Origin of the sequence: Aeromonas sp. FDAARGOS 1406 (assembly GCF_019048565.1) — a bacterium.
In the GTDB taxonomy this organism is placed as follows: Bacteria; Pseudomonadota; Gammaproteobacteria; order Enterobacterales; family Aeromonadaceae; genus Aeromonas; species Aeromonas caviae.
Genome location: NZ_CP077378.1, coordinates 2,320,001 through 2,376,072, shown reverse-complemented (window position 1 = coordinate 2,376,072; position 56,072 = coordinate 2,320,001). Strand labels below are relative to the sequence as shown.

At 63.0% G+C, this 56,072-nt stretch carries 50 protein-coding genes (2 of these 50 running past the window's edge); 25 read left to right on the top strand and 25 right to left on the bottom strand.

Annotation, left to right across the window (positions count from 1 at the left end; translation table 11 throughout):
• Window positions 1-349 carry the 3' portion of a hypothetical protein gene (locus I6L36_RS11145; protein WP_010675931.1) on the top strand. Its footprint begins 29 nt before the window's first position, so the window shows 349 of its 378 coding nt (coding positions 30-378); the start codon falls outside the window, past its left edge; the stop codon is at window positions 347-349.
• 80 nt (window positions 350-429) lie between these two features.
• On the opposite strand, the gene I6L36_RS11140 is transcribed toward I6L36_RS11145, so the two are convergent.
• The gene (locus tag I6L36_RS11140; RefSeq protein WP_216986689.1) at window positions 430-1,812 is read right to left on the bottom strand and encodes a hypothetical protein; all 1,383 of its coding nucleotides are present in this window, start codon (window positions 1,810-1,812) and stop codon (window positions 430-432) included.
• Window positions 1,813-2,031: 219 nt separating this feature from the next.
• Between I6L36_RS11140 and I6L36_RS11135 the strand changes: the two genes are divergently transcribed.
• Window positions 2,032-2,349: a YnjH family protein gene (locus I6L36_RS11135; protein ID WP_010675928.1), complete on the top strand. Its 318-nt coding sequence runs from the start codon at window positions 2,032-2,034 to the stop codon at window positions 2,347-2,349.
• A 904-nt stretch (window positions 2,350-3,253) separates the two neighbouring features.
• On the opposite strand, the gene I6L36_RS11130 is transcribed toward I6L36_RS11135, so the two are convergent.
• Window positions 3,254-4,702 (bottom strand): catalase, encoded by a 1,449-nt coding sequence (locus I6L36_RS11130; protein WP_109112078.1) that lies wholly within the window; start codon window positions 4,700-4,702, stop codon window positions 3,254-3,256.
• Between the two features lie 152 nt (window positions 4,703-4,854).
• Here I6L36_RS11130 and I6L36_RS11125 point away from each other — a divergent pair, with 152 nt between their 5' ends.
• Both I6L36_RS11125 and I6L36_RS11120 read left to right on the top strand, forming a co-directional pair.
• The gene (locus tag I6L36_RS11125; protein WP_109112077.1) at window positions 4,855-5,343 is read left to right on the top strand and encodes a GNAT family N-acetyltransferase; all 489 of its coding nucleotides are present in this window, start codon (window positions 4,855-4,857) and stop codon (window positions 5,341-5,343) included.
• Window positions 5,340-6,197, top strand: coding sequence for a GyrI-like domain-containing protein (locus I6L36_RS11120; RefSeq protein WP_109112076.1), 858 nt, complete (start codon window positions 5,340-5,342; stop codon window positions 6,195-6,197). Before I6L36_RS11125 ends, I6L36_RS11120 begins: the two co-directional genes overlap by 4 nt.
• A gap of 69 nt (window positions 6,198-6,266) precedes the next feature.
• On the opposite strand, the gene I6L36_RS11115 is transcribed toward I6L36_RS11120, so the two are convergent.
• Together I6L36_RS11115 and I6L36_RS11110 are read right to left on the bottom strand one after the other, a co-directional pair.
• Complete coding sequence (locus tag I6L36_RS11115; protein ID WP_042864813.1) at window positions 6,267-7,166, bottom strand: DMT family transporter; 900 nt, start codon at window positions 7,164-7,166, stop codon at window positions 6,267-6,269.
• Window positions 7,167-7,275: 109 nt separating this feature from the next.
• Entirely contained in the window at window positions 7,276-7,716 is a 441-nt protein-coding gene (locus tag I6L36_RS11110) for a DUF2214 family protein (protein WP_029314852.1), read from the bottom strand.
• A 110-nt stretch (window positions 7,717-7,826) separates the two neighbouring features.
• Between I6L36_RS11110 and I6L36_RS11105 the strand changes: the two genes are divergently transcribed.
• On the top strand, window positions 7,827-9,431 hold the full coding sequence (locus tag I6L36_RS11105; RefSeq protein WP_109112075.1) for a sensor domain-containing diguanylate cyclase: 1,605 nt from the start codon (window positions 7,827-7,829) through the stop codon (window positions 9,429-9,431).
• A gap of 23 nt (window positions 9,432-9,454) precedes the next feature.
• On the opposite strand, the gene I6L36_RS11100 is transcribed toward I6L36_RS11105, so the two are convergent.
• The 6 genes from I6L36_RS11100 to I6L36_RS11075 all read right to left on the bottom strand — a co-directional run bounded on the left by I6L36_RS11100 (window position 9,455) and on the right by I6L36_RS11075 (window position 14,751).
• Window positions 9,455-10,114 carry an HAD family phosphatase gene (locus tag I6L36_RS11100; RefSeq protein ID WP_109112074.1) on the bottom strand — a complete coding sequence of 220 codons (660 nt, stop codon included), beginning with the start codon at window positions 10,112-10,114 and terminating at the stop codon, window positions 9,455-9,457.
• 65 nt (window positions 10,115-10,179) lie between these two features.
• Window positions 10,180-11,187: an ABC transporter ATP-binding protein gene (locus I6L36_RS11095; protein WP_109112073.1), complete on the bottom strand. Its 1,008-nt coding sequence runs from the start codon at window positions 11,185-11,187 to the stop codon at window positions 10,180-10,182.
• A gap of 6 nt (window positions 11,188-11,193) precedes the next feature.
• Window positions 11,194-11,970, bottom strand: coding sequence for an ABC transporter permease (locus I6L36_RS11090; protein ID WP_039040132.1), 777 nt, complete (start codon window positions 11,968-11,970; stop codon window positions 11,194-11,196).
• The gene (locus I6L36_RS11085) at window positions 11,963-12,862 is read right to left on the bottom strand and encodes an ABC transporter permease subunit (RefSeq protein WP_109112072.1); all 900 of its coding nucleotides are present in this window, start codon (window positions 12,860-12,862) and stop codon (window positions 11,963-11,965) included. The genes I6L36_RS11090 and I6L36_RS11085 overlap by 8 nt, the downstream gene beginning before the upstream one ends.
• Window positions 12,862-13,695, bottom strand: coding sequence for an alkaline phosphatase family protein (locus tag I6L36_RS11080; protein WP_109112071.1), 834 nt, complete (start codon window positions 13,693-13,695; stop codon window positions 12,862-12,864). The genes I6L36_RS11085 and I6L36_RS11080 overlap by 1 nt, the downstream gene beginning before the upstream one ends.
• Window positions 13,696-13,704: 9 nt before the next feature.
• Window positions 13,705-14,751: an ABC transporter substrate-binding protein gene (locus I6L36_RS11075; protein ID WP_109112070.1), complete on the bottom strand. Its 1,047-nt coding sequence runs from the start codon at window positions 14,749-14,751 to the stop codon at window positions 13,705-13,707.
• A gap of 183 nt (window positions 14,752-14,934) precedes the next feature.
• On the opposite strand from I6L36_RS11075, the gene I6L36_RS11070 reads away from it, so the two are divergent.
• On the top strand, window positions 14,935-15,747 hold the full coding sequence (locus I6L36_RS11070) for a UTRA domain-containing protein (protein ID WP_162540529.1): 813 nt from the start codon (window positions 14,935-14,937) through the stop codon (window positions 15,745-15,747).
• A 46-nt stretch (window positions 15,748-15,793) separates the two neighbouring features.
• Here I6L36_RS11070 and I6L36_RS11065 read toward each other — a convergent pair whose 3' ends face one another.
• Together I6L36_RS11065 and I6L36_RS11060 are read right to left on the bottom strand one after the other, a co-directional pair.
• Complete coding sequence (locus I6L36_RS11065; RefSeq protein WP_010675913.1) at window positions 15,794-16,558, bottom strand: helix-turn-helix transcriptional regulator; 765 nt, start codon at window positions 16,556-16,558, stop codon at window positions 15,794-15,796.
• Window positions 16,559-17,001: 443 nt separating this feature from the next.
• On the bottom strand, window positions 17,002-17,916 hold the full coding sequence (locus I6L36_RS11060) for a LysR family transcriptional regulator (RefSeq protein ID WP_010675912.1): 915 nt from the start codon (window positions 17,914-17,916) through the stop codon (window positions 17,002-17,004).
• 257 nt (window positions 17,917-18,173) lie between these two features.
• On the opposite strand from I6L36_RS11060, the gene I6L36_RS11055 reads away from it, so the two are divergent.
• The 7 genes from I6L36_RS11055 (at window position 18,174) to I6L36_RS11025 (ending at window position 30,023) form a co-directional block, all read left to right on the top strand.
• Window positions 18,174-18,506: a hypothetical protein gene (locus tag I6L36_RS11055; protein ID WP_041211883.1), complete on the top strand. Its 333-nt coding sequence runs from the start codon at window positions 18,174-18,176 to the stop codon at window positions 18,504-18,506.
• Between the two features lie 30 nt (window positions 18,507-18,536).
• Entirely contained in the window at window positions 18,537-19,223 is a 687-nt protein-coding gene (locus I6L36_RS11050) for a pirin family protein (RefSeq protein ID WP_109112080.1), read from the top strand.
• 83 nt (window positions 19,224-19,306) lie between these two features.
• Window positions 19,307-19,699, top strand: a complete 393-nt coding sequence (locus tag I6L36_RS11045; RefSeq protein WP_010675909.1) for a DoxX family protein — start codon at window positions 19,307-19,309, stop codon at window positions 19,697-19,699.
• Window positions 19,700-19,932: 233 nt separating this feature from the next.
• The gene (gene recC, locus I6L36_RS11040; protein ID WP_109112069.1) at window positions 19,933-23,289 is read left to right on the top strand and encodes an exodeoxyribonuclease V subunit gamma; all 3,357 of its coding nucleotides are present in this window, start codon (window positions 19,933-19,935) and stop codon (window positions 23,287-23,289) included.
• On the top strand, window positions 23,289-26,903 hold the full coding sequence (recB, locus tag I6L36_RS11035; protein WP_109112068.1) for an exodeoxyribonuclease V subunit beta: 3,615 nt from the start codon (window positions 23,289-23,291) through the stop codon (window positions 26,901-26,903). The genes recC and recB overlap by 1 nt, the downstream gene beginning before the upstream one ends.
• An 8-nt stretch (window positions 26,904-26,911) precedes the next feature.
• Complete coding sequence (gene recD, locus I6L36_RS11030) at window positions 26,912-28,966, top strand: exodeoxyribonuclease V subunit alpha (protein WP_109112067.1); 2,055 nt, start codon at window positions 26,912-26,914, stop codon at window positions 28,964-28,966.
• Window positions 28,967-29,042: 76 nt separating this feature from the next.
• The gene (locus tag I6L36_RS11025; protein ID WP_026141181.1) at window positions 29,043-30,023 is read left to right on the top strand and encodes an IS5-like element IS5 family transposase; all 981 of its coding nucleotides are present in this window, start codon (window positions 29,043-29,045) and stop codon (window positions 30,021-30,023) included.
• Window positions 30,024-30,652: 629 nt separating this feature from the next.
• Here I6L36_RS11025 and I6L36_RS11020 read toward each other — a convergent pair.
• Window positions 30,653-31,894, bottom strand: a complete 1,242-nt coding sequence (locus tag I6L36_RS11020) for an ammonium transporter (RefSeq protein WP_010675905.1) — start codon at window positions 31,892-31,894, stop codon at window positions 30,653-30,655.
• Window positions 31,895-31,919: 25 nt separating this feature from the next.
• On the bottom strand, window positions 31,920-32,258 hold the full coding sequence (gene glnK / locus I6L36_RS11015; RefSeq protein WP_010675904.1) for a P-II family nitrogen regulator: 339 nt from the start codon (window positions 32,256-32,258) through the stop codon (window positions 31,920-31,922).
• Window positions 32,259-32,644: 386 nt separating this feature from the next.
• On the opposite strand from glnK, the gene I6L36_RS11010 reads away from it, so the two are divergent.
• Window positions 32,645-33,646: a sensor domain-containing diguanylate cyclase gene (locus tag I6L36_RS11010; RefSeq protein ID WP_039040121.1), complete on the top strand. Its 1,002-nt coding sequence runs from the start codon at window positions 32,645-32,647 to the stop codon at window positions 33,644-33,646.
• Window positions 33,647-33,776: 130 nt separating this feature from the next.
• Window positions 33,777-34,190 (top strand): hypothetical protein, encoded by a 414-nt coding sequence (locus tag I6L36_RS11005; protein WP_010675902.1) that lies wholly within the window; start codon window positions 33,777-33,779, stop codon window positions 34,188-34,190.
• 62 nt (window positions 34,191-34,252) lie between these two features.
• Here I6L36_RS11005 and I6L36_RS11000 read toward each other — a convergent pair whose 3' ends face one another.
• The 3 genes from I6L36_RS11000 to I6L36_RS10995 form a co-directional block, all read right to left on the bottom strand.
• Window positions 34,253-35,527, bottom strand: coding sequence for a methyl-accepting chemotaxis protein (locus I6L36_RS11000; protein ID WP_254052369.1), 1,275 nt, complete (start codon window positions 35,525-35,527; stop codon window positions 34,253-34,255).
• 78 nt (window positions 35,528-35,605) lie between these two features.
• A complete protein-coding gene (locus I6L36_RS21965) occupies window positions 35,606-36,070 on the bottom strand; it encodes a hypothetical protein (protein ID WP_254052368.1) in 465 nt (154 codons plus the stop codon).
• Between the two features lie 406 nt (window positions 36,071-36,476).
• A complete protein-coding gene (locus tag I6L36_RS10995) occupies window positions 36,477-36,833 on the bottom strand; it encodes a hypothetical protein (protein ID WP_109112162.1) in 357 nt (118 codons plus the stop codon).
• A gap of 199 nt (window positions 36,834-37,032) precedes the next feature.
• Here I6L36_RS10995 and I6L36_RS10990 point away from each other — a divergent pair, with 199 nt between their 5' ends.
• Together I6L36_RS10990 and I6L36_RS10985 are read left to right on the top strand one after the other, a co-directional pair.
• Window positions 37,033-37,755, top strand: coding sequence for a response regulator (locus tag I6L36_RS10990; protein WP_010675899.1), 723 nt, complete (start codon window positions 37,033-37,035; stop codon window positions 37,753-37,755).
• A 7-nt stretch (window positions 37,756-37,762) separates the two neighbouring features.
• A complete protein-coding gene (locus tag I6L36_RS10985) occupies window positions 37,763-39,148 on the top strand; it encodes an ATP-binding protein (protein ID WP_010675898.1) in 1,386 nt (461 codons plus the stop codon).
• Window positions 39,149-39,325: 177 nt separating this feature from the next.
• Here I6L36_RS10985 and I6L36_RS10980 read toward each other — a convergent pair whose 3' ends face one another.
• Both I6L36_RS10980 and yjbD read right to left on the bottom strand, forming a co-directional pair.
• The gene (locus I6L36_RS10980; RefSeq protein WP_010675897.1) at window positions 39,326-39,535 is read right to left on the bottom strand and encodes a cold shock domain-containing protein; all 210 of its coding nucleotides are present in this window, start codon (window positions 39,533-39,535) and stop codon (window positions 39,326-39,328) included.
• A gap of 392 nt (window positions 39,536-39,927) precedes the next feature.
• On the bottom strand, window positions 39,928-40,212 hold the full coding sequence (gene yjbD, locus I6L36_RS10975) for a DUF3811 domain-containing protein (RefSeq protein WP_039040119.1): 285 nt from the start codon (window positions 40,210-40,212) through the stop codon (window positions 39,928-39,930).
• Between the two features lie 295 nt (window positions 40,213-40,507).
• Between yjbD and I6L36_RS22185 the strand changes: the two genes are divergently transcribed.
• Complete coding sequence (locus I6L36_RS22185) at window positions 40,508-40,630, top strand: hypothetical protein (protein ID WP_010675895.1); 123 nt, start codon at window positions 40,508-40,510, stop codon at window positions 40,628-40,630.
• Window positions 40,631-40,676: 46 nt separating this feature from the next.
• Here the strand turns inward: I6L36_RS22185 and I6L36_RS10970 are convergent, their stop codons facing one another.
• Together I6L36_RS10970 and I6L36_RS10965 are read right to left on the bottom strand one after the other, a co-directional pair.
• Window positions 40,677-41,447, bottom strand: a complete 771-nt coding sequence (locus I6L36_RS10970; RefSeq protein WP_109112161.1) for an ABC transporter substrate-binding protein — start codon at window positions 41,445-41,447, stop codon at window positions 40,677-40,679.
• A gap of 161 nt (window positions 41,448-41,608) precedes the next feature.
• Window positions 41,609-42,178: a single-stranded DNA-binding protein gene (locus I6L36_RS10965; protein ID WP_010674212.1), complete on the bottom strand. Its 570-nt coding sequence runs from the start codon at window positions 42,176-42,178 to the stop codon at window positions 41,609-41,611.
• A gap of 517 nt (window positions 42,179-42,695) precedes the next feature.
• Between I6L36_RS10965 and I6L36_RS10960 the strand changes: the two genes are divergently transcribed.
• Both I6L36_RS10960 and uvrA read left to right on the top strand, forming a co-directional pair.
• Window positions 42,696-43,334 (top strand): LuxR C-terminal-related transcriptional regulator, encoded by a 639-nt coding sequence (locus I6L36_RS10960; RefSeq protein WP_010674213.1) that lies wholly within the window; start codon window positions 42,696-42,698, stop codon window positions 43,332-43,334.
• 92 nt (window positions 43,335-43,426) lie between these two features.
• Window positions 43,427-46,255, top strand: coding sequence for an excinuclease ABC subunit UvrA (gene uvrA, locus I6L36_RS10955; protein ID WP_039040117.1), 2,829 nt, complete (start codon window positions 43,427-43,429; stop codon window positions 46,253-46,255).
• Between the two features lie 116 nt (window positions 46,256-46,371).
• Here uvrA and I6L36_RS22180 read toward each other — a convergent pair whose 3' ends face one another.
• Window positions 46,372-46,497: a hypothetical protein gene (locus tag I6L36_RS22180; RefSeq protein WP_010674215.1), complete on the bottom strand. Its 126-nt coding sequence runs from the start codon at window positions 46,495-46,497 to the stop codon at window positions 46,372-46,374.
• 266 nt (window positions 46,498-46,763) lie between these two features.
• Here I6L36_RS22180 and I6L36_RS10950 point away from each other — a divergent pair, with 266 nt between their 5' ends.
• The 3 genes from I6L36_RS10950 to I6L36_RS10940 all read left to right on the top strand — a co-directional run bounded on the left by I6L36_RS10950 (window position 46,764) and on the right by I6L36_RS10940 (window position 51,023).
• Window positions 46,764-47,375 carry an OmpW family outer membrane protein gene (locus tag I6L36_RS10950; protein ID WP_109112160.1) on the top strand — a complete coding sequence of 204 codons (612 nt, stop codon included), beginning with the start codon at window positions 46,764-46,766 and terminating at the stop codon, window positions 47,373-47,375.
• A 196-nt stretch (window positions 47,376-47,571) separates the two neighbouring features.
• Window positions 47,572-49,551 carry a methyl-accepting chemotaxis protein gene (locus tag I6L36_RS10945; protein ID WP_109112159.1) on the top strand — a complete coding sequence of 660 codons (1,980 nt, stop codon included), beginning with the start codon at window positions 47,572-47,574 and terminating at the stop codon, window positions 49,549-49,551.
• Between the two features lie 8 nt (window positions 49,552-49,559).
• Entirely contained in the window at window positions 49,560-51,023 is a 1,464-nt protein-coding gene (locus I6L36_RS10940; RefSeq protein WP_109112158.1) for an extracellular solute-binding protein, read from the top strand.
• Between the two features lie 60 nt (window positions 51,024-51,083).
• Here I6L36_RS10940 and I6L36_RS10935 read toward each other — a convergent pair whose 3' ends face one another.
• Window positions 51,084-51,875, bottom strand: coding sequence for a GNAT family N-acetyltransferase (locus tag I6L36_RS10935; RefSeq protein ID WP_109112157.1), 792 nt, complete (start codon window positions 51,873-51,875; stop codon window positions 51,084-51,086).
• Between the two features lie 327 nt (window positions 51,876-52,202).
• On the opposite strand from I6L36_RS10935, the gene metF reads away from it, so the two are divergent.
• Window positions 52,203-53,099, top strand: coding sequence for a methylenetetrahydrofolate reductase (gene metF, locus I6L36_RS10930; protein WP_010674220.1), 897 nt, complete (start codon window positions 52,203-52,205; stop codon window positions 53,097-53,099).
• A 63-nt stretch (window positions 53,100-53,162) separates the two neighbouring features.
• Here the strand turns inward: metF and I6L36_RS10925 are convergent, their stop codons facing one another.
• Both I6L36_RS10925 and I6L36_RS10920 read right to left on the bottom strand, forming a co-directional pair.
• Window positions 53,163-54,227 carry a DUF3103 family protein gene (locus I6L36_RS10925; protein WP_109112156.1) on the bottom strand — a complete coding sequence of 355 codons (1,065 nt, stop codon included), beginning with the start codon at window positions 54,225-54,227 and terminating at the stop codon, window positions 53,163-53,165.
• A gap of 147 nt (window positions 54,228-54,374) precedes the next feature.
• Window positions 54,375-55,526, bottom strand: a complete 1,152-nt coding sequence (locus tag I6L36_RS10920) for a benzoate/H(+) symporter BenE family transporter (protein ID WP_235698358.1) — start codon at window positions 55,524-55,526, stop codon at window positions 54,375-54,377.
• 113 nt (window positions 55,527-55,639) lie between these two features.
• Here I6L36_RS10920 and I6L36_RS10915 point away from each other — a divergent pair, with 113 nt between their 5' ends.
• On the top strand, window positions 55,640-56,072 hold the 5' portion of the coding sequence (locus I6L36_RS10915) for a helix-turn-helix domain-containing protein (protein WP_109112155.1). 140 nt of this gene lie beyond the right edge of the window; 433 of the gene's 573 nt are visible here — the first part of the coding sequence; its start codon is at window positions 55,640-55,642; its stop codon lies beyond the right edge, outside the window.

The following is a 56,072-nucleotide window of genomic DNA, read 5'->3' as shown; positions in this document are numbered from 1 at the left end:
TGCCATCGGCGTCATCCTGATACTGTTTGGCAGCATCGTCATCTTCCAGGCCCTGCCTGCGGCGCTGGACGTGCTGGAGATGCCGAGCCGGATCCCCTTCGTGCGCGAGGTGTACACCTGGCTGATGAGCAGCGCCAACGGGCTCACCGCCCAGCTGGAGCAGAACTTCCTGGAGGCCTTCCAGACGGTGCTCAAGCTGATCCTGCTCATCACCTTCATGTGGGTCTGTGTCAAGCTGGTCAACATGGGGGTGCTGATCATCCGGGCCGGCGTCGACCTTATCCGCACCGCCATCGAGCACAGCGAAGAGAAGGGTGCCAAGCCCACCGAGCAGGACCGCCATTTCTGATCTTCCCCTGCTACGGGTCAGATAACCAACAGGCCATCATGTGATGGCCTGTTTTTATGGTGGCATGACGCTTAAAAAAGTCAGTTAAGCAGTTTTTCCAGCTCCGCTTCGGCATCCGCCCTGGCCTGATCGCTCAGGGCGCCGGAAGTCGCTTCCCGCTTCTCGCCCTGTTGCTGCACCGCCTTGGCCGCTTGCTGCTGTGCACTGGTCGCGGCACTGATGGCGGCGGCGCTGCTGGCGGCCTGCTTGGCGCTGTCGCTCACCGCCTTGGCCGCTTGCTGCTGCGCTGTGGTCGCGGTACTGATGGTTGCGGCGCTGCTGGCGCCCTGCTTGGCGCTGTCGCTCACAGCCTTGGTGGTTTGCTGCTGCGTACTGGTCGCGGCACTGATGGCCGCTGCACTGCTGACGGCCTGCTTGGCGCTGTCGCTCACCGCCTTGACGGCTTGTTGCTGCGCCGTGGTTGCGGCACTGCTGGCGGCCTGTTTGGCGCTGTCGCTCACCGCCTTGGCGGCTTGCTGCTGCGCCGTGGTGGCGGCACTGATGGCGGCGGCACTGCTGGCAGCCTGCTTGGCGCTGTCGCTCGCCGCCTTGGTCGCTTGCTGCTGCGCGGTGGTGGCACTGATGGTCGCTGCGCTGCTGGCGGCCTGTTTGGCGGTGTCGCTCACCGCCTTTTCGGCTTGCTGCTGCGCCGTGGTTGCGGCACTGATGGCGGCGGCACTGCTGGCGGCCTGCTTGGCGCTGTCGCTCACCGCCTTGGCGGTTTGCTGCTGCGCCGCGGTGGCGGCACTGATGGTCGCTGCGCTGCTGGCGGCCTGTTTGGCCGAGTCGCTCGCCGCCTTGGTCGCTTGTTGCTGCGCCGTGGTGGCGGCACTACCGATCACCTGTCTGGTGGAGTCGGACAGGGCCTTGCTGGCGCTCTGTTGCAGGCCCCCCATCATGGTGCCCAGCAGAGAACTGCCCGCGCCCGTGAGCCCCTGACCGGCACCGGTCAGGGCCGTGGCGGCCGGGGTGGCCTGGGACTGCCAGCCCTGCATGGCGCTGGGCCAGGTCGGGGTGGCGGCCGTCAGGTTTTCCCCGAAGACCTGGGTCGCCCCGTCACCTTTTTGCACCATGACGGCGAGCTGGTTGGTGTCGGCGTTCCAGACCATGCCGGCCTGCTTGGCCACGTCCGGCACCGGGGCGTAGCGGGAGACCACGTAAAAGAGCGGCCCCTCCTGTTGCAGCTCGTCGGCGGTCTTGAGCAGCTGCATGGTGCTCTCGTAGTTGGGCCCCAGCATGGCGGTCATTCTGTCCTTGATCAGCGGCTGCTCGAACAGGTTGGCCTCGTTCGGATCGAAACCGACCAGCGGCTTGAGCAGGGCCCACATCAGCTGGCTGGTGGGGCTCATCATCAGCAGGGGGGCGACACAGGCGGACAACATCAGGCTCAGGCAGGCAGCCTTGAGCAACGGCATGATACGCATTGACAACATATCCAGTTAATTACCTGATTATTAAGGGTTACTCATTACCACATCCCGGCGATGCCGGTGGGGGCCCACGGCAGCGCCCTGACAGGCCTTGGCGGGCGCAGGCAGGCTATCATATTGCTTCCGGAATGCCAGATGAGCCGACATTTATTGGTCAAGTCGAGGGCTCTGCTGGTCGCTTTACACTTTCACTCCCCCGTGACAGGAATTCCCATGATCCGTTGTGCAGGTTGTCTGCTGGCCCTTGGCTGGCTCTTCCCCGCGTTGGCCGCCCCGGCGTCCAACACCCTCAGCCACTCGGTGGGCACCGAGCTGGTGCTGCCCCTTGGTTCGCTGCCCGAGCGGGTGTGCTGGTATCAGGATCAGAAATACTCCCAGGGGGCCCGTATCCAGCAGGGGGGGCTCTGGCTGGAGTGCGCGCCGCAACAGGCGATGGAGACCAATGGTCCCCTGATCTGGCGAGAGGTGACGACGCCGTCACAGAGTGGTGAACCGGAGGGCAACCAGCGGACGATCCGGGTGGGCCAGTGAGCCTTTTCTTGATCCAGCTACAGACACGGGCGTGATCTCTATCGCATAATGCGGCTCTTTCTTCTCTTGACTGGGATCTAAGCAATGGCTCGTCGCTCTTCCAATGCACAACGTCGTCGCAGTAGCTGGTGGTACAAACGCTTGTTGGCAAGGGAGCGGGAAGAGCGCGAAGCGCGTTCCGTCCGGGATTGATACCGCATTGAACAACGGAGCCTCGGGCTCCGTTTTTATTGGTGACTAAACGTGTATTACCGCAGGCAGGTTTATTACCACAGGTGGACAATGGTGCCGCTCTGCCAATGCACAACGTCGTTGCCGCCGTGAGCTGGCGGTACCAACCCTTGTTGGCAAGGGAGCGGGAAGCGCGCGAGGGCGCTGCGCCCGGGATGGATACTGCATTGAAAAACGGAGCCTCGGGCTCCGTTTTTATTGGTGACTAAACGTGCATTACCGCAGGCAGGTTTATTACCACAGGTGGATAATGATGCCGTTCTGCCAGTGCACAACGTCGTTGCCGTCGTGAGCTGGTGGTACAAACCCTTGTTGGCAAGGGTCGGGAAGCGCGCGAGGGCACTTCGTCCGGGATGGATACGGCATGGAAAAACGGAGCCTCTGGCTCCGTTTTTATGGGTGACTAAAAGTGCATTACCACAGACAGGTTTATTACCACAGGTGGATAATGGTGCCGCTCTGCCAGTGCACAACGTCGTTGCCGTCGTGAGCTGGCGGTACAAACCCTTGTTGGCAAGGGGACGGGAAGCGCGCGAGGGCGCTGCGTCCGGGATGGATGCGGCATGGAAAAACGGAGCCTCTGGCTGCGTTTTTCATTCATCAAAGACCGTCATGCGAGAACGGGGGCCATCAGGCCCCCGTTTTGCTTTTGCAGAGGTTGGCTGCCTGCGACTCAGCGTTGCAGGGCGGCCAGGGCCAGCTCGACCCGCTTGGCGTACTCGGGGTCGGCCTGCTCGAAGTGCCTGAGCTGGGCCGCGACGATGGCGTCATCCTCCACATTGATGAGGGAGCGGGCCAGGTTGGCGGCGAGGCGGGCACGCTGCCCCTCGTCCATCAGGCGGAAGAGATCCCCCGGCTGGCTGTAGTAGTCGCTGTCGTAGTCGCGAAAATCGTAGTGCAGGGCAGCCCCTTCCAGACTCAGGGCCGGTTCGTGCTGCTCGCTCGGCTGCTGGGTGCCGAAGCGGTTTGGCTGGTAGTTGGGGCTGGCGCCGCCATTGCTGTCCGCCCGCATGGCGCCGTCGCGGTGGGCGCCGTGGTGGAACGGGCAGCGCGGGGCGTTGACCGGCAGCAGGCCGTGGTTGACGCCGAGGCGGTAGCGCTGGGTGTCACCGTAGGAGAAGAGCCTCCCCTGCAACATGCGATCCGGCGAGAAGCCGATGCCGGGCACCACGTTGGCCGGGGTGAAGGCGGCCTGCTCCACGTGGGCGAAGTAGTTGTCCGGGTTCTGGTTGAGCTCCAGCACGCCCACCGGGATGAGCGGGTAGTCCTTGTGGGGCCATACCTTGGTGAGGTCGAACGGGTGGATCGAGTAGGTCTGGGCCTCGGCCTCTGGCATCACCTGCACATAGACCTTCCAGCGCGGGAAGTCCCCCCGCTCGATGGCGTTGAACAGATCCGCCTGGCTGGTCTCTCTGTCCTGACCGACGACGGTGGCCGCCTCTTCATCGGTGTAGAAGCGGTGGCCCTGCTCGGTCTTGAAGTGGAACTTGACCCAGAAGCGCTCGTTGGCCGAGTTGATGAAGCTGAAGGTGTGGCTGCCGTAGCCGTTCATCTCCCGCAGGCTCCTGGGGATGCCGCGATCGCTGAAGAGGATGGTGACCTGGTGCAGGGATTCCGGGTGGCGGGACCAGAAGTCCCAGGCGGCGGTGGCGCTGCGCAGGTTGGTGCGGGGATCCCGCTTCTGGGTGTGGATGAAGTCAGGGAATTTCAGGGGATCGCGAATGAAGAACACCGGGGTGTTGTTGCCCACCAGATCCCAGTTGCCCTGCTCGGTGTAGAACTTGAGGGCGAAGCCGCGCACGTCCCGCTCGGCATCGGCGGCCCCCTTCTCGCCGGCCACGGTGGAGAAGCGCAGGAACACCGGGGTCTGCTTGCCGACGGCGTTGAACAGGTCGGCCTTGCTGAAGGCGCTGATGTCGTGGGTCACGGTGAAGGTGCCGTAGGCGCCCGAGCCCTTGGCGTGCACCACCCGCTCGGGAATGCGCTCGCGGTCGAAGTGGGCGAGTTTCTCCATCAACCAGATGTCTTGCATCAGGACGGGGCCGCGGGGGCCGGCGGTGAGGCTGTTGTTGTTGTCGACGACGGGGGCGCCGTTGGCGCTGCGCAGGGTCTTGTCGGTCATGGCGGGTCTCCTTGTGATGAGTCGCCAGACTAGGGGAAGTGGGGGAGCGGCGCCAATGGAGTGTGCCTAACCCTTTGATTGGTTTCGCTGATGGGGGTGGAAACAGACGCCAGCCTTGCGGCAAGATGGGATTCAGCCAATCAGGAGGTCTCATGTCCATCACCATTCGCCGCGCCGGGCCGGAAGATGCCGCCGCCCTGCGGGATCTTCACGCCATGCCCCATGCCCAGGCGGGCACCCTGCAACTTCCCTTCCCCTCCCTGCAGCAGTGGGAGCAGAAGCTGACCCCGCGGGATGGCATCTACAGCCTGCTGGCGGAGTGCGATGGGGAGGTGGCGGGCGCGCTGGTCCTGATGGTGGAGCCTGCCCCCCGTCGCCGCCACGTGGCGAGCATCGGCATGGCGGTACACGATGACTGGGCCGGGCACGGGGTGGGCACCGCCCTGATGCAGGCAGCGCTGGATCTGGCGGACAACTGGCTCGGCTTGACGCGGGTGGAGCTGACGGTCTGGGCCGACAATCAGGCAGCCCTGGCCCTCTATCGCAAGGCGGGCTTTGTGGAGGAGGGCGTTGCCCGGGATTACGGCCTGCGTCATGGGGTGCTGGTGGATGCCCTCTACATGGCCAGGGTGCGCCGATGATCGACTATCGCGAGCGCCTGACGCCGGTGCTGCGGGCACTGGAGCAGGATCCGGATCTCTCCATCGAGGCGCTGGCGAGTCGCGCTTGCCTCTCCCTCTACCATTTCCACCGGGTGTTCACCGCCGTGGTGGGGGAGGCCCCCGGCGAGATGTGCCGCCGCCTGCGGATGCAGCGGGCGGCCTGGCAGCTCTGCTACACCGATGCCAGCGTTACCGCCATCGCCCTGGGGGCGGGACTTGGCAGCTCCCAGGCCTTCGCAAAGGCGTTTCGCCGCCACTATGGCTGCACCCCAGGGGCGTTTCGCCGCGACAAGGGCAAGAACGGACACCTGGATCGCAAGGAAGGACACGCATGGCAAGGGGCACTCCCTTATGCTGAAGGCCACTCATCAGCAAGGAGCAACACCATGAACACCGTCGAGATGGACGCCCGCACCCTGGCCTATATCCGCGTGACCGGCCCCTATGGCGAAGGGTATGACGCCGTCTGCCATCGCCTTCACCAGTGGGCCGCGCCCCGTGGCCTGGAAGGAGGAGAGTGGATCTTCATCTACCACGACAACCCCGAGGTGACGCCGCCGGCCCAGTGCCGCACCGACATCGGCATCAGCGTGCCGGTGGGCACCCTGGGGACGGGGGAGGTGGAAATTCAGCACATCCCCGCCGGGCGCTACGCCCAGTCCCGCTACCTCATCACGGATCGCAGCCAGTACGGGGAGCGCTGGCAGGAGCACATCGGCGATATCGTCGCGGCCGGGCTCGCCTTTGGGGACGGCCCCTGCTTCGAGCTCTATCACAGCGTGAGCAATGACCCGCTGCGGGATGACGTGAGCTTCTGCTCCAGCGTGCGCTAGGCAGGCGGCAATAAAACGAGGCGCCCAAGGGCGCCTCGTTCAATTTGGGGTCCATGACCACCGCAGATATCAGGGCTGGCTGGGCACCTTGTTGCGGCGGGACTTCCACCACCAGCGCAGGCGGATCTGGGAGATGAGCATCCCCGCCAGCATCAGGGCACAGCCGACCACAGCCCGTTCGTCCAGATGTTCCCCCAGCAGCAAGACACCGCCGATGGCGGCGAACACCGTCTCTAGGCTGAGGATGATGGCGGCATGGGCCGGATGGGCACCGCGCTGCCCCACCACCTGCAGGGTATAGCCGATGCCGACCGAGACCAGACCTGCGTAGAGCAGCGCCTGCCAGCCCGCCACGGCACCACTCGCCGTCGGGGTCTCGATGACGAAGGCCGTGGCCAGGCTGAGCAGGCCGCACACCACGAACTGCACCCCGGCAAGACGAATGGGGGCGACCCGATTCGAGTAGTGATCCAGCACCAGCAGATGCACGGCCCAGAACAGGGCCCCGATCACTTGCAGCAGATCGCCGTAGCCGATGGTGAACTCCTCGGTGACGCTGAGGTAGTAGAGCCCGGCCATGGCGATGAGGGCGCCTACCCAGGTGTTGGCCCCGGTCTTGTGGCGCAGGGCCAGGCCGATGACGGGGACCAGGATGATGTAGAGGCCGGTGATGAAGCCCGCCTTGGCGGCCGTGGTGTAGAGCAGCCCCACCTGTTGCAGGGAGGCGGCGGAAAAGAGCACGGTGCCGGCGATGAGGCCCCCAGTCAGCAGCAGGCGGTGATCACCGGCAGGCTGGGGCGGCTGGCGTGACTTGAGCCACCACAAGAGCGGCAGCAGGGAGAGGGCGCCCAGCAGGAAGCGCAGGCCGTTGAAGGTGAAGGGCCCCATGTGATCCATCCCCAGACGCTGGGCAACGAAGCCCAGCCCCCAGATGGCGGCGGCCATCAATAACATCATGTTTGAACGCATACGGAATCATCCCTGAGAAAGAGTCTCGGCGGCACTCGGGCCCCGCCATTACGATACCTGCGAGAAGGGGCGTTTGTCGTCAGCCATTTGTTGCCGGGCGAGGGCAGGATCAGCGGCTGGCCAGCTTGGCGAGCAGGGGCAGCAGGGCGAGCAGCAGCAGGTTGCCCCTAAGGATCCAGATCACCCAGAACTGCTGCTGGGTGGAGACAAGGGGAGCCCGTCCCTGGCGCAAGGATCGGCGCCAGTGGTGGAACAGCCGGCTGGGATAGCCAAAGCTGATGGCCATGGCGAAGAACATCAGCAGCTTGGTGCGGTAACCCGGATTGGCAAACAGGATGGCCGGTGGCTGGGGATGGGCGACCACCAGCAGCACGCCCGTGATGAAGATGAGCAGCAGGGCCAGGGCGGCCAGGCTGTCAGCCAGCAGCAGCTTGCGCACCTGCTCGATGGACATGCCGCGCCGGAACAGGAAATACTCCGAGGTGATGGCACCGGTCAGGGTGATCACGGCGCAGTAATGGAGGGCAGTCAGCAGTTCCGGTTTCAACATCCAGGCCAGTTCCTTCTCGTTGGCCACCCGATGCGCTTCCCTTTGGACGCCATCAGGTGGGGCTGATATTCTGACACTACACGATGTCAGGGGATAGCATGGAGTCAGGGTTGGATAAGCGAGCAGTCTCCAAAAAGACTTGGTCCCTGGTGGCACGGATGCGCCTGGGCCTGCTTCTGCTCTTCATTCCCGTCCTGATGCTGGGCGCCATCTACTACCTGCACATGGAGCGCAGCCTGCAGCGAGAGCTGCAACAGCGCCTGCTCGCCACCAATCACCAGTTGCGCCACGTCTTCATCGAACCCTACCTGAACGAGATGGAGCGTCAGTTCTCCCTCATCTACGACCAGGTCAAGGTGGAGGACATCAGCGGCCCCCGTCTGCGCAACACCGACTCCTATCTCAGGGAGTGGCGTCTCTACAAGGGGGTGATGGCTGATCTCATCTACATCTATGTGGGCACCGCCGAGCGCCAGATGCTGATCTACCCCGAATGGCAGGCGGATGCGGACTTCGATCCCAGGGTGCGCCCCTGGTATCAGCTGGCCAGCCAGCATGTGGGCAAGATGGTCTGGACCGAACCCTACTACGACTACACCAACGGCACGCTGGTGATCGCCCTGGCGCGGGCCATCACCGACAAGGAGGGCAAGGTGCGGGGGGTCTTCGCGGTGGATGCCATCCTGGCCCCCTTCTCCGCCCAGCTGAACCGGCAGTGGAACAGCGGCTACCAGATGATCGTCAACCAGTCGGGCAAGGTGCTGGCCCACCCCGATCCCTCACAACTGCTCAAGCCCATGACCAACCCGACCTGGCTTTCCCGCTTCAGCGGAGAGGACGGCATCTTCCTGGATCAGGCGTCTCGCCAGTTCGTGGCCTACAGCCGTCTGCCGGACCACAACTGGGTGCTGATCAGCGTGTTGCCTGCCTCCAGCATCCAAGCGGTGGTGGCGAGCGCCTCCCTCAACGTGCTCGGGATCATCGTGCTGGCCAGCGTGCTCTACATGGTGCTGGCACTGATCTGGTCCCGTTATTTCAGGCGGATGCTGGACGAGATCGCCACCGTGATCCGGGCCAGCCGGACCCAGCCTGACGAGGTGCACCAGGGGGGGATGCGCGAGCTCAGGCACGTCTATGCCGAGCTGGCGGAGGTGAGCAAGGATTATCACGAGGTGCGCCAGCAGGCGAACCTCGACAAGCTGACCGGCCTTTACAACCGGCGCTTCTTCGACGAGCGGTTGAATCGGCTGCTGCTCGATCAGGACCGCTTCTGCCTGGCCATGATCGATCTGGACGGTTTCAAGCGGATCAATGACACCTATGGTCACCAGACCGGGGACGTGGTGCTCAAGCGGGTGGCCAGCTTTGGCGCCAAGCTGCTGGGGGATCATGGCTGGGTATGCCGCTATGGCGGGGAAGAGCTGGTGGTGCTGTTTGCCAATCCCGATATCCACTTCTGCCAAATGCTGCTGGAGCAGTACAGGATTGGGGTGGCCTCCCTGCACTGGCGTGAACCCGGTCTTGGGATCACCTTCAGCGGCGGCCTGGTGGCGAGTGCCCCCGGGCTTGGGGCCAGGAGCCTGCTGATCATGGTCGATGCCGAGGTCTATCGCGCCAAGGGTGACGGCAAGAATCGCATCTACATGGTGGATCCCCTGGCTCCCCGGGACGACTCGCCCTCAGGGGATGGCATGTTGAGCAAAGAAGAGGCCTGAGGGCCTCTTCTTCATTGCGCGGATCAAGGGTGCAACTGCCAGGTCCAGAGGGGCCATCCCAGCTCCTCGGCGCACTGGCGCAGGGCGGGGGCCGGATTGACCGCATGAGGATGGCTCACCGCCTGCAGCATGGGCAGATCGTTGTGGGAATCGCTGTAGCCGAAGCTCTCCTGCCAGAGGTGTTCCTTTCCGGCAAAGAGCTGGTTGATGCGGGCCACCTTGCCTTCGCGAAAACTCAGGGTGCCGCGGGTCTGGCCGGTCAGCATGCCGGCTTCCTCGTCGAGCAGGATGGCCACGCAGTGATCCATCCCCAGCATCTGCGCCATGGGGGCCACCAGATGCTCGCCGGAGGCGGAGATGAGCACCAGCTCGTCGCCACGCTGGCGGTGCCACTCGATGCGGGCCAGCCCCTCGGGGTAGAGGCGCTCCCGCAGCACCTGTTCGGCAAAGCGGGTGCAGAGGGAGTCGAGCCACTGGCGCGTCTTGCCTGCCAGCGGTTGCAGGGTGAAGGCCATGTACTGGTGCATGTCCATCTTGCCCTGATGGTAGAGGGACATCATGGCCTGCTCCTCGGCCACCATGCCCGCCGGGGCCAGCTCCTGGGCCACCATGTACTCCAGCCAGAGGCTGGCGGAATCCCCGGCAATAAGGGTCTCGTCCAGATCAAACAGTGCCAGGGCCATGGCTGCTCCTCGGGTTGGCTGCCAGCATCGGAGTACTGGCTGAAAAATGAATGGGATTCATGGCGTTATGCTACCTCACAGAGTTGATCTCGGGCCACCACCAGGGTCACGGCGCTGCCCACCGGCAGCAGATCGCCGGCACGGCGGTTGAGGCAATCCACCGTCAACAGCCCTGCCTCGCACTCCACCTGATAGCGGATGACGTTGCCGAGCAGCTGCTGCTGGCGAACGATGCCGGGCAGGCTGGGCTCGTGGCTGACCGCCCCGGCGGGCAGCAGGGTGATGGACTCTGGCCGCAGCGCCAGCTTGCCGCGAAAGCGCGGGCCGAACAGGGATTTGGCCTGCTCGCCACCCAGCAGGTTGTAGTTGCCGATAAAGCCCGCCACGAACTCGCTGGCGGGGCGGGTGTAGATCTGCTCCGGTGTGCCGCTCTGGACGATGGACCCCTTGTTCATCAGGAAGATCCGATCCGACAGGGTCAGCGCCTCCTCCTGATCGTGGGTCACGAAGATGGTGGTGAGCTCGAGGCGCTGCTGGATCTCGCGGATCTGCTGGCGCAGGCTGCGGCGGATGCGGGCATCCAGCGCCGAGAGCGGCTCATCCAGCAGCAGGATCCGCGGTTGCACCACCAGAGCCCGGGCCAGCGCCACTCGCTGGCGCTGGCCGCCGGAGAGCTCGGCCGGATAGCGGCGCTCGAAGCCGGTCAGCTCCACCAGCTCTAGCGCCTCCTGCACGCTGGCGGCGAGATCCCGCCCCGGCTGGGGTTTCATCTTGAGGCCGAAGGCGACGTTGTCCCACACCGTCATGTTGGGAAACAGCGCATAGCTCTGGAACACCATGCCGATGCCCCGCTTCTGGGGCTCCTGCCAGGTGATGTCCTCACCGGCCACCCGCACCTGACCGCCATCCACCGGGGTGAGCCCGGCCAGCGCCCGCAGCAGGGTGGATTTGCCGCAGCCGGAGGGGCCGAGCAGGGTCACCAACTCCCCCTTGCGAATGCCGAATTCAATTCCCTCGAACACCTTGGTGTCGCCGTAGGATTTGTGCAGTTGATTCACTTCTAGATGGAACATGTTGATTCACCGATGAAATCTGTTGGCCGCCCAGGTGAGCAGCAGGGTCAGCAGGAAGTAGCTCATCACCAGTGCGCTGGTGAAGTGGCCCGAGGTGGCACGCATGTTGTAGAGGTAGACCTGCAGGGTCTCGTAACGGGTGCCCACCAGCATGTTGGCAAACACGAACTCCCCGAGCAGGAAGGACAGCGAGAGAAACAGCGCCGCCAGCAGCCCCTTGCGCAGGCAGGGGATCACCACCAGCAGGAAGGCGCGGGCGCTGCTCGCCCCCAGCAGGTGAGCGGCATCCATCAGATCCTTGAGCGGCACCCCTTGCAGGCTGTTGGCCAGCGCCCGGTACATGAAGGGGAGCACCACGGTGAACCAGGTCCCGATCAGGATCCAGGGCGTGCCGATAATCGGCAGCACGCCGTCAGCGTAGATCTGCAGCAAGCCCACCGAGGAGACCACGGGCGGCACCGCGAAGGGGAGCAGGATCAAGAGGTTCATCCAGGGATCCAGCCTGGGGAAGTAGTAGGCCACCACCAGCACGGTGGGCACCAGCACCAGGGTCCCCAGCAGCAGGGTGGCGAAACAGACCAGGAGGCTGCGGCCAAAGGCCGCCAGAAAGCGCGGGTCACCCCAGAGTTTGAGATACCAGTCGAGGGTGAAGCCGTCCGGCAGCAGGGTCGCCCCCCAGCGGGTGGAGATGGAGTAGAGAAAGGTGGCCAGCAGCGGCAGCAGCAGGGTGGCGACCAGCGCCCCCAGCACCCATCTGGGCCAGCGCGGCGTTAAATCATGCATGGGATTGCCCCTTGTTCACATAGCTCTTTTTCAGCAGCCACTGGTTGGCGGCTGTCACCACCCCCAGCAGCACCATCAGGATCACCGCCAGCGCCGCCGCGAGATTCGGCTCGAGGAAGATGTCGCCGGAGACCAGACTGGCCACCCGGATGGTCACCAGGTTGAAGTTGCCGGTGGTGAGAGCGTAGGCAGAGGCATAGGCCCCCACCGCGTTGGCAAACAGGATGATCAGGGTGCCGAGCAGGGCAGGGGTGAGCACCGGCAGTGCCACGTGCCACACATACTGCCCCTTGCTCGCGCCGAGCAACGCGGCCGCTTGCGGCCACTCATCCTGCAGGGCGTCGAACGCCGGGTAGAGCAGCAGCAGGGCGAGGGGGATCTGGAAGTAGGTGTAAATCAGGATAAGACCGCTGCCCGAGTAGAGGTTGAAGCCGTCGATAAGGCCCCAGGATTTCAGCAGCAGGGTCACCGCGCCGTTGATGCCGAGAATGATGATAAAGGCGAATGCCAGCGGCACCCCGCTGAAGTTGCCGGTCATGGTGACGAAGGCCAGCAGCACCCGCTTGACCCGCTCGCCGCTATGGCGCAGCGCCGCCGCCCCGAGGGTGCCGATGGCAAGCCCCGCCAGACTGGCGATACCGGCGATGCGCAAGGAGTTGCCGAACGATTGCAGATAGAAGGGGGAGCTCAAAATCTCCCGGTAGTAGGTGATGCCCCAGCCATCCGGGGTCTGGAAACTGCCCACCAGCACCCACACCATGGGGGCGAGCTGGAACAGGATCATCAAGAGGATAAACGGCAGCAGCACCAGCGCGGGCAGCCAGTGGCGGCGCACCTTCTGCTTGGTTGCCACGGGTTGATCCACGAGGATCTCGGTGGTGGCAGGCATCATCAGTGCACCTCGCGCATAAAGGCGGCCTTGAGCAGCGGTGGCGCTGCCGGCTTGTCGTGGGAAATGCCCAGCAGATCCGCCATCAGGGCGCAGAGCTGGGTCTGGGCAATCGCCACCCCATCCGGCCAGCGCTCGACGAAGGCATCGCCAAACAGCCAGAGCGGCACCGCGCGCTCTTCGGGCAGGGTGCCGCCGTGGCTCAGGTCGTTGTTCATGCCGTGGTCCGAGGTGATCACCACCTGATACCCCTCTGCCAGCCACTGGGGCAGCAGGTCGGCCAGCAGGCTGTCCATGCGGCGCGCCTGATTGCGGTACTGGCGGGAATCGAGGCCACACTTGTGGCCGGCATCGTCCACCCCCATCGGGTGGATCAGCAGAAAATCGGGGTCGTACTGGCTGCGCAGCCACTCGCCGTCCATCAGCAGATGGCTGTCGGGGTAGGCGTCATCCCAGTAGAAGCAGCCGTGCTGGATCGGCAGCTGCTCGTCGTGGGTAAAGCGATCGCGGGCCGCCAGCCAGGGGCTCTGGTTGTAGAGCTCGCTCACCCAGTAGTAGGCCGCGGCCGCGGTGCGTTTGCCCGCGGCGCGGGCGAGATGGAAGATGGATTCGTGTTGGCTCAGGCGCGTCACCCCGTTGTGGGTGATGCCGCTCGCCACCGGTGGCACGCCGGTCAGGATGCACTCGTAGAGGGGCCGGGAGAGAGACGGCAGGGCGGCACTCAGGGTCGTATGCAGGCCCCGCCCCGCCTCCACCATGCCACCGAGGTAGCCCATGCAGTGGGCTACCTCGGCTGCCAGACCATCCACAAGTACCACTATCACCTTGTGTTGCACTGGATTCCCTTACTGCATGTTGATCATGACGGTTTCCTGCCACTGGCGCGGCAGGGCCTTGGAGCTCTGCTCCCAGGCGGCGTGATCCTGCACCGGCTTGGCCTTGGCATACTGCTCGGCCGGCAGCAGCTTGGCCTTGACGTCATCCGGCAGGGTCACGTTGCTGCGGATCGGGCGGGCGTAGCCACGGGCCAGGTTGATTTGCCCCGCATCGGAGAGGATGTATTCACGGGCCAGCTTGGCGGCGTTGGGGTTCTTGGCCCACTTGTTGATGATGGTGGTGTAGCCGGCGATGACGGATCCGTCGCTCGGGATCACCACATCAAACTTCTTGGGGTCGATCTGGTCGCGGTAGTTCAGGGCGTTGAAGTCCCACAGCACGCCCACTTCCACCTCGCCCTTCTCGATGTTGGCGATGGTCGGGTCGTTCAGCGACAGGCGACCCTGCTTGGCCAGCTGACCGAACAGCTCCAGCGCGGGCTTGAGGTTCTTCTCGCTGCCGCCGGTGGCATAGGCCGCCGCCAGCACGCCGTTGTTGGCCTGGGAGGCCACGCCCACGTCACCCAGGGTCACCTTGTAGTCGCCGCCCAGCAGGGATTGCCAGCTGGTGGGGGCGGCCTTGACCAGATCCTTGTTGATCAGGAAGGCGATGGTGCCGGTATAGGCCAGCATCCAGTGGCCGTCGGCGTCCTTGGCCCAGTTCGGAATGTCGGCCCAGGTGGAGGGCTTGTAGGGCTGGGTGACCCCCTGCTGGACCGCCACCGGACCGAAGGCACCGCCCACGTCGCCGATGTCGGCGGTGGCGTTGGCCTTCTCGGCGGCGAACTTGGCGATCTCCTGGGCCGAGCTCATGTCGGTATCCTGATGCTTGATGCCGTAGAGGCTGCCGAGCTGCTGCCAGGTGTCCTTCCAGTTGGCCCAGCTGTCCGGCATACCGACGCTCTGGAGCTGGCCCTCACCGCGGGCGGCTTTTTCGAGATCCGCGATGTTCTCGGCGGCAAACAGCGGTTGACTGATGGCCACCAGGGCCAGTGCACTTGCGATCACGCTTTTCATCATCCCATCCCTCTGGACTAGGTCAGTTAAGGTTCGAGAGGGATGCTAGAGGGGAAATATGACGGTGGCGGGGCGCTTTGATGGCAGTTTCGTGACAATCGCCCTGTCATGGCGCTGTCATCAGGGGCGGTTACAACTCGGGGTCGACAACCTCTGGTCTACTCCAGTGGTGTGCAAACCCGAATGACCGACAGGGATGTGACAGTGACAGAGCGATTGAGTGAACAGGGGATGACTGATGGCCGCATACCCTCCAAGTGCGAACAGATTTGCTGGACCCTGCGCCGCTATATCGGCAGCGGACACCTGGCGGCGGGGCAGCAGCTGCCCGCCGAACGGGCCCTGAGCGAGCGATTCGCCACCACCCGCATCACCATCAAGGAGGCGCTCTCCAGCCTCGAGGCGGACGGCCTCATCTACCGGGCCGAGCGGCGTGGCTGGTTCGTGGCGCCGCCTCGCCTCACCTACGATCCCGCCATCCACACCCACTTTCACCAGTGGATTGGCGAGCAGCAGCGCACCGCCGAGACCCGGGTGCTGGCCCATGGCAACCAGCTTGCCAGCAGCGAGTTGTGCCGCTGGATGGGTCTGGAACCCTTTACGCCGCTCTACGAGATCCGCCGCCAGCGGCTGATCGACGGTCGCCCGGTGCTGCACGTCAGCCATCACCTGCTGGCGAGCCGCTTCCCCGGCATCGCCAGCGCTCCCCTGGCCAGCTCCCTCACCGAGCTTTACCGACAGCGCTATGGCATAGGCCAGGGCTGGGCGAGCCTTGAGATCACCCCGTCGGCGGCACGGGGAGAGATAGCCCGCGCCCTCAACCTGGCCCAGGGGAGCGCCGTGCTGCGGTTGGTGCGGGTCAATCATGACGAGGAGGGGAAGCTGGTGGATTGCGACATCGAGCACTGGCGACCGGACGCCATCCGCATCTGCCTGGATACCCGGGCACTGCAACCGCTCGCCACCGGCGCGCGGCAGGTGCAACTGGCAGAGTAGCGGCGTTCTGGGACTGACATGGCGGATCCCGCAGGATCCACCGGGATCAGTTGTCGATGTTGGGGATCAGATCGTCGAAGCTCTGGTAGCCGCAGTCCGCCAGTTGCAGTGACATGGTGTAGGTCTTGCTGCCCTCCCGCTGGCCGATGGCGGGGCGGTTGAGCTTGAGCTCCTGATGCCAGTACTCCTTCATGCGATCGATCAGCGCCATGGCCTCGCTCTCCCCCAGATGGAGCTGGCACAGCGCCATGTAGTTGTTGGGCCTGTGCATGTTCTCCACCAGATAGTCCCCCAGCACCGACATGGCCTGGCGCGCCTGCTGGCGGGCGAAGCGGCTGTGCTGCTCGAAGCTGATGCGCTCGCTGATGAGGAAGTGGTAGCTGTTGTCGATGCCAAGCTGCAGGATGCCGAGCTTCTCCAGCTTGCGCAGATAGAGGTAGCAGGAGGCATCGGTCAGGCCGTACTCCCGCTTGAGATCGATAAGGGTCTTGTCGCGCCAGAAGATGTTGGCGAGAAAGGCATAAAGCCCCGGCTCCTTGTGAAACGCCTCATCCTGCTCCTGGGTAAAGACGGCCCGGCGGCTCTGGGCATCCTGGGTCCGGTCCAGCAGCTCTTCGAAGGAGAGTCCCACCAGATGGCAGATCTCCAGCAGGGTGTCGAACGGCAGGGAGGGCTTGTTCATCATGCGCTTCACGGTGGCGATGGAAACCCCCATGGCTTCTGCCAGGGTCTGATAGCGGATCCCCTTGTCGGTCAGGGTTTTCTTCAGGGTGTCGAGGATGTGATTGGCCAGTGTCTGGCTGTAGGTCATGCAACTATTCCTTTATCTGCATTTTTAGTCGTGTCAGAAATTGAGTGGTTTGTCTGTATCGGGCTCAAATTTTGACACCTAGAAAAACCAGAGGAGGGTAACCCGGTGATAATGGCGGAAATGGCCTGACCAGTTGTGGTGCAAGGTGGCAGAAAGTGACACTCGGTGGTGCATATCCTTCAACCTTTCAACATTTTGCTGGTGATGCATATTACATCGCACATAATTCAACACGAATCGGATTCAATACCTTCCTGGTTGAGAAAACGATTGTTTGCTTCCAATTTAAGGGTTTTTTTAACCGCAAGGTTTTATTCTTTCCTGGCATTGAGCGGAACTCGCAAGAGGTCCGCTTTTTTTCTTTTCTCCGAATCTGAGCCCGTCGTCAAGAATGGGGCGCAGTTTTGGTACTTCCTGCGCCACCGACCCCGGAAGGCAGTCCTTTATTCCCCCTGACCGGCAAACAGCTTGGGGATCTCCCGCACCAGCCAGCTCTTGGCCTTGCCCATGGTGTCCCGCCGCCAGGCCAGCACGACCTGGATCTGGTGGCGATATTCGGGACTGATCACCTTGAGTCTGCCCGCCTTGATGTCCTCTTCAATCCAGCGTTGCGGCATGGTGCCGATGCCGAGCCCCGCCAGCAGGGCGTCCCGCTTCTCCCCCATGGTGCTGACGGTCAGGCGCGGCTGCTTGTCGAGCAGGCGGTAGGTGAGCACCGGCTTGCGCAGTGCCGTGTCGGCTACCGCGATGGCGCGATAGCGGCGCAGGGTCTCGTCCGCCAGGGGCTCGGGTTCCTGATGCAGGGGGTGATCGGGGTGGGCGACGTAGAGCATCACCTCCTCCCTGAGTACCTGGTGCTTGATGCCGGTCATGGCGATATCGGCATTGAGAGAGGAGATAAGCAGGTCGGCGCGGCCATCTTCCAGGCACTCCCAACTGCCCGCCAGCACCTCGGCGCGAAACCTCAGCCGGGTATCGGTCTGTTCGGCCAGCCGATCCACCAGGGGGTAGAGAGCCTGTACCGGCATCAAGGCATCGACGGCGATGGTGATGTCGGTCTCCCAGCCACGGGAGAGGGCCCGGGTCTCCCCCACCAGGTGCTCGGCCGCCTCCAGCAGCACCCGGCCCCGCTCCAGCAGCATGCGGCCCGCCGGGGTGAACTTGGTCCTGTGGCCGCTGCGGTCGAACAGCATGGCGTCCAGCTCGTCTTCCAGCTTTTGTACCGTGTAGCTCAGCGCCGAAGGCACCTTGCCCAGCTCGTCGGCCGCCGCCGCGAAGCTGCCACGACGGTCGATGGCGTCCAGCACCCGGATCGCCTCCAGGGTCAGCGCCCGCTCCTTGTTCGATTCCTTGGCCATATCCAACCTTCAATTTTTTTGAATGTGTTTGCCAGATTATCTCGCTAACAACTTAGGGGAAGTCACTTTAATATTCAATCAACGCTTAGGCAGGAACGCCTGGCAGCCAAATAAAAGGTAGTTCCGGGCTGAGACATCCCCAAACACGATGTCTGATGTCAGCAAAAGAACAACATAGTATTTGAATGATCTCTTGCATGGATGCATTGATTCGGGCCCAAGGGGCCTTGGCAATGACATAAAACCCAAGAGAGTGAATGAACATGAAAAACGTAATCAAGATGCTGGCCGTTGCAGGCCTGATGACCGCAGGTGCCGCCCAGGCTTCCGTTCCCGCTGACTTCAATGCCGCCCCGGGCGTGCTGTTCGTCAACTGGAGCGCCACCGCCGCGATGGACGGCAAGGCCAACCCCATGCTGGAGGTGCGCGACGAGTCCGGTGATCTGCTGGCTTCCGTCCACGCTAACCTGATGGGCACCCAGCAGGTCGCCATCCCGAGCCGTACCCAGGGCAAGCTGACGGTGAGCCTGGGCAACGAAAGCAGCAGCTACCGCATCCCCTTCGGTCTGGGTGACGGTCGCCAGCGTTAATGAACCAACTTGGTCAGTGAGGAGCACACCATGATGAAATTGAGAGCCGCAGAAGCACGGGGCAAGGCCAACTTTGGCTGGCTGGATGCCCGTCACAGCTTCTCCTTCGGTCACTACTATGACCCGGAATGGATGGGACACTCTGCCCTGCGGGTCATCAATCAGGATCGGGTGGCGCCGGGTGGCGGTTTCGCGACCCACCCTCACGCCAACATGGAAATCCTCACCTGCGTGCTGCAAGGCACCATAGAGCACAAGGACAGCCTCGGCCACGCCGAGCAGATCCCGGCGGGGGATTTCCAGCTGATGAGCGCAGGGTCCGGCATCCGGCACAGCGAGTACAACCCCTCGCAGACCGAGGCGCTCTCCCTGCTGCAAATCTGGATCGAGCCGAATGAACACGGCACGACCCCGGGTTATCAGCAGAAGAAGATTGAAAACAAGCCCGGGATGACGCTGGTGGCGTCACCGGACGGCGAGGCGGGATCCTTCAGGATCCGCCAGCAGGCCAGAGTGTGGCGTCTGCAGCTCGCAGAAGGGGAGACCCTGGAGTGGGCACTGCAAGGGCGTCATGGTTACCTGCACATGATTTCAGGGGAGCTGACCGGCAACGGTCTGGCTGCCCGACCCGGCGACGGGCTGCTCAGCCGCGACGAGTCGAGCTGGGTGCTCACCGCCTCCAGGGGGAGTGAAGCCCTGCTGTTTGACCTGCCTTGATAGAAAAATCTTGGCGAAATGAATGAGTTAACAATTAGCTTTTACACTGTAAATACCATGATGGTAAGCAAAGGAATATGACGATGGACAAGATGAAAGATGTGGCACTGCTGGTGGGTCGTGTACTGCTGGCGCTGATGTTCGTGATGGCTGGCTGGGGCAAGATCGGCGGTTACGCCGGTACCCAGGGTTACATGGAAGCCATGGGCGTGCCCGGGTTCATGCTGCCCCTGGTGATCCTGCTGGAGCTGGGTGGCGGTCTTGCCATCATGCTGGGCCTGTTTACCCGCAGCCTCTCCGTGCTGCTGGCCGGTTTCACCCTGATGGCTGCCTTCATCTTCCACTATCAGCCTGCCGAGCAGATGCAGATGCTGATGTTCATGAAGAACGTCTCCGTGGCCGGTGGTTTCCTGGCCCTGGCGGCGGCCGGTGCAGGGGCTTTCAGCCTGGATGCCCGCCTCGGCAAGCACTGGTAATACCCTGACGTTTCAAGTTTTCCAACGCCTTTTGGCCGGTGCCCTGCACCGGCTTTTTTGTGCCCGCTTCCCGGGGATGCCATCTGTGTGACGGCGCGCAGTCCGGACGCCACAAGTGCCTTTTGCATCTTATCCCCCGATCCCCGACAATCCCGATTCGCGTGCCGTGACGGGAATGCCAGAGAGTGTCCCCCCCGCGCACCCCCTCTTCATGAAATTGGCGGGAGTCGTCCATGTTTACCCTCTACCACTCCAATCAGCTGGATCTGCTCAAGGAGCTGCTGGTGAGCCGCATCCGGCAGGCTCCGCTCTCCCACCCCTTCGATCGGGAGCAGATCCTGGTGCAGAGTCCCGGCATGGCCCAGTGGCTCAAGCTGGAGCTGGCCAAGGCGTTCGGCATCGCCGCCAACATCGACTTTCCCCTGCCCGCGAGTTTCATCTGGGAGATGTTCACCCGGGTGCTGGCGGACGTGCCCCGCCAGAGCCCCTACAACAAGGGGGCCATGAGCTGGCACCTGATGACCATTCTGCCCACTCTGCTCGGCAGACCCGCCTTTGCGCCCCTCGCGGCCTATCTGGGGGGCAGTGACGGGGCGGCGCCGGAGCAGGTGCGGCTCTGGCAGCTCTGCCAGAAGGTGGCGGATCTGTTCGACCAGTATCTGGTCTACCGGCCGGACTGGATCGCCCGCTGGGAAGAGGGGGAAGGATTGAGCCAGGAGCTGGCCGGAGTGAGCGGTCAGGATTGGCAGCCCGAGCTCTGGCGCGAGCTGGTGGCCCGCACCCTGGCCCTCAGCCCCAGCGGCTACCACCGCGCCAACCTCTACGAGGCCTTCATCCACGAGCTGGAGCGCACCCGGGATCTGCCGGGCAGGCTGCCGCAACGGGTCTTCGTGTTCGGCATCTCGGCCCTGCCGCCCCGCTATGTGGAGGCCCTGCTGGCCCTCGGCAGCCGCCCCGAGGTGGAGGTGCACCTGTTTGTGACCAACCCCTGCCGCTACTACTGGGGGGACTTGCTCGATCGCAAGACCCTGGCTCGCCTCGAAAACAAGCTCAAGCCCGGCACGGATCTCGAGACCCTGCAGGGTCCCGCCAACCCCTTGCTCGCCTCCATGGGCAAGCTGGGGCGCGACTACCTGCACCAGCTGATGGAGCTGGAGGTGCCGCAGATCGAGGCATTCGTCGACATCGAGGATCGCGACGATGAGGGCAAGGTCACCTTGCTGCGGGCCATCCAGAAAGACGTGCTGGAGCTGGCGGAACGGGGGGCCGGCGAGTTCAGTCTCGATGTCAGCCACCACAAGAGCCCTGTCAGCCTGGATGACGGCACCCTGCAGATCCACGCCTGCCACGGCCCCATGCGGGAGCTCGAGGTGCTGCACGACCGGCTGCTGGCCCTGTTCGAGCAGGATCCCACCCTCACCCCCAAAGACGTGGTGGTGATGATGCCGGACGTCAACAGCTACGGCCCCTACATCCAGGCCGTCTTTGGCAAGGAGGGCGGCAAGGGGCGGGGCGGGGCCCGCGGCCAGATCCCCTTTGCGATCTCCGATCGGGCGGCGAGCCAGGAGAGCCCGCTGCTGCAAAGTTTCCTCGCCCTGCTCAGGCTGCCGAACGCCCGCTTCGGGGCGGGGGAGCTGCTCGCCATCCTGGAGGTGCCCGCCGTGCTGCGCCGCTTCGAGCTGGACGACGACGAGTTCAACGTGCTTCGGCGCTGGGTGCAGGAGACCGGCATCCGCTGGGGGCTGGATGACGACTATCCCGAGCGCTTCGCGCTGCCGCGTCTGTCCGGCAACAGTTGGCTGTTCGGCCTGCGGCGCATGCTGCTGGGCTTTGCCATGGGGGACGGGGAGCCGGTGGCGGGGATCCTGCCCTATGCGGACATCGAGGGGCAGCAGGGGCTGATCCTCGGCAAGCTCGCCTGGTTCGTCGACTCCCTGGCGGAGTTTCTGCCCCGGCTGCAACAGGCGCAGCCGCTGGCCGAATGGCACGCCTGCCTGCTGGCGCTGCTGGAGCGCTTCTATCTCGCCGACGAGGATGAAGAGCGCCAGCTCCAGCTCATCCGCAGCCAGCTCACCGACTGGCAGGCCCAGCTCGGCGAGGCCCGCTTCGAGCAGGCCATCAGTGCCGACCTGTTGCAGGACTACCTCGGCAGCGTGCTGGGGGAGTCCCGCTCCAGCCAGCGCTTCCTCGCCGGTCAGGTCAACTTTTGCACCCTGATGCCGATGCGCTCCATTCCCTTCCGCCAAGTCTGCCTGCTCGGCATGAACGACGGCGTCTACCCGCGCACCCTGCCTCCCATGGGCTTCGATCTGATGGCGGTGGCCTCGCGGCGCGGGGACCGATCCCGCCGGGATGACGACCGCTACCTCTTCCTCGAGGCGCTCCTCAGTGCCCAGCAGGGGCTCTACATCAGCTATCAGGGGTTCAGCGCCCAGGACAACAGCGAGAAGGTACCCTCCGTGCTGCTGGCGGAGCTCATCGACTACGTGCGCCAGGGCTTCGTGTTGGCGGGGGATGAAGATCTCGACGACGACACCTCGGGCCGGCGGCTGCTCGAACACCTGATCGTGGCGCACCCCCTCACCCCCTACAGCCCGGCCTACTTTTACCCCGAACCCGGCTCCGGTCTCTTCACCTATGCCGCCGACTGGCTGCCGGCACTGAGCCCGGAGCGGGGGGCCGCCAACTTCCAGAGCGGCGATCTGCCCCTGCCCGCGGAGTGGGGCAGGGAGCAGGGGCTGGAGCTGGCGGAGCTGCTGCGTTTCTATCGCCAGCCAGCCAGGTACTTCCTCAACCGCCGCCTCAAGGTGTGGTTCGAGCTGGAGGAGGCGACCATCGAAGACAGCGAGCCCTTCGAGCTGGACGGCCTGCAGCATTATCAGCTCAAGGCGCTGCTGCTGGATGCCCATCTGACCGAAGGGGAGAGCGAGGCCCGTCGCCACCGGCTGCAACTCTCCGGCCTGTTACCGCAAGGGTGGTTCGGCAGCCTGCTGCTGGAGGAGATCGACGGCGAGATGGGCAAGCTGGCGGCGCGGCTGCGTCCCTGGACGGGGGACAAACAGGCGGTGGAGATCGATATCGCCCTGGCCCAGGGGCAGCTTCAGGGCTGGATAGACACCCAGAAGGGACGAGCGCTGGTGGTCAAACCCGGCAGCTTCAACGGCAAGGATCTGCTGCTGGCCTGGATCCAGCACCTTTGCCTCTCATTGAGCAGCGCCCCCGGCGACACCCTGCTGTTCGATGCCAAACAGAGTCTGCGGCTGCCAAGGCTTGCGGCGGACGAGGCGCGGCCCAGGTTGGCGGCCCTGGTGGCCCTCTGGACCCAGGGGATGAAGCGGCCGCTGCCGTTCTTTCCGAGCACCGCCTGGGAGTGGCTCAAGGCGATCGAGAAGGATCCGGCAAAGCCGGAGGAGGCCGACAAGGCGGCACTTGCCCGCTTCAACGGCGGCTACATGGTGACGGGAGAGGGGCAGGACGTCTATGTCGCCCGCTGCTTCCCGGAACTCGATGACGAGGTGCTGGCCCAGTTGCAGGGGCTGGCCCGTGAACACCTGACCCCGCTCCATCAGGCGCTGGAGGAGTTGCAATAATGGCTAACCCGCTCAATCCCCTGCGTTTTCCCCTCTATGGCGAGCGGCTGATCGAGGCCTCCGCCGGGACCGGCAAGACCTATACCATCGCGGGCCTCTATCTGCGCCTCTTGCTGGGCCACGGCCCGGTTATCGAACAAACAGGCGAGGAGGGGGGAGACGCCGGTCAGCCCTGTGCCCACGAGCGGCCCCTGTCGGTGACCGAGATCCTGGTGGTGACCTTTACCGAGGCGGCCACCGCCGAACTGAGGGGGCGGATCCGCGCCCGCATCCACGAGGCGCGTCTCGCCTTTATGCGCGGTCACAGCACGGATACCCTGCTGGCCCAACTGCTGGTGGAGGTGGAGGATCACGATCTGGCGGCCCGTCGCCTGCTGGCCGCCGAGCGGCAGATGGACGAGGCGGCGGTTTTCACCATCCACGGCTTCTGCCAGCGGATGCTCAGGCAGAACGCCTTCGAGTCGGGCGCCCTCTTTGAAACCGAATTTTTGACCGACGACAGCCGGCTCCGGCTGCAGGCGGTGAGTGACTACTGGCGCGCCGAGTTCTATCCGGTGGATCAGCCCCTGGCCCGGGCGGTGCGAAGGCTCTGGCCGAGCCCCGCCGCCCTGCTGTGGGAGATGGGGAGCTGGCTCGACAACGACGAGCTGGAGATCCGCCCGGTGGCGGGGGACGAGACCCTGGCGGCGCGGCACAGCGTCGCCATGGCCCGCATCGGGGCGGTGAAAGCCGGGTGGCTGGCGCAGACGGATGAGATCCGCCGCCAGACCGAGGGGCAGATCAGCCGTTACACCGGCAAGAACTATGAGGGCTGGCTTGCCAAGATTGGCGACTGGGCGCAGGACGAGACCAGCGGCTACGTCCTGCCCAAGGAGCTGGAGCGCTTCGGCCAGCAGGCGCTGGAGGAGAACCTCAAGAAGGGGGGAACGGTGCCCACCTTGCCGCTCTTTGGCGAGATAGACGCCCTGCTGGCGAGCCGACCCGGCATCCGGGATCTCGTCTTGCAGCGGGCGGCCAGGGTGGTGCGCAGCCGAATGCAGGAGAGCAAGCGCCAGGCCCATCAGCTCTCCTTCGACGATCTTCTGCGGGATCTCGACGGGGCGCTCGGCTCGGGCCTGGGGGAGCGGCTGTGCGAGCGCATCCGCGCCACCTACCGGGTCGCCATGATCGATGAATTCCAGGATACCGACCCCCAGCAGTACCGCATCTTCCATCGCCTTTACGGCGGTCACCAGGACACGGCGCTCCTGATGATCGGCGACCCCAAGCAGGCCATCTACGGCTTTCGTGGCGCGGACATCTTTACCTACATCCAGGCGCGGCGAAATGTGAGCGCCCACTACACCCTGGGGCGCAACTGGCGCTCAAGCCGCGCCCTGGTGGCGGCGGTCAACGGCCTGTTCGAGCGGGCGAAGGATCCCTTCATCTACGAGGCGGACATCCCCTTCCTGCCGGTGGAGGCGCAGGGCAAGAGCCGGGCACTGCTGATCGAGGGGCAGACCGCCCCCGTGCTGCACTGCTGGCAGCTCACCGGTCAGCCCACCTTCAACAAGGGGGAGTACCAGAGCAGGATGGCCCGCGCCACGGCGGCGGAGATCCATCGCCTGCTCACGCTGGCCCGGGAGGGCAAGGCGATGCTCGGCAGCGAGCCGGTCAGGGCCGGGGATATCGCCGTGCTGGTGCGCACCGGCGCCGAGGGCAAGCTGGTGCAGCAGGAGCTGGCGCGCCTTGCCATCGCCTCCGTCTATCTGTCGAACCGCGAGAGCGTGCTGGCCCAGGTGGAGGCGCGGGAGATCCTGCTGATCCTGCACGCCTGCCAGAACCCGAGCGATGAACGAAGCCTGCGGGCGGCGCTCGCCACCGGCCTGTTCGATCTCGATGCCAGGGCCCTGGACGCGCTGGCCTCGGACGAGCGGGCCTGGGAGAGCGCGGTGCAGGAGTTCATGGGATACCGCGCAGTCTGGCATCGCCACGGGGTGCTGGCCATGCTGCGGGCCCTGATGCATGGGCGCAACCTCGCCGCCTCCTTGCTGGCGAGCCCCTACGGAGAGCGGCGGCTGACCAACTTCCTCCATCTCGGCGAGCTGCTGCAACAGGCGAGCGGCGAGCTGGACGGGGAGTACGCCCTGCTGCGCTGGCTCGGGGAGGCGGTGAGCCAGCCCAACGGCCAGGACGGGGAGCAGATACTTCGCCTGGAGTCCGAGCGGAAATTGGTGCAGATCGTCACCATCCACAAATCCAAGGGGCTGGAGTACCCGCTGGTCTTCCTGCCGTTCATTTGCAGCCACCGCGCCGCCGACACCCCCCTGTTCCACGAAACGGGGGAGGCGGGCAATCGTACCGTGCTCGATCTCACCGGCGCCGAAGAGTCCCTGGCCGAGGCCGACAAGGAGCGCCTCGCCGAAGACCTGCGCCTGCTCTACGTGGCCCTGACCCGGGGGGTCTATGCCACCTGGCTCGGGCTGGCGCCGGTGCGCTCCGGGGCGGGCAAGTCGGAGAAGACCGACCTGCACCGCACCGCCATCGGCTACCTGCTGCAAAAGGGGGAGGAGGGGGACGCCGGGACACTGGCGACCGCCCTCACCGACCTGGCCCAGGCGCTGCCGGGGGTGGCCGTCGGTGAGCCCTCGCTCACCCGCCCGGCCCCGCTGCCCGCCGAAGCGGAGACGCCGGGGGAGCCCACCGTGCGCGCGTTCCAGGGGCAGCTTGAGCGGGACTGGTGGATCAGCTCCTACTCCGGGCTCGCGGCCCAGGGCAACGGCCACGGCAAGGGGGTGCTGGCCAACCCCGGCTTCGACGACGAGGTGGCCACCGAGGCTGCCGTCACCGTGCAGGAAGAGGAGGCGCCCGCCCCTTCCATCTTCACCTTCCCCAAGGGGGCGCGTCCCGGCACCCTGCTCCACAGCCTGTTCGAGACCATCGACTTCGAGCACGCGAAGGGCGAGTCGCTGGCACAGCACATCGCCGCCCTGCTGACCCAGGAGGGGTTCGACGAAGGCTGGGCCCCCGTGCTGCAACAGCAGGTGGAGGCGGTGCTGGATACCCCCCTTGAGACCGGCCTTGGGGACCCGGTGCGGCTGCGGGATCTGGCCCCCGAGCGCAAACAGGTGGAGCTGGAGTTCTTCCTGCCCATGGGGCGGGTGACGGCACCGGCGCTCACCGCACTCTGCCAGCAGCACGACCCCCTGTCGCGGGGCGGCAAGCCGCTCGGTTTTGCCACCGTGCAGGGGATGCTCAAGGGCTTCATCGACCTGGTGTTCGAGTGGCAGGGGCGCTGGTATCTGCTCGACTACAAATCGAACCACCTTGGCATGAGCCTCGCCGATTACGGCCGCCCGGCCCTGGAGCGGGCCATGGTCGAGCATCGCTACGATCTGCAATACCAGCTCTATTCGCTGGCCCTGCATCGGCTGCTCGCCTTGCGGCTGCCGGGCTACGATTTCGACCGGCATTTTGGCGGGGTCTTCTATCTCTTCCTGCGCGGCATGCCCCAGGGGGGCATTTTCCATGCCAGGCCCAGCCGGGAACTGGTGCTGGGGCTGGACGAGTTGTTTAGTAAAGGTGTGACATCTGACGATCATCGTTTAGAGAAATCGAACAAGGCAGAGGCATGAGGGGCGAGATGAAGGGCGAAACCATGATAGAGCGGCTGAAAGCCTTGGCGCTGGCGGGGCGCATCCGCCAGCTTGACCTGCAATTTGCCAGGCTGGTGGCCGACCTGGGCGGCAGCCCCGAGCTGGTGCTGGGGGCCGCGCTCGCCTGCCATGAGCTGGGGCGCGGCCATGTCTGCCTGCCGCTGGCGATGCTCGCTCAGGGCGGTGACGGGCAGGGATCCTCGCGTCCCTTCGGGCTGGATCCGGATCAGAGCCGGGATCTGCTGGCGGATCTCGCGGATCCCGCGAGCTGGCCCGCCCTCTTTGCGGCCAGCCCCCTGGTGGGGAGCGAACAGGAGGAGGGAGAGGCCCCCCGCTGGCCCCTGCGACTCTGGGGGGATCGCCTCTACCTCACCCGCTACCACGACTTTGAGCTGGGGGTGGCCCGCCACCTTAGCGCCTTGAGTGAACGGGCCGAATGGCCGGAGATTGCCCCGGCCCTGTCACGCCTCTTTGCCCGCGACTACGGCTTGGTGTTCGGGGCCCTGCTCAAGGCCCGCCTCGCGACGGACTTCTCCGTCCGCCACTTTGTGGAGAAGTACCTGGATCTGGTCTTCCCCCATGAGGTGGAGTGGCCCGCCGTGGAGACCCTGCTAAAAAGTGCCCAGGCGGCCAGCGAGCTGGAGCGGCTGGATACCCTGGTGCCCGAGGCGCTCTGCTGCAACGGCCAGAAGCTGGCGGCGGCCACGGCGGCGGCGCGCCCCTTCGCGGTCATCTCCGGCGGCCCCGGCACCGGCAAGACCACCACGGTGGCCAAGCTCCTCGCCATCCTGGTGGAGACCGGCCTGCAAGGGGGCAAGGCCCCGGCGATCCGGCTGGTGGCGCCCACTGGCAAGGCGGCGGCGCGTCTGACCGAGAGTATCGGTGCTGCCTTGCAGGCCCTGGATCTGCCCCCCGAGTGGGTGGAGGCCATCCCCACCGAGGCGGGCACCCTGCACCGGCTGCTCGGGGTGATCCCCGGGCGCAGCCAGTTCCGCCATCACAGAGGCAACCCGCTGCACCTGGACTTGCTGGTGGTGGACGAGGCCTCCATGGTGGACCTGCCCATGATGGCGCGCCTGCTGGATGCGCTGCCCCGCCACGCCCGCCTCATCCTGCTCGGCGACAAGGATCAGCTCGCCTCGGTGGAGGCAGGGGCCGTGCTCGGCGATATCTGCAGCTTTATCGAACAGGGCATCAGCCCCGCGCAGGCACACTGGCTCTCCCGCCAGACCGGCTATCGCCTGCAAGGCACGCCAGCGGGGGCCAGCGTGCGCGACAGCCTCTGTTTGCTCTCCAAGAGCTGGCGCTTTGACCAGCATTCGGGCATCGGCCAGTTGGCGCGGGCCTGCAACAGCGGCGACGGGGCGGCGGTGGAGGCGGTCTGGAGCGCAGGATTTGGCGACATCCGCCTGCACCCCTGGGCGGGGGAGGCTTACAACGCCCTGATTGCCGAGGGGGTGGCCGGTTATGGCAGCTACCTCAAGGCGGCCCGGGCCGGCGAGGACCCGGCGGCGGTGTTCAAGGCGTTCAACGGCTTCCAGATCCTCTGCGCCCTGCGGGACGGCCCCTTCGGGGTGACGGGGCTCAACGAGCGGCTCGAACTGGCCCTCGCCAAGGCAGGGCTGATCCAGCGTGACGGCGACTGGTATGCGGGCCGCCCGGTGATGGTGGTGCGCAACGACCACGGGGTCGGCCTCTACAACGGCGACATGGGGCTCTGCCTGCCCGATGACACCGGGCGCCTCAAGGTGTGGTTCGAGCAGCCGGACGGCACCCTGCGGGCCCTGCTGCCCAGCCGGTTGCCCCCCCATGAGACGGTCTACGCCATGACCATCCACAAATCCCAGGGGTCGGAGTTTGCCCATACCGTGCTGGTGTTGCCCGACAGCCCCAGCCCGCTCCTGACTCGCGAGCTGGTCTATACCGGCATCACCCGTGCCAAGGCCCGCCTCGACCTCTACGGCGATCGCGCCCTGCTGGCACAAGCGGTGCGGAAAAAGACCGAGCGTTATTCCGGATTGGCGGAGAGGTTGGGGGAGTGAAATGTTAGGGAAGGTGCGAACAAGTCCCTGATATGAGATCATGTTTGTCATCTGGAGCCATGAAAAAGGGTTCATCATGAGTCATCAGCTCACCTTCGCCGACAGTGAATTCAGCAGTAAGCGCCGTCAGACCAGAAAAGAGATTTTCTTGTCCCGCATGGAGCAGATTCTGCCATGGCAAAACATGGTGGAAGTCATCGAGCCGTTTTATCCCAAGGCTGGTAATGGCCGGCGACCTTATCCGCTGGAAACCATGCTACGCATTCACTGCATGCAGCATTGGTACAACCTGAGCGATGGCGCGATGGAAGATGCTCTGTACGAAATCGCCTCCATCCGTCTGTTTGCCCGGTTATCCCTGGATAGCGCCTTGCCGGACCGCACCACCATCATGAATTTCCGCCACCTGCTGGAGCAGCATCAACTGGCCCGCCAATTGTTCAAGACCATCAATCGCTGGCTGGCCGAAGCAGGCGTCATGATGACTCAAGGCACCTTGGTCGATGCCACCATCATTGAGGCACCCAGCTCGACCAAGAACAAAGAGCAGCAACGCGATCCGCAGATGCATCAGACCAAGAAAGGCAATCAGTGGCACTTTGGCATGAAGGCCCACATTGGTGTCGATGCCAAGAGTGGCCTGACCCACAGCCTAGTCACCACCGCGGCCAACGAGCATGACCTCAATCAGCTGGGTAATCTGCTGCATGGAGAGGAGCAATTTGTCTCAGCCGATGCCGGCTACCAAGGGGCGCCACAGCGCGAGGAGCTGGCCGAGGTGGATGTGGACTGGCTGATCGCCGAGCGCCCCGGCAAGGTAAGAACCTTGAAACAGCATCCACGCAAGAACAAAACGGCCATCAACATCGAATACATGAAAGCCAGCATCCGGGCCAAGGTGGAGCACCCGTTTCGCATCATCAAGCGACAGTTCGGCTTCGTGAAAGCCAGATACAAGGGGTTGCTGAAAAACGATAACCAACTGGCGATGTTATTCACGCTGGCCAACCTGTTTCGGGCGGACCAAATGATACGTCAGTGGGAGAGATCTCACTAAAAACTGGGAATAACGCCTTAAATGGCGAAGAAACGGTCTAAATAGGCTGATTCAAGGCATTTACGGGAGAAAAGATCGGCTCAAACTGAAAAAATGAAATGACTGAGTCAGCCGAGAAGAATTTCCCCGCTTATTCGCACCTTCCTTAAGTTATGCTAACGAGGTCTTTGAGGACTGCTATGACTTTATTGAGTCATCTAATAAGGCGACAATAAGAAGCTTGGAACCCGAGGACTGGGTGAATGATGAGCGTCTAAAAGATAAATTAAATGAATTTTTAGAAGAGCGTCTGTAAATACCGAAGAAGTAGAAACAGTCAGCTTAATATTGTATGTTGGGCTTCGCAGGCTCAGCACCAATCTACAGATTGTGTAGGTTGTGGCTGAGCGTAGTGAAGCCCAACGTTTACCGCGAACTCTCTTTTTCCTGCCCCTTATCTCCAGCCCTTCTCCGCCTTCTTTAATAAATGGGAGAAGGGATCAATGCCGTTACCGCTGTCCGATTACGCTTCGCTGATCGAACCTACGTGGCTGCCACCTCGATTATTTGATTCGTCCAGCCAGGGGCGCCGAGCCGCCAAAAAAACGGGGCCCGAGGTGTCCCCCGGGCCCCGCAAGCAGATGGCGTGCTTAGATGCTGGATTTGACGCTGACGAACTCGGGGTAGGCATCGATGCCGCACTCGTGGACATCCACACCCATCAGTTCTTCCTCTTCGCTGACCCGCAGGCCCATGGTGGCCTTGAGCAGGCTCCAGACCACGAGGGAGACGACAAAGACCCAGCCGAAGATGGTGGCAGCACCCAGCAACTGGGCACCGAAGGTGGCGCTCGTGTTGGAGAAGGGCACCACCATCAGGCCGAACAGGCCGCAGACGCCGTGTACCGAGATGGCACCGACCGGATCATCGATCTTCAGGCGATCGAAGGCGACGATGGCGTAGACCACCAGGGCACCGGCCAGGGCGCCGATCAGGCTGGCGAACAGCGGGCTGGGGGAGGCCGGGTCGGCGGTGATGGCGACCAGACCGCCGAGGGCGCCGTTGAGGATCATGGTGAGATCCGCCTTGCCCCAGGTGAGCTTGCTGACCAGCAGGGCGCCGACCACACCGGCGGCTGCGGCGGCGTTGGTGTTGACGAACACGGTGCCGATGGCGGTGGCGTCAGCGGCGCTGGAGAGCGCCAGTTGGGAGCCACCGTTGAAGCCGAACCAGCCCATCCAGAGGATCAGGGTGCCCAGGGTCGCGAGCGGCAGGTTGGAGCCGGGGATGGGGTAGATCTCCCCTTGCTTGCCATATTTGCCGCGACGGGGGCCGAGCAGCAGCACGGCGGCCAGGGCAGCGGCAGCGCCCGCCATGTGGACGATGCCGGAGCCTGCGAAGTCGGAGAAGCCCGCCTCTTTCAGGAAGCCGCCGCCCCAGCTCCAGTAGCCTTCCACGGGGTAGATGAAGCCGGTCATCACCACGCAGAACAGCAGGAAGGACCAGAGCTTCATCCGCTCTGCCACCGCACCTGAGATGATGGAGGTGGCGGTGGCGACGAACACCACCTGGAAGAAGAAGTCGGAGTGCAGGGAGTGGCCCGCGTCGTCCGCCTGGCTGCCCATCAGGCTGCCAAAGCTCGGCAGCCAGCCGCCGGCGCTGTTGTCCACGTACATGATGTTGTAGCCGACCAGCAGGAACATGATGCAGGCGATGGCATAGAGCAGGATGTTCTTGGTCAGGATCTCGGTGGTGTTCTTGGCGCGGACCAGGCCGGCTTCGAGCATGGCGAACCCGGCGGCCATCCACATGACCAGCACGCCGGAGATCAGCAGGTAGAAGGTGTCGAGTGCATAGCGCAGCTCGCTGACGGATGTGATCAACTCTTCCATGTCGTATTCCTCAGTTCCAGTCGTATCAAAGGGCGTCTGCGTCGGTCTCGCCGGTGCGGATGCGCACGGCGGCCTGCAGGTCATAAACGAAGATCTTGCCGTCACCTATCTTGCCGGTGTGGGCGGCCTTGCTGATGGCTTCGATGATCTGCTCGACGTTGTCGGCCAGGGTGGCGATCTCCAGCTTTACCTTGGGCAGGAAATCCACCTGGTATTCGGCACCCCGGTACAGCTCGGTGTGCCCCTTCTGGCGGCCAAACCCCTTGACCTCGGAAACCGTCAACCCCTCGACGCCGAGGTTGGCGATGGCTTCGCGCACGTCGTCGAGTTTGAACGGCTTGATGATGGCGGTGATTAATTTCATGCAATATCCCCAATCCTTGTGGTTCACCCAGATAAAGGCAAATATTGCGCCAGAAAAGTATTTTTCTTTTTATTCATACACTTGCTTATTAATCGCAGCCCTGGTCAGCGAGGCTTGCCCAATATGGGCAGGGCTGCGCCAAAGGTGTGCACCGCCGTGGTGCAATCTGGCCGGCAGAAGAACGGAAGGGAGCGTGACGGCGCGCAAGACTAGAAAGTGTGCGGGCTGCTACTGTTGTTCAACAAGAGGACAACCTGGCCGATAACCCGTCATGACGGGGTGTCGAGGCCAGTCGCCCCCTTGAAGGCTCGACCGGCAGGCCCGGTTTTCCCGCCAGGTCAACAAGCGGATCCGTAGCGCCGAGTAGCAGAACAAGGAAGGTTTTCATGCTGCATGACAATGAGATGACAAGGCTACCGGCCCTCGACGAGGCCGTGATGAGCGGCATGCTGGAGGTCGTGAGCGACGGTCTCTGGGACTGGAATGCCAACACCGGCTATGTCCATCGCTATCCCGGCTGGTATCAGATGCTGGGGTATGAGCCCCACTCCCTCGACAACACCGTCTTTACCTGGGAGAACCTGATCCACCCGGACGATCTGGCGCAGGTCATGGAGAGCTTCGATGCCTGCCTGAGTGGGCGGGCGGCGGACTACCGGGCCGAATACCGCTGCCGTTGCCGTAACGGTGACTACCTCTGGGTGGCGGATTGTGGCCGCATCGTCGCACGCAACCCGGACGGCAGTGTCGCCAGGATGGTGGGGGCACACCGCAACATCCACGCCCAGCGGGAACTCTACGCCAGGCTGGAGCTGCAAAACCGCACCCTGGAGCAGCAGGTGGCGCAGCGTACCGCCGAACTGGAGCGGCTCAACCAGGCATTGCAGTTCCAGGTGGAGGAGAACCGCCGCCTGGCGGAGACGGACTCCCTGACCGGCGCGGCCAGCCGCTATCGGCTGGAGCAGGCGGTGCGGCTGGAGCATGAGCGCGCCAAGCGCTTCAAGGAGCCCTTTGCCGTGATCGCCATGGACGTGGACGACTTCAAGCAGATCAACGATCGCCATGGCCACGGGGTGGGGGACCAGACCCTGATCGATATCGTGCAGCTGACCCGGGGCTGCATCCGCGAGATCGATCTGCTGGCCCGCTGGGGGGGTGACGAGTTCATGCTGGTGCTTCCCAATACCCGGTTGCCCGACGCCCGGGTGGTGGCCGAGAAGCTGAGGCAGCGCCTGAGCCATGCCAGGGTCAAGGGGATCGAGCCCGTGACCTTGAGTTTCGGGTTGGTGGAGTCCGACCCCGACGAGCAGGTGTCCCACCTGATGGCGAGGGTCGACAGGGCGCTCTACCGGGCCAAGCTGGCGGGCAAGGACCAGCTCAGCGGCTGACAAGGGCACTGGTCGGAGCCGCTACGGGGCTTTTCCCCCCCGAATACGGCTTGACCAAGGGATTCTCTTGACTCCAATTCATCCCGCTGGTTTCATGCGCGCTCTTTTCATTCTTGCGAGATGTATCTTCATGAAAAAGTCCTTGCTGATTGCCCTGACCGCCCTGCCTCTGGTTGCCCACGCCGGCCTGATGGATTCCCTGACCGACACCGTGACCAGCAGCGTCACCAGCACCGCCAAAGAGATGGCTGGCAACGCCATGGACACCGCTTCCAACGAAGCGATCAAGAAGGCTCTGGACATCAAGGAAGGCGGCTCCAACAAGCAGGCCATCAAGGACAAGCTGGGCGCCCCGGCCAGCACCAAGACCGACGCCGGTCTGGAAGTATGGACCTATGACCTGGACGCTCTGAACAAGGCCTCCCCGCTGCTGGCCGAGACCACCAAGTCCCTGCTGAAAGACTCCGAAGTGGCCCAGAAGAATGTGGTCATCAAGTTCGAAGGCGAGACCGTGAAGACCCTGAACCTGGCCAACAAGGCCTGAGTCCTGGCAAAGTGAATGAAAAAGGGGCCCGCGGGCCCCTTTTTGCTGTCTGGTGTTCAGGCTCACACCTTGAAGCGGTGTACCAGAGCCAGCAACTGGCGGTTGGACCCCAGCAGGGTGGCGGCGCTCTGCTCCGTGTTGCCGCCGTTCTCCACCAGGAGGTTCAGCATGTCGCGAATGCTCACCATGTTGCGGTTGATCTCCTCGGTCACCCGGCTCTGCTCCTCGGCAGCGGTGGCGATCTGGCTGCTGAGATCGTGGATCTGCACCACGGCGTCGGCCATGGTGTCGAGGCCGCCGGTGACCTGCCCCGTGGTGTCGGCCGCCGCCTGGCAACTGCGCTTGGTCTGCTCCATGGCGACCACGGCCTCGGCGACCCCCTGGGTGAGCCGTGACAACATGCTGCCCACTTCGGCGGTGCTGTTCTGGGTGCGTGCCGCGAGGGCACGCACCTCGTCGATGAGGGCCACCACGCTGGCGGAGGCCGATCCCACCACCTTGCGGGAGCTGGCCGCCTGACCGTTGGCGGCCTCGGTGAAGCTGGCGGAGTCGTTGGCGTGGCGGGCAACGCTGTCGGCGGTGGAGCTGAGTTCGTTGAGGGCGGTGACGACCTGATCGGTTTCGCTGGCGTGTTCTCCCAGGATCCGCCTGGCCTGCCCGGTCTGCTGATCGAGCTGGGCCAGCTCGCGGGTGATGAGATCGGTGGCGGCGGTCACCTGCACCATCATCTGTTGCAGGAAGGCGATGAAGCGGTTGACCGACAGGGCGATGTTGTCCAGCTCGTCATGCCCTTTGACCTGGATGCGGGCGGTCAGATCGGCGTCGCCGGCGCTGAGGGCGTCGATGTTGAGCTTGAGGGTCTGCAGGCGGCTGCCAAGCTGGCTGATGGCCAGCACCATGAGCACGAACAGCAGCCCCGCCAGGGGGAGCTGGATGCTCGCCAGGGTGGCGAGCACATCCCGGCTGTCCTGGGTCAGGGTGCGGGTCGGCAGGGCGGCGGCCAGCAGCCAGGGGGTCCCTTCGATGGCCTCCATCAGCAGGGTCTGTTCTTCACCCTGATCCTGGAAGGTGGTGCGCAGCTGCCCCTTGCTCGCATCCTGGCCCAGCAGGCCGCTGATGGCGAGGGCGAAGGGATAGTCGGCGTGGGCGGAGAGGTTGCCGAGCACCACATCCCCGGTCAGACGGGCGTTGCGGCTCAGGATCTTGCCGTCAGCCTCGATGATCATCACCTGACCGCCGATCTCCTGCTCTTTCTTGGCCACCAGGTCGTTGAAGAAGCCCAGGGTGACGTCTATGGTCGACACCCCGTAGAGGGCGCCATCCTGGTAGATCCCCATGGCGCAGTTGGTTCTCGGCTGCTGGCTCGCGCCATCCTTGTAGGCGGCGGCCCAGGCACAGATGCCACGGGGCGCCTGCTAGCCAGCCTTGTGCCAGGGCTGATCGAAATAGTTGGGCGCCTCTGCCGAGTTCCAGTAGGTGTTGGGAATGAGGGCGTTGGACGCATCCCTGTGGAAGAAGGTGCTGAACTTGGCGCGCCCCGCCTCCCGCTTGTCCGGCAGGGGCCAGATGCCGCCACCGAAGACCATGCCGTTGCCGTACTGGTCGATGAGGGCCGGGAGCTGGGCATCTATCTGCTCGCTCGGCAGTTGTGCCACCAGCTGGGTGATGCTGCGCGACTGGGTCTGCACCCCGTTGAGCTGGTCACGGATATCGGTCGCTATCTCGCCGACTCGCAGCGCCACGTTCTCCTCCCCCGCCTTTTGCAGGGCGGGGGTGATCCAGATCTGGATGCCGATCACCGTCAGGGCGCACACCAGCGCCATGAAGCCCAGAAAAACGGCGGTATAGCGCCCCTTGATTGTGCCCAGATTCCATCCCATAACGACTCCTGTCCACTGTGTCCGGGATCGTGCCCGCATCTGTTGTGTGAGGGACCATTATGATTTATTTCGAAAGTGAAACGTTTGTTATCGCTCACATAACATGATGCGGGCAGACAGGAAAAGGTGAAAAACTGGGGGTGGAGACAAAAAAAGGGTGGCTTGCGCCACCCTGTCGTTTTCGCCGGTGTCGGGGCAGGGCCCCGCCGGATCACGGGTCTGCTTCGGCAAACCGCTTCATTACGTCGCCTTACTGGTTTGCTTCTGCGAACAGCTTGATCATCTCGACTTACTGGTCTGCTTCGGCAAACGGCTTCATTACGTCGATTTACTGGTTTGCTTCTGCGAACAGCTTGATCATCTCGACTTACTGGTCTGCTTCGGCAAACGGCTTCATCACTTCGATTTACTGGTTTGCTTCTGCGAACTGCTTCATCACCTCGGCGTGCTTGATCATGCCGTCGGCACGCAGACCAAGGTTCTTCACGAACTCAGCCTTCTTGGCCGGATCTTCAATCTTGTCGTAGCGCTGTTGCAGATGGGCCTGGATCTGTTCCGGGGTCATGTTCTTCATGCGGGCCATCTTGTCGTGGCGGCCGCCATGATGCTTGCCGCCCATCATGCCGGTACCGTCCATGGGGCAACCGGTCGCCGTGGCCTGGGTCGGCTGGGCGGTGGAGACGGCCTCGCTGGCGGCATAGGCACCGAGGGGCAGGCCGAGGATCAAGATGGCGGTCAGCAGGGTCTTGGTCAGCTTTTTCATGGGTAACTCCTGTCGGATGTGTACGGGTAGAGGCTCTTTCGCCTTGGTATCCAGTAAACACCGTGGAAGTGTCTGAAATTTGCCAGTAGAGGCCTATTTTGTAGCAGAGTGTGGCACAGGGGCGTGCTGGCACACTTTGACACAACCCGCCCGGTTGATTTTCGTATAATCGCCCCAGCCCGATAACGGAGAGATGATGATGAACCAAGGCAGCCCTCATATTCTGGTGGTCGATGACCACAGCGAGATCCGCGATCTGCTCAAGCGCTTTCTGGAGCAGCATGGCATGCGCGTCAGTTGCGCCCGCGATGGCAAGGAGATGAAGCGGCTGCTGGATGAGCGGGAGTTCGACCTGCTGGTGCTGGATCTGATGATGCCGGGGGAGGATGGCCTCACCCTGTGCCGCGAGCTCAGGGTCAAATCCCGCCTGCCGATCATCATGCTGACCGCCATGGGGGAGGAGACGGACCGCATCATCGGCCTGGAGATGGGGGCGGACGACTACCTCTCCAAGCCGTTCAACCCTCGGGAGCTGCTGGCCCGCATCAAGGCGGTGATGCGCCGCACCCAGGCGGAGAGCCTGCCCGTGCCGGAGACCCTGACCCGGGATCTGCGCTTCGATCGCTGGCTGCTCGACGTCAATCGCCGGGAGCTGGTGGACGAGGAGGGGGTGGGGATGAGCCTCTCCACCGCCGAGTTCGATCTGCTCAAGGTGTTTCTGGAGCGGCCCCAGCGGGTGTTGAGCCGGGATCAGTTGCTGGATCTGGCCCGTGGCCGGGAGGCGGTGGCCTTCGATCGCGCCATCGATACCCTGGTGAGCCGACTGCGGCGCAAGCTGGAGCGGGATCCCAAGAATCCCGAGCTCATCAAGACCATCTGGGGTGGCGGTTACCTGTTCGCCGCCGACGTGACCCAGGAGTGAGGCCGACATGATCAAGCGCGTCTTCGCCAGGCTGCTGCCCAAGGGGTTGACCGGCCAGATAGTGCTGGTGGCCCTGGCGGGGCTGGTGCTGATCCAGCTGCTCAGTATCCAGATCTACCGTTCGGACAGGGAGGAGGCCCTCGGTTACGTCAACAGCCGCAACGCCATGCAGCGGATCATCTCCGTGGTGCGCCTGCTCTCCCTCTCTCCTCCTTCCCTCTATCACGAGATCCTCAAGGCGAGCCGCAGCGAGACCCTGCTGCTTCGTCTGGCCGACGAGCCGTTGCAGCCGGACAACCGCAGCCCCCGCTTCGAGAAGCTGGTGCGGGCCAAGCTCGGCTATCCATCCTCCCTGGCGGTGGAGATCAGCGCCGAGCTGAAGCAGGACATCCAGCGCAGCCGGGCCTGGCAGCACCACAACCGCATGATGAAGGATCGCAACGGCATGCCGCCGCCCCAGGACATGCGGCTCTACGGCTCCATCGAACTGCCCAACGGCGGCTGGCTCCAGTTCAGCTCCCTGGTGGACAAGGAGACGGCGAGCTGGTCCTGGCAGACTACCCTCAACCTGCTGCTGGTGGCGAGCCTGGTGATCGGCCTGATGATCTGGCTGTTCCGCCGGGCGACCCGTCCCCTCAAGCAACTGGCCGCCAACGCCGACAGGCTGGGGCGTGGTGAGGACATCGAGCCCCTGCGTGAGGAGGGGCCCACCGAGATCCGCGAGTCCATCCAGGCCTTCAACCGGATGCACACCCGGCTCGATCGCTTCGTGCAGGACAGAACCCGGATGCTGGCCGCCATCTCCCACGACCTGCGCACCCCCATCACCAGCCTGCGGCTGCGCAGCGAGTTTCTGGCGGACGGGGAAGACAAGGAGCGCTTCCAGCAGACCCTGCAGCAGATGGAGCAGATGCTGGCGGCGACCCTGAGCTTTGCCCGGGAGGAGGGGCAGCAGGAGGCGACCCGGGAGCTGGATCTGGTCAGCCTGCTGGAGAGCCTGTGTGACGACTATGCCGACATGGGCCAGCCCGTCACCTGCCTGGCCGAGGGCAAGCAGGTTTACGCCTGCCGCGCCAACACCCTGCGCCGGGTGCTGCAAAACCTCATCGGCAACGCCATCAAGTACGCAGGGGGGGCCGAGGTCTCGCTGGTGCGCGGTGACGGCGAGTTGCTGATCCTGGTTCGCGATCAGGGGCCGGGGATTGCGGAGAGCCAGCTGGAGGAGGTGTTCAAGCCCTTCGTGCGCCTGGATGAAGCCCGCAACACCGAGTCTGGCAGCGTGGGACTGGGGCTCGCCATCGCCCGCACCCTGGTGCACCAGCACGGCGGTGAGCTCAGCCTTCACAATCGCCAGGAGGGGGGGCTGGAGGCGCGGATCAGCCTGCCCCTGTAAGGAACCTGACCAGGAAATGGGGCACCACCAGGGTGCCCTTTTTGCTGGCCGTGGCGAGAGGGAAGCAGGGCAACACGCCGGTCACCCGGAAACGGGCAACAAAAAACCCGCCGAAGCGGGTTTTTTCAATTCTTGCTGAGGCCCTTGCCCAAAGAGGGGAAGGTGCTCCGGCTTGAATTACTGCGGAACGACGTTCGCAGCAGCCGGGCCTTTCTGGCCTTGCTCGATGGTGAACTCAACGCGCTGACCTTCTTCCAGGGTTTTGAAACCGTTGGACTGGATGGCGGAGAAGTGAACGAACACGTCTTTGCTGCCGTCAGCCGGGGAGATGAAACCGAAGCCTTTCTCGGCGTTGAAGAATTTTACGGTACCAGTCATTTTGGACATGATAATTTCCTTGAGTAGTGATTAGTGAAACGCCACCGGAGCGGCAATCCATGATTTTTCGTCAGAAATACGTATGGGGAGCACTAAAGAAGGAGAATTATCTGGCAAGAATTATCGGGGATAACTGCCTGCACAAATCACTGCTTTAAGATGACTGCCTAACATAATCAGGTCTGAACTACCGAACCATCGAAAACGATTAGAACACGCACACCCTGTCATGGCAATCTTTATCTTGGTATTCGTTTCAGTCAGTGATGGCTGGATAGGCGTTTTATCCGGGTGTGCATCAGCTGCCAGGCGCCTCCTGCTGCCCTTTTCAGGGAGATGACATGACGCTCTGCCAGCCCCCTTTTTTGCAGCAGCGTCATCTGCGAGCATTCATGCTGCCGTTACCGTCTGCCACGGTATTTGTTGCTGACGGAATCGGACCAGCTGAAGGTGTCAGGCAGCACTTGGGCGCTGGCTCGCTCCTTGGCTTTCTCCCGTGCCAGTGCGGAAGCCGCCTTGGCGGCCTGGGCGCGATCGGCGGCGATCTTCTGGCGTCCTGCTTCGCGGATCTTGTTGCGCTCCCCGTTGGTCAGGGTGTGATCGGCATTGGCCTGGGCCTTTTGCACCAGCAGGGCAATCTCGGCTTTCTCGGCCTCGGTCAGATCCTTCATTTCCAGCTTCTTCATGACGCGCTCCTGCGATCGTTGAATGCCCACTCTAACACACATCCACCGGAGACAGGCTGACCATCCGTCCTCGGATGCCAAAAGTGTCGCCCGGTCGTCATTCCCGGGGGGGGACGCTACGGGAACGCCTGGCTGACAGGCGCTGCCGGGAGGCTGGATCCCGGCGGAAGATTGGGAGTATGCTGAGGCCAGTGCGATCCCCGATCGTCACTGTTGGCGTACTGAAATCCACGATTCGGCTGACATGCTGGAACACCCGTTCCAACTGTCCAGGTAACCTTTTTGGAGTCTGATGATGAGCAACAAAGAACAGCATCACGGCAAAGATGCCAAGAAAAAACCGCAGATGTCACTGAAAGAGAAACGCGAAGCCAAACGTCAGAAAGCAGAGCTGAAAAACGGCAGCGCGATGAAGTAACGCTCCATCCACTGCGGCTCCCTGGAGCCGGTATCAAGCCAGTCCATCATGGGCTGGCTTTTTTGTCTCCGGCAGTAGAGGTGGTGCCATAGGCGGCAAAGATCCGCTCATAGCGCCCGTCCGCCTTCATCTTGGCGAGCTGTCTGTCGAACCATTGTCGGTGGCCCGCCTCGCGAAAGGCGAAGTGGTAGTGAGTCGGGGGGAAGAGGTCGTGCTGTCTGACCTTGTCCTTGGGATAGCGGTCGCCCTCCTGGTCATCCCCGAGCAACTGCACCAGATAGTAGTAGAACACCCGTTGTTCCAGGATCACGGCATCGGTGCGCCCGAGCAGGAGCCGCTGTACCTGTCCCTCCTGCCTCGCCACCTCTTCATAACGGGGATTCTGGTCGACGATGTCGGAGAAGGTCGTTCCCAGAATCTGCCGTGCACGCTGGAAGGCACTGACTCGCAGGGTCTGCAAATCCTTCATGGTGTGGACTGCCGTCGGCGCCAGGGTAAAGACCCGGTTGTGGAAGGTGATCACCGGCTGTGAGAGGTAGGCGCTTTCCAGCATGCCGGGTTTGACGTTGATGATGGCGTCCAGCTTGCCTTCCTCCAGCATCCTGAAGGTGCGCTCCAGGGGAAGATAGACGACCTGCAGCTCATGAGGGCTGCCTGCGAAGGCCTCTCGCATGAGATCGAGTTCGATGCCCCTGTCTTCGTGGCTGATGACATAGGGAGGAATGGCAAAGCTGACGCCGACCCGCAGCGGCTCCGCGGCAAGGTGGCCGCCGAACATCAGCAGGGCGAGGCACAGCAGACGACTCAAGTGGTTCATGCAGGTTCCCGAAGGGAGAAATCGTCTCGATGATAGCCACAAGCCTGGACGAAGAGGACGTAAAGCGCGGGAAAGTGGCAGCAACATGGTCGTCGGGGGAGGTGAATGCGTCAGAAACAGGTAAAAAAAGGCCCTGATGAATCAGGGCCTGCCGCAGGGGATCAGAACGGAATATCGTCGTCGAAATCCATCGGCGGTTCGTTGTAGACCGGCGGGGCGGATTGCGGCTGCTGGGCCGGACGGCCGTAACCGCCTTGCGGTTGCATGTTCTGCTGCGGGGCAGCAGGACGTTGCATGTTCTGTTGCGGTGCAGCCTGTTGCGGCTGGCCCCAGTTGCCCTGGGATGACTGGCCGCCCATGCCCTGGCCACCGCCCTGCGGACGGCCACCCAGCATCTGCATCACACCGGTGAAGCTGTCGACCAGCACCTCGGTGGTGTAGCGCTCCTGGCCGCTCTGATCCTGCCATTTGCGGGTCTGGAGCTTGCCTTCCACATAGACCTGGGAGCCCTTCTTCAGGTACTCGCCGGCCACTTCGGCCAGCTTGCCCATGAAGACGACACGGTGCCATTCGGTGCGCTCTTTCTGCTCACCGGTCTGCTTGTCGCGCCAGGTATCGGAGGTGGCCAGGGTGATGTTAGTCACGGCACCGCCGCTCGGCATGTAGCGCACTTCCGGGTCTTGCCCCAGGTTACCGATCAGAATGACTTTGTTGATGCCTCGACTGGCCATAATCTCTCTTCCACCCTTATGTATACCGGCCAGGCCAGATGCCTGGGCCCATTCAATAATGCGTTTGTTTGCAACGAGATGCGCGCCCTGGCTGGGTGTCATCTCTCTTCAGTGTCCTGGCTGCGCCGGAGCTTGCCGGCAGAGGCGTCATGGATCGGCCGCAGCGTTTGGCCGCCATAGTACCAGTTGGCGGGCATGAGCGCACATCTTCCCTGCCACTGTGGCGTCAATGGATCGCCACAGCCTGAGTAACTTACCCGAGGTAAGGTGTCACCAGCAAGGGGAGGCGGCTGGGGCAGGCTGCGTGAAGAGGGCGGAGCTGTTATGGTGCGCACCGGCACTACTTGACCCCCCAAATGGGGGGGGCGTGCTAGCCAATTGTATTGGCTGGAAAATTGCTGGGCTTCAAAGGAGCCACCGATGCGTCTAATACTTTTTTAATGCTGCAGCCAGGAGGGGGATTGGTACTCTTCCTTGCCAAAAAGCCCCGACTCGAATGTGCAAGGAAGTTCTCTTGATGACGCCCGACTCCCTCCTGGTGCTGATCACCGAAAATAACGCACAAGCCTCCCGTTTCCAGCGTCACCTCAGTGAAGAGCTTGGTCTGCCCATCTTGCTGGTGGGGGAGCTGAATGACCTGCCAGACGTTGCAGAGGGCGCCCCCAAAACCTTGCTGCTGATCGATCTGGACTACCTCAAGTCGACCCAGCAGGAGCTGTGGAGCAATGCCATCTGCCAGCGCTTTGGCGAGGCCAGTGCCGTGTTGCTCAATGCCCCGACCAGCACCAACAAAGAGCTGCTGCTGATGTGGCCCCATACCAGCGGGCTCTTCTTTCGTCAGGACACGTTGGACAGGTTGGTCTTCGGCATCCGCAAGGTGTTGCAGGGGGAGTACTGGATCCCGCGCCACCTGCTGTGCGACCTGGTGGACTACTACCGCAAGGGGAGCGGGCAACCTCAGCGTCAGCAGACGCTGCTGACCGCCCGCGAGCAGGAGATCGTGCGTCACCTGATGACGGGGGCCTCAAACACCGAGATCGCCGACAGCCTGTTCGTGAGCGAACACACCGTCAAATCCCATCTCTACAACGTCTTCAAGAAGCTGAACGTCAAGAACCGGTTGCAGGCGGTGAGCTGGGCCAAGGAGTATCTCTGAGGAAGGGGCACGGAAGGAAAGACTGTCTATTCATCCAGTAGTCTCTATGCCATACTGGCCCGCTCTGGTTCCCGTATCGAGCGCGCAACAAGATGGAAAAAATCGTGATCCGGGGTGCCCGCACCCACAACCTCAAGAACATCAACCTGATCCTGCCACGTGACAAGCTGATCGTGGTGACCGGCCTGTCCGGTTCGGGCAAATCCTCCCTGGCGTTCGATACCCTCTATGCCGAGGGGCAGCGCCGCTATGTGGAATCGCTTTCCGCCTATGCCCGCCAGTTCCTCTCCCTGATGGAGAAGCCGGACGTGGACCACATCGAGGGGCTGTCGCCTGCCATCTCCATCGAGCAGAAGTCCACCTCCCACAACCCGCGCTCGACCGTCGGCACCATCACCGAGATTTACGACTACCTGCGGCTGCTGTTCGCCCGGGTCGGCGAGCCACGCTGCCCGACCCACGCCATTCCGCTCGCGGCCCAGACCATCAGCCAGATGGTGGATCAGGTGCTGGCCCAGCCCGAAGGCGCCAAGCTGATGCTGCTGGCCCCCGTGGTGCGCAACCGCAAGGGGGAGCACACCAAGCTGCTGGAGAACCTGGCGGCCCAGGGTTACATCCGCGCCCGCATCGACGGCGAGGTATGCGATCTGTCGGATCCTCCCGCGCTGGAGCTGCACAAGAAGCACACCATCGAGGTGGTGGTGGATCGCTTCAAGGTGCGCGATGACCTGGCCCTGCGCCTGGCCGAATCGTTCGAAACGGCGCTGACTCTCTCCGGCGGCATCGTGCTGGTGGTGCCGATGGACGGGGAGGATGGGGTTGCCCCCATGACCTTCTCCGCCAACTTCGCCTGCCCCGAGTGCGGTTACTCCATGTCGGAGCTGGAGCCCCGGATCTTCTCCTTCAACAACCCGGCGGGGGCCTGCCCCACCTGTGACGGTCTCGGGGTGCAGCAGTATTTCGATCCCGCCAAGCTCATCCATGATCCGGGCCAGAGCCTGGCCGGTGGCGCCATCCGTGGTTGGGACAAGCGCAGCTTCTACTACTTCCAGATGCTCAAATCCCTGGCCGATCACTACAAGTTCGACCTGGAGACCCCCTGGGAGGATCTGCCGCTCAAGACCCAGGAGGTGATCCTGCGTGGTTCCGGGCGCACCGAGATCGAGTTCCGCTACATGAATGACCGCGGCGATGTGGTGGTGCGCAAGCACCCGTTCGAGGGGATCCTGCACAACATGGAGCGCCGCTACCGGGAGACCGAATCCAACGCGGTGCGGGAAGAGCTGGCCAAATACATCGCCAACAAGTCCTGCACCAGTTGCGGTGGCAGCCGACTGCGGGAAGAAGCCCGCCACGTCTTCGTGGACAATCGCAACCTGCCCGCCATCGCCGAGCAGTCCATCGGCGATGCCCTGGCCTTCTTCGAAGGGTTGAACCTGTCCGGTCAGCGTGCCCAGATAGCGGACAAGATCCTCAAGGAGATCGTCGAGCGGCTCGGCTTCCTGGTGAACGTCGGCCTCAACTATCTGAGCCTGTCGCGCAGCGCCGAGACTCTCTCCGGTGGCGAGGCGCAGCGGATCCGGCTGGCCAGCCAGATCGGGGCTGGCCTGGTGGGGGTCATGTACGTGCTGGACGAGCCCTCCATCGGTCTGCATCAGCGTGACAACGAGCGGCTGCTCAAGACCCTGACTCACCTGCGTGATCTCGGCAACACCGTGATCGTGGTGGAGCACGATGAGGATGCCATTCGCCTCGCCGACCATGTGCTCGACATCGGTCCGGGGGCTGGCGTGCACGGCGGGGCCATCGTCGCCCAGGGGACGCCGGAGGAGATCATCGCGAACCCCGAGTCCCTGACCGGTGACTACCTCTCCGGGCGCAAGCAGATCGCCATCCCGGCCGAGCGCACCCCGCTCACTGGCAAGTGGCTGAAATTGAAAGGGGCGAGCGGCAACAACCTGCGCAACGTCAACCTGGATCTGCCCATCGGAGTGATGACCTGCGTCACCGGCGTCTCCGGTTCCGGCAAGTCGACCCTGATCAACGACACCCTGTTCCGCATCGCCCACCGCGAGCTGAACAAGGCCACCGAGTCCACGCCTGCGCCCTATCGCAGCGTCGAGGGGCTGGAGCATCTGGACAAGGTGGTGGATATCGACCAGAGCCCCATCGGCCGCACCCCGCGCTCCAACCCGGCCACCTACACCGGCCTGTTCACCCCGATCCGCGAGCTGCTCTCCGGCACCCAGGAGGCGCGTTCCCGTGGCTACCAGCCGGGCCGCTTCTCCTTCAACGTGAAGGGGGGACGCTGCGAGGCGTGCCAGGGGGACGGGGTCATCAAGGTGGAGATGCACTTCCTGCCGGATGTTTACGTGCCGTGCGACGTCTGCAAGGGCAAGCGCTACAACCGCGAGACCCTGGAGGTGAAGTACAAGGGCAAGAACATCCACGAAATCCTCGAGATGACGGTGGAAGATGCCCGTGCCTTCTTCGATCCGGTGCCGGCGGTGGCGCGCAAGCTGCAGACCCTGATGGACGTGGGCCTCTCCTACATCCGGCTCGGTCAGTCCGCTACCACGCTCTCTGGCGGCGAGGCGCAGCGGGTCAAGCTGGCGCGGGAGCTCTCCAAGCGGGACACCGGCCAGACCCTCTACATCCTGGACGAACCGACCACGGGGCTGCACTTCCACGATATCCAGCAGTTGCTCAAGGTACTGCACCAACTGCGGGATCGGGGCAACACCATCGTCATCATCGAGCACAACCTGGACGTCATCAAAACCGCGGACTGGATCGTTGATCTGGGCCCGGAAGGGGGCGCTGGTGGTGGCCGTATTCTGGTGACGGGTACGCCTGAGGAGATGAGCCGTTGCAAGGAGTCCCACACGGCGCGCTTCCTCGCTCCTCTACTGGAGAAATAAGCGTCACTCGAGAAAAAGGGGCCAAGGCCCCTTTTTTGTTGGCCGGTGGGCGAGGTGCGCCGGTCTGGCGCCCGGCCAGGGATGAGAGGGAGAAAAGAGGGACTCGTCCGGCAGACTCAGTGTGTCAGCATCAGGAAGGCGAGGGCGAACAGGAAACCCAGCAGAATGAAGAGGAAGGAACCTATCCCCCAGATGGCGGCAAGAATGCCGAGAATTTTGTCTTTGCGTGTCTGTGGTTTCATAAAATTCAAATTACAGCGTGGTTACATCGCATTAATAAAATACGCCCCGGGGCATAATTAAACAACAATTGAAAGGGAAAGTGCGAACAAGTATCCCACGAACAAAAAATGAAAATTTTAGTCATTTAATATCAATGGGTTACCAGTAAATGCTCTCGTGCCATATGACTTATTCTCACCTTCCCTAAATCAATAACCGGCCATTCACATCCTTTTATAGTTTTCGGGCTTGCAACATAGAAAGAAAACAAAAAAGGAATAATGTGATGAAAAAGCTCCTTCCTCTGTTAATCGCAGCCGCTTTTGCTTCCCCCGTCGCCATGGCACATCAGGCCGGTGACATCCTGGTCCGTGGTGGCCTGGCGTTCGTCTCTCCCCAGACCAGCAGTGACAACGTGCTGGGGACGGGCGAGCTGGAGATCGACAGCAACATGCAGCTTGGCCTGACCCTCTCCTACATGTTGACGGACAACTGGGGTGTCGAGCTGCTGGCCGCGACCCCCTTCTCCCACTCGGTGTCGACTGCCGGCCTGGGTGAGGTCGCCAAGGTCAAACACCTGCCGCCGACCCTGATGGCGCAGTACTACTTCGGTGATGCCAACAGCAAGGTGCGCCCCTATTTGGGGGCCGGTATCAACTACACCACCTTCTTCGACGAGGAAGGGCGCGGTGCCCTGGCCGGGACGGATGTGAGCGTGGACTCCTCCTGGGGGATGGCGGGTCAGGTGGGCCTGGACATGGCGATCAATGACCGCTGGTTCGTCAACGCCTCTGCCTGGCTCATCGACATCGATACCGATGTGCATACCGCCGTGGGCACCATCAACACCTCCATCGATCCGGTGGCCTTCATGTTCGGCGTCGGTTACCGCTTCTGATGACAAACGTGGCCGGTGCACGGCCATGACAACAAGCATGTCTCTTTGGCCCGGCTCTGTTCGGACCCTTTTCTGCCTGCCATGTCACGCCAACTGTGATCTGGCCCGCCATCGCGTCACGAACCGCTATTCCATTGCATCCCGCTGCCGATAACCTCGGCATTCACCCCTTTCCCCAACGAGTGAGGATGCCTCCATGGGTTTATCTATTGTGCAGCGGATCATCGCCGGCTTCGTGCTGATGCTGTTGTTGCTGGTTCTGCTCGGCTTCATCAGTATCTTGAAGATCCGGGGGATCAACGAGGGGCTCTCCCAGGTTTCTGATCGTGCCACCCCCCTGGTGATCGCGGTCGCCGGGCTCAAGGGCGCACTGCAGGACAGCAACCGCTGGGTGCTCACCTACAGAACCAGCGAGGAGGCGGCCCAGTTGCCGCAACTGGCCAGCCAGTTCAAGGCGCAGCAGGAGCATTTCCTGGCCCAGAGCAAGGAGATGGCCCGGTTTGACGGGGTGGCGGAGGCGAGCGAGCGGTTCCGCCAGGTCGACGGGGCGACCCGCGAGTTCTACGGGTTGGCGGATCAGGTGCTGACCCAGCACGGTCAGTGGGTGGCCGCACTCGATCGGCGCCATGAACTGGAGCTGGCGTTCATCCGGCTGGAAGATACCTACCAGTGGGCCGCCGATCTGTTGCTGCAGCAGACCGCGAGCAAACGCTCCATGCGCAACAAGGCCGAACTCATCACCTCCGGCATTGCCCGGGATCTGAAAAACATCCGCCGGGCCGATGCCAAGACCGATCTCAATGAATTGGAGAAGGTGCTCGGCAAGGATATCGAGATGGCACGCAAACGGCTCGAACGGGTGCAGGTGCCCGATGACGTGAGGCAGCGTTTCATCGTCAACCTCGATCGGATGCAGGAGCTGGCCCTCGGCCCGAAAGGGTTGCTGGCGACCATGCGCAATGGCCAGCAACTGGCGGCCTCGCTGCAGTCCCTGAACCAGCAGCTCGACACCAGTCTGGTCAACAGCCTGGCGCTGCTGGACGAGATGGCCAAATCGGCGGGCAGCATTGCCAGCGCGAGCCGGGTCGGGGCGGATGACGCCGTCAGCAGCGCCAGCGCCTGGATCCTGATCGTGTCGGCCATCTCCGCAGCCGCCGCGCTCCTCATCGGTTACACCACGGCCCGCAGCATCCAGCGTCCGCTGCAACTCATCGATCGGGAGCTGGATCGCATGGCCACGGGTGACATGACCCGGCGCATCGACTACCAGAGCCGCTGCGAGTTCGGCAGCCTGACCCGCTCCATCAATACCCTGGCAGACAAGACTGGCGAACTGCTCGCCCAGATCAATGCCGGCTCGCGCCATCTGGTGGACGAGGCGAGCCGCGCCGCCGAGATAAGCGAGCGGGCCATGTCACGGGTGCAGGATCAGAAGAGCCAGACCGATCAGGTGGCTGCCGCCATCACCGAGCTGGAGGTGAGTGCCACCGAGGTGGCGCGTTCCACCGATGGCACCAAGCGCGAGGTGGACCTGGCGGACGAAGAGGCCCGCGCCGGACGCAAACAGGTGGCGACTACTCGCCAGATCACCGAACAACTGGCGGGTGCCATGGAAGAGGCGGTCGGCATCACCCACAAGCTGGGGGAATTCAGCGACAACATCGGCAGTATCCTCGACGTGATCCGCAGCATCGCCGAGCAGACCAACCTGCTGGCGCTGAACGCGGCCATCGAGGCGGCCCGCGCGGGGGACGCCGGTCGCGGCTTCGCGGTGGTGGCGGACGAGGTGCGGGCACTGGCGAACCGGACCCAGACCTCGACCGAGGAGATCCAGGCCATGATCGAGAACCTGCAAAGTTCCAGCAAACACGTGGTGGCCGTGATGGCACGCAGCCAGGAGCAGACCCAGGATTGCGTGGCCCAGACCCGGGTGATGGACGAGGCGTTGCAATCCATTGCCGAGCGGATGAGTGCCATCAAGGCGATGGCGGATCAGGTGGCTCATGCCGCCCAGGAACAGATCTCCGTGAGTCAGGGGGTTGCCCGTCATGTCGCCGGCATTGCGGATGTGGCTTACGAGACCGAACGGGAGGCGCGGGAATCAGCCAGCAGCAGTGAGGTGCTGGCAGATCTGGTCGCCAAGCAGCAGCAATTGATCGCCCATTTCAAGGTGTAGGAGGACTTATGGCTAACAAGTGGATCGGGGCCCTGAGTCTCCTGTTGTGTGGCCAGCTGATGGCCAGCGAGCTGGTGATAGAGAGCTGGCGCATAGATGACAAGGCCTTGTGGGAACAGAAGATCATTCCTGCATTCGAGGCCGCCCACCCGGGTATTCAGGTGAAATTCAACGGGGTGCAGAACGTCGAGTACATGCCGACCCTCTGGGCCAGCCTCAAGGCGGGCAAGGCGGGGGATCTCATCACCTGCCGCCCGTTTGACGACTCCCTGGCCCTGTTCAAGGCGGGCCATCTGGTGGAGCTGAGCGAGATGGCGGGGATGGAGAACTTCCCGAGCTTTGCCCAATCCCCCTGGCAGACCGACAGCGGCGCCCAGACTTTCTGCGTACCCATGGCATCGGTGATTCACGGCTTCTTCTACAACAAGAAGATATTCAGTGAGCTGGGGCTGACGGTACCCCAGACCCGCGAGGCATTCTTCGCAGCCCTGGACAAGGTGAAGGCGGATGGTCGCTATGTTCCCCTCGCCGTGAGCGGCTCGGAGAGCTGGGTTGCCTCCGAGCTCGGTTTCCAGAACATAGGCCCCAACTACTGGAAGGGGGAGGATGGTCGATTGGCGCTGATCGGGGGCCAGGAGCGCTTCAACAACCCGCAATACGTCAAGGTGTTCGAGGAGCTGGCCCGCTGGCGTGACTACCTGGGGGAGGGGGGCGAGAGCCGCGACTACGCCACCACCAACGAGCTGTTCACCTCGGGCAAGGCTGCCTTCTATGCGGCGGGATCCTGGGAGATTGCCCCCTTCACCGGCAAGGTGGACTTCGGTGTCATGCGCCCGCCCGTGGCAAAGCAGGGGGATGGCTGTTTCTTCACCGATCACACCGACATCGGTATGGGGATGAATCCGGCCAGCAAGAACAAGGAGGCCGCCATGACCTTCCTGCAGTGGCTGACCACTCCCCAGTTTGCCGAGCTCTATACCAACTCGCAGCCCGGCTTCTTCTCGCTATCCAACCACTTCTTTGAAGCCACCAATCCGGCGGCCAGAGAGATGATGGAGTGGCGGGATCAGTGCGATTCCACCATCCGGGTTGCCACCCAGATCCTCTCCCGCGGCACCCCCAAGCTCGGGGATGAACTGGCCGAGGTGAGCCAGCAGGTATTGCTGGGAACCGTGGCACCCAAGGCGGCGGCCGATCGCCTGGAACAGGGGTTGAAAGGGTGGTATGCCCCCCATCAGGGCAACCAGGGCAAGGGACAGGAGTGTCAGTGTGAGGCGAGCGTGCCTGCCGTCCCTGTGTCGGGTGCCATCGGGACCGAGCCGGCTGCACCTGTAGTGCCGGATGGACAAGCGCCCTCCGGAGCAAGCGCGACCCAGCCTCCGTCAGAACCGGTGTCCGGAGCCGTCGCTCCAGCGCCTCCTGCCGAAGTGGAGGAGGCGCTCGCCAGTGAACTGGAGGGGGCACAGCCCTGATGGTTCACCATGCAAAACGGGAGGCCTTGGCCTCCCGTTTTGCATCTGCGTGATGACCTGTCATTCCCGTGGCAAGCGGCACAGGCTGCCGATACGGGCCACCGGCACGAAACCCAGAGCGCGATAGACCCGCTGGGCGTGATAGTGCTCGTCTGCCACTATGATGAGCGAACTGGCCTGTGCCAGTCCCTGGCGTGCGACCTGGCTCAGCAACAGACGACAGAGCCCCCGGTTTCGCCACTCTGCGTGCGTGCGCACCAGTTGAAAGCGTCCCAGGGGGCCGGTGAAGAAGAGTCCGCAGCTGGCAACCAGTTGATCCTGGTGCCATAACCCCCACCACTGTCCGAGCCCGTCATCGATCATGGCCTGATAGAGCTGGCGGCGTGACAAGAGATAGGGAAGATAGCGCTCCTCCGAATGGGCAGGATCCCGCTCTGCCAGCTCGAAGGCGAGCCATTGATCCCAGTCCGCCGCGGTGAACGGGCGAGCCGGAGCCAGGTCGCTGCCGGTGGGGGCTTGCCACTCCATTGCACCCAGCGCCAGTACTACGCACTCCATGTATTGGTATCCAGCCGCCACGAACCCGGCGATCCGGCTGTTCTGGCCTGCGGCGAGGGGCCACTGGAAGGTACGGTGGCGGATACGGGGATCCCAGCCAATCAGCCTGTCGAAACTGGCCTCGAGCCAGCCCTTGTCACGATCGCTTGGGGGGGTGGGCAGCAACAGGTAGTTGCCGAAGTAGTAGTCTGGAGAGCCCGGGGTGCGCACGGTCCAGAACGCATCATGATCCGTCACCTCGCCCTGATAGCGATCGAACAGCAGATCGGTGGCAAAACCGGGGTGATCTTCCATGATGGGGCTCCTGCAAACGCTTGAATTGCTTATCGGCAGGCGGGGAAAGAAGTTAAAAAAAGGCCGGGAAACCCGGCCAAACAATCACACGCAGATTCAGAACGTCCAGGACGATCCGCCCGCATCATAGCGTGCCTGACAGCATTTTGGGATGGGGTCGCTCATTACTTAGGTTGAATTGCAAAATAAAAAAATCGGCAATCCCCCTTGTCGCTGACAAATCGGTATTGACTTTGATCCATTTTCTCATAAAGATAGAAAGACGTTTAGACGTCCAAACATCCGTTTTGGCGTGAAGGAATGGGTTGCAGGACAGGGAGAGAGCAGATGGGATTTCACAGCGCGCGTCAGGTTGAGGCACTCAACCAGAGTTTGGCGGATCTGGGTGGCGATATATCGGTCAGTTTCGAGTTTTTCCCGCCCAACAGCGAAGGGATGGAGAACACCCTCTGGCAGTCCATCGAGCGCCTGCAGGTGCTGGAGCCCAAATTCGTCTCTGTGACCTATGGCGCCAATTCGGGCACCCGGGATCGCACTCACAAGGTGATCAAGGACATCAAGGAGCGTACCGGCCTCATCGCCGCCCCGCACCTGACCTGTATCGATGCCAGCCGTGACGAGCTGCGCACCATTGCCCGTGACTACTGGAACAGCGGCATTCGCCACATCGTGGCCCTGCGCGGAGACTTGCCCCCCGGCCTCGACAAGCCTGACATGTATGCCACCGACCTGGTTGCCCTGCTCAAGTCCGAAGCCGATTTCGACATCTCGGTCGCCGCCTATCCGGAAGGCCACCCCGAGGCTCGCAGTGCGCAATCCGACCTGCTCAACCTCAAGCGCAAGATAGATGCCGGTGCCAACCGGGCCATTACCCAGTTCTTCTTCGATGTGGAGACCTATCTGCGTTTTCGGGATCGCTGCGCCGCCATCGGTATCGATGCGGAGATCGTGCCGGGGATACTGCCGGTCTCCAACTACCAGACCCTGGCCAAGTTTGCCGGTTTCACCAACGTGAAGATCCCGCGCTGGATGCACCAGCGTTTCGAAGGGCTGGAAAACGATCAGATGACGCGCAACATGGTGGGAGCCAGCATTGCCATCGACCAGGTGCGTGTGCTGAGTCAGGAAGGGGTGAAGGATTTCCACTTCTATACCCTGAACCGCTCAGAGCTGACCTACGCCATCTGTCACACACTGGGTGTGAGGCCGAAAGGTCAGGCCTGATCCGCGGCTCTGATACAGAAAAGCCAATGAGTCTTCTCATTGGCTTTTTGTTTTGGGCGACAGTCAGGGCCGGGTTGGCTGGATCTCCCTGGGCTCGAGATCGATGACTGCATTGCCGGCGGCACCGGGATACTGGTGATAGCTCTGGTCCTGCTCCAGGGTATAGAAGGTGTCGAGGTAGTCGTCGTTGTTGGTCATCCAGGAGTCCGGGAGTGCCTTGACGATACGACCGCCAAGGTCGAGGAAGGGCAGGGCCTCGGGTACGCCACCCGCAGTGAAGCCGAGTTTGAGTGCGTCAATCAGGAGGGCACTCAGCTCCTTGTAATTGACGTTGTCATCCTGCTCCATCATGACCACGTCGACGGCTCCCCAGCGGTAGCGATCCCAATAGACCAGGATCTGGTTGGGGGTGTAGTCGGTGTTGTCGTAGTCGAGATAGGGCATGTCGACGATATCCACCACGGGCTCGTCCCTGCCAGGGTTGACCCCGGCCACGACGGCATAGACCTCGGCGGCGCCCAGCAGCCAGGGCTCCTGATCATCGTTGAGCCTGATCTTCTTGAGAATGCTGGTCTTGAGAGGCGTGGTGTTGCTGGTGGCACGGGGCGTCACCTGCATGTCGGCGGCAGCCAGCGCCTTTCGCATCACCTTCAGGCCGGCATTCTTGGCTTTGACCGGATCGGCCTCCACCACCAGTACCGGTCGCGCCGGCGGCTGGTTCACATCGAGATAGATCGGGCTGCCGGCGCTGTCGAACGCCTCGATGGCGCTCCAGCTCTTTTCGTCATCACTTGGTATGTAGGCAACCAGTGGCTCAACCCCTTGTTGCAGTGCATCCGCCTGGTCCGGATTGGCCAGCCGCAGTTGCATCAGTTCCCTGACCTCGCCATCCAGCCCTTGCCGACTGATGGCCGCCTGGTTGGCATCCCGAGCCTGGCGCTTCAGGCGCGGGCTGGCCTTTTGCAGCAGGTTGGGCAGTGGACTCTGGTATTCCTGATTGTTCAGGAGTGGCAGCAGGTTCTTCTGCTGCAGCGCGAGCTGGCGTGCCAGCTCCCGATCGGTGTCGGCAGCCTGGGTCGTGGTGGCGCCCAGCAGTGCCAGTAACAAAATGAAAGCCTGATTCCTCATCTTCGTTCTCCAGTATTGAGTCTGACAACGGCGCTTGTCGGGAAGGATCTGCGCCGTTTTGTCACTAGAAAGGAATAAGGTTCATATGTGAACGCTCTTCTCAGGATTATGTGCTGCGTCTCACTGGAGTCTCCCCAGATGGTCAGGTCAGGCGCGGAGCCGGTTGACTTGATGCAATGTCACTCCGATCAGCAATCCCCAGCAGGCAGACCCGACCCCGAGCAGGGTGATCCCCGAGGCAGTCACGAGGAAAGTCAGTAGCGCGGCTTCCCGCTCCTTGTCCTGCTGCAAGGCGCTGTGCAAGCTGCTGCCTATGGTGCCGAGCAGCGCCAGCCCGGCCACGCAGGTGACCAGCACCGCAGGGAATGCGCTGAACAGGGCAACCACGGTGGCACCGAAACAGCCTGTGAGCAGGTAGAAACATCCAGCCCACACGGCAGCAGGCCAGCGTCGAGTGACATCGTGATCCACTTCCTTGCCCATGCAGATGGCGGCTGTGATGGCGGCCAGATTGAAGGCGTAACCGCCGAACGGGGCCAGCAGCAAGCCGGTCAGGCCGGTCCAGGTGATCAGGGAAGAAGTGGCCGGTTGATAGCCGTGGGCGCGCAGGATGGCAATGCCCGGCATGTTTTGCGAGGTCATGGTAACGAGAAAGAGCGGGAGTGCGATGCCGAGCAGGGCGTCGATGGAAAAGGCTGGCGAGATCCAGACCGGGGTGGAAAGTTGCCAGTGAACCTCGTTGAGTTGCAGCTCGCCCCTCAGGGTGCAGAGCAGCATGCCGGCAGCCAGGACCAGCACCATGGTGTAGCGGGGCCAGAGGTGGCGACCCAGCAAGAAAGCCAGTAGCAAGGTGCCAAGCAGCAGAGGATCTTGCGGTGCCACCTTGAAGAGATCCAGCCCGAACCTGAGCAAGACTCCGGCCAGCATGGCGGCCGCCAGGGGGGCGGGAATGTGACGCATCAGCCTGTCGAACCAGCCGCTGATACCGCAGAGGGTGATCAGCAGTGAAGAGATGATGAAGGCGCCGATGGCTTCAGCCAGACTGAAGTTCCCCAGGCTGGTGATGAGCAGGGCGGCACCCGGGGTAGACCAGGCCGTCAAGACAGGCACCCGGTAATAGAGGGAGAGGCCGATGCAGCTGACCCCCATGCCGATACCCAGTGTCCATAGCCAGGAAGAGACCTGGGCTGTATCGGCACCGGCGGCCGTGGCGGCCTGGATGATCAAGACGACAGAACTCGTGTAACCCACCAATACGGCGATGAGTCCCGCGACCATGTGGGGGAGGGCTAGGGGCATGGGAAACTTCCTTGTGGATGCTGGTAGCTTGTGCGCTATTGCGTACAATGTGGTTTCGACTATAACGCTGTGCGTTATAGCGCACAATATGGCTCGAAGAAATCGGAGAACAGATGCAGGAGATGAGTCGCTATCTGGCCCAGCGATTGAAAGGGCTGCGCACTGAAAGAGGATGGAGCCTGGATATGGCCGCCCGTGAAACGGGGGTGAGCAAGGCCATGCTGGGACAGATCGAGCGAGGTGAATCCAGTCCGACGGTGGCAACATTGTGGAAGATTGCCACCGGTTTTCGGATCTCTTTCTCCAGTTTCATTGAGCTGACACCAGCGGCACAGGGAGAGACGGTATACCGTATTGCCGATGATATTCGACAGCAGCCGGCGGGAGAGGGGATGCAGGTTGCCCCGCTTTTCCCCTATGAGGCCCGCTTTGGTTTCGAGTTGTTCGAACTGACCCTGCTACCTGGCTACCAGCGGGAATCAGAACCCCATGAACCCGGAGTGACCGAACATGTCATCGTCATCAGCGGTGTGATGGAGGTACTGG

Coding starts and splice junctions, on each gene's coding strand:
- yjbD (WP_039040119.1), bottom strand. CDS start 40,212: ATGAAGAAGCTGGAAATGAAGGATCTGACCGAGGCCGAGAAAGCCGAG.
- I6L36_RS11045 (WP_010675909.1), top strand. CDS start 19,307: ATGGACAAGATGAAAGATGTGGCACTGCTGGTGGGTCGTGTACTGCTG.
- I6L36_RS21965 (WP_254052368.1), bottom strand. CDS start 36,070: ATGGGATGGAATCTGGGCACAATCAAGGGGCGCTATACCGCCGTTTTT.
- I6L36_RS10945 (WP_109112159.1), top strand. CDS start 47,572: ATGGGTTTATCTATTGTGCAGCGGATCATCGCCGGCTTCGTGCTGATG.
- I6L36_RS11070 (WP_162540529.1), top strand. CDS start 14,935: ATGACCGACAGGGATGTGACAGTGACAGAGCGATTGAGTGAACAGGGG.
- I6L36_RS10970 (WP_109112161.1), bottom strand. CDS start 41,447: ATGAACCACTTGAGTCGTCTGCTGTGCCTCGCCCTGCTGATGTTCGGC.
- I6L36_RS11000 (WP_254052369.1), bottom strand. CDS start 35,527: ATGGGGATCTACCAGGATGGCGCCCTCTACGGGGTGTCGACCATAGAC.
- I6L36_RS11120 (WP_109112076.1), top strand. CDS start 5,340: ATGATCGACTATCGCGAGCGCCTGACGCCGGTGCTGCGGGCACTGGAG.
- I6L36_RS10960 (WP_010674213.1), top strand. CDS start 42,696: ATGACGCCCGACTCCCTCCTGGTGCTGATCACCGAAAATAACGCACAA.
- I6L36_RS10950 (WP_109112160.1), top strand. CDS start 46,764: ATGAAAAAGCTCCTTCCTCTGTTAATCGCAGCCGCTTTTGCTTCCCCC.
- I6L36_RS11020 (WP_010675905.1), bottom strand. CDS start 31,894: ATGGAAGAGTTGATCACATCCGTCAGCGAGCTGCGCTATGCACTCGAC.
- I6L36_RS11050 (WP_109112080.1), top strand. CDS start 18,537: ATGATGAAATTGAGAGCCGCAGAAGCACGGGGCAAGGCCAACTTTGGC.
- I6L36_RS11140 (WP_216986689.1), bottom strand. CDS start 1,812: ATGCGTATCATGCCGTTGCTCAAGGCTGCCTGCCTGAGCCTGATGTTG.
- recC (WP_109112069.1), top strand. CDS start 19,933: ATGTTTACCCTCTACCACTCCAATCAGCTGGATCTGCTCAAGGAGCTG.
- I6L36_RS10990 (WP_010675899.1), top strand. CDS start 37,033: ATGAACCAAGGCAGCCCTCATATTCTGGTGGTCGATGACCACAGCGAG.
- I6L36_RS10995 (WP_109112162.1), bottom strand. CDS start 36,833: ATGAAAAAGCTGACCAAGACCCTGCTGACCGCCATCTTGATCCTCGGC.
- I6L36_RS11095 (WP_109112073.1), bottom strand. CDS start 11,187: ATGTTCCATCTAGAAGTGAATCAACTGCACAAATCCTACGGCGACACC.
- I6L36_RS11135 (WP_010675928.1), top strand. CDS start 2,032: ATGATCCGTTGTGCAGGTTGTCTGCTGGCCCTTGGCTGGCTCTTCCCC.
- uvrA (WP_039040117.1), top strand. CDS start 43,427: ATGGAAAAAATCGTGATCCGGGGTGCCCGCACCCACAACCTCAAGAAC.
- I6L36_RS22180 (WP_010674215.1), bottom strand. CDS start 46,497: ATGAAACCACAGACACGCAAAGACAAAATTCTCGGCATTCTTGCCGCC.
- I6L36_RS10935 (WP_109112157.1), bottom strand. CDS start 51,875: ATGGAAGATCACCCCGGTTTTGCCACCGATCTGCTGTTCGATCGCTAT.
- I6L36_RS10925 (WP_109112156.1), bottom strand. CDS start 54,227: ATGAGGAATCAGGCTTTCATTTTGTTACTGGCACTGCTGGGCGCCACC.
- I6L36_RS11075 (WP_109112070.1), bottom strand. CDS start 14,751: ATGAAAAGCGTGATCGCAAGTGCACTGGCCCTGGTGGCCATCAGTCAA.
- I6L36_RS11100 (WP_109112074.1), bottom strand. CDS start 10,114: ATGGCCCTGGCACTGTTTGATCTGGACGAGACCCTTATTGCCGGGGAT.
- I6L36_RS11010 (WP_039040121.1), top strand. CDS start 32,645: ATGCTGCATGACAATGAGATGACAAGGCTACCGGCCCTCGACGAGGCC.
- I6L36_RS11060 (WP_010675912.1), bottom strand. CDS start 17,916: ATGGCCAAGGAATCGAACAAGGAGCGGGCGCTGACCCTGGAGGCGATC.
- I6L36_RS10985 (WP_010675898.1), top strand. CDS start 37,763: ATGATCAAGCGCGTCTTCGCCAGGCTGCTGCCCAAGGGGTTGACCGGC.
- I6L36_RS10920 (WP_235698358.1), bottom strand. CDS start 55,526: ATGCCCCTAGCCCTCCCCCACATGGTCGCGGGACTCATCGCCGTATTG.
- I6L36_RS11085 (WP_109112072.1), bottom strand. CDS start 12,862: ATGATGCCTGCCACCACCGAGATCCTCGTGGATCAACCCGTGGCAACC.
- I6L36_RS11005 (WP_010675902.1), top strand. CDS start 33,777: ATGAAAAAGTCCTTGCTGATTGCCCTGACCGCCCTGCCTCTGGTTGCC.
- I6L36_RS11025 (WP_026141181.1), top strand. CDS start 29,043: ATGAGTCATCAGCTCACCTTCGCCGACAGTGAATTCAGCAGTAAGCGC.
- I6L36_RS10940 (WP_109112158.1), top strand. CDS start 49,560: ATGGCTAACAAGTGGATCGGGGCCCTGAGTCTCCTGTTGTGTGGCCAG.
- I6L36_RS11090 (WP_039040132.1), bottom strand. CDS start 11,970: ATGCATGATTTAACGCCGCGCTGGCCCAGATGGGTGCTGGGGGCGCTG.
- I6L36_RS11110 (WP_029314852.1), bottom strand. CDS start 7,716: ATGTTGAAACCGGAACTGCTGACTGCCCTCCATTACTGCGCCGTGATC.
- metF (WP_010674220.1), top strand. CDS start 52,203: ATGGGATTTCACAGCGCGCGTCAGGTTGAGGCACTCAACCAGAGTTTG.
- I6L36_RS10965 (WP_010674212.1), bottom strand. CDS start 42,178: ATGGCCAGTCGAGGCATCAACAAAGTCATTCTGATCGGTAACCTGGGG.
- recD (WP_109112067.1), top strand. CDS start 26,912: ATGAAGGGCGAAACCATGATAGAGCGGCTGAAAGCCTTGGCGCTGGCG.
- I6L36_RS10980 (WP_010675897.1), bottom strand. CDS start 39,535: ATGTCCAAAATGACTGGTACCGTAAAATTCTTCAACGCCGAGAAAGGC.
- I6L36_RS11125 (WP_109112077.1), top strand. CDS start 4,855: ATGTCCATCACCATTCGCCGCGCCGGGCCGGAAGATGCCGCCGCCCTG.
- I6L36_RS11115 (WP_042864813.1), bottom strand. CDS start 7,166: ATGCGTTCAAACATGATGTTATTGATGGCCGCCGCCATCTGGGGGCTG.
- I6L36_RS11055 (WP_041211883.1), top strand. CDS start 18,174: ATGAACATGAAAAACGTAATCAAGATGCTGGCCGTTGCAGGCCTGATG.
- glnK (WP_010675904.1), bottom strand. CDS start 32,258: ATGAAATTAATCACCGCCATCATCAAGCCGTTCAAACTCGACGACGTG.
- I6L36_RS11130 (WP_109112078.1), bottom strand. CDS start 4,702: ATGACCGACAAGACCCTGCGCAGCGCCAACGGCGCCCCCGTCGTCGAC.
- I6L36_RS22185 (WP_010675895.1), top strand. CDS start 40,508: ATGAGCAACAAAGAACAGCATCACGGCAAAGATGCCAAGAAAAAACCG.
- recB (WP_109112068.1), top strand. CDS start 23,289: ATGGCTAACCCGCTCAATCCCCTGCGTTTTCCCCTCTATGGCGAGCGG.
- I6L36_RS11065 (WP_010675913.1), bottom strand. CDS start 16,558: ATGACCTACAGCCAGACACTGGCCAATCACATCCTCGACACCCTGAAG.